Origin of the sequence: Delftia sp. WSY_22, assembly GCF_043104185.1 — a bacterium.
In the GTDB taxonomy this organism is placed as follows: Bacteria; Pseudomonadota; Gammaproteobacteria; order Burkholderiales; family Burkholderiaceae_C; genus Comamonas; species Comamonas tsuruhatensis.
This window is the reverse complement of the sequence record NZ_JBICKN010000023.1, coordinates 1-54375: the sequence shown is the minus strand read 5'-3', so window position 1 is coordinate 54375 and position 54375 is coordinate 1. Positions and strand designations below refer to the sequence as shown.

Genomic DNA, 54375 nt, shown 5'->3' with positions numbered 1-54375 from the left:
TTCGTGCGCTCAGCCTGCGCCATCCTTCGGCAGCGGTGGCCGATGGCGTGCGCATCGGGGAAAACTGCTGGATCGGGGCGAGCGCCGTCATCGCCCATGGCGTGCAGATCGGCAACAACACTGTCATCTGCGATGCCGCACGCATCGAGGCTGGCGCCCGGCTGGGAGCCAACGCCTGGGTAGGCCCCGGCGCCAGCATCGGTCGAGGCACCACACTGGGCTCGCACAGCGTGGTCGCAGGTGATGTGCACATCGCTGCGGGTCTGCAAGTAGGCCGCCACTGTGCCATCGGTATTGCCGGCGCGTACACCCAATCTCTGCCCGATGGCAGTTTCGTCGATCCGCTGTTCCCTTCAACGGTCAGGATCTATGGCACCGTCTGAAGCCGTGACGCAAGTCTTTCCTGCGAGCGCGGCACCGAACTCTCATGAGTGAAAGATGCGTATGAACATGCGAGCCTTGCTCGAAGACGCTTGCGATGTGATCGAGTCGGCCCTGCCGGCCATCTTCGAAAGACGCTACAGCATCCGGTACAAGAAAGATGGCAGCCCGGTGACCGAGGCCGACATTTTCATTGAACGATTGATCGGAGACTGGCTTCGGCAGCGGCTGGACGGAGTGGTTTTTGTCGGCGAGGAATCGCATGACCACAGCGCCGTGGACATGGGCGGCTATGTGGTGTTGATGGACCCCATTGACGGAACCGAGAATTTTTGCTCCGGCCTCAAGGAATGGGGCTCTTGCTTGAGCGTCTGGGCAGGCGGGCAGCACCTGGGCAGCGCGCTGATGCTGCCAGAGCTGGGTGAGCGCCTGATCACGGGCGACAAGGTGATTGCGCGCCAGTCACGGATCACGGGGTTTTCCTCGTCATTCGACGAATCCATTCTCCAGGGCATCCGGGAGGCTGGCGAGTACAGAGTGACCGGATGCGCGGTATACAACCTTCACAGCGTCATCACGGGGTCGTTCAAGAGATTCATCAATCCGAAAGGCGCCTGTGCCTGGGATTTGATGCCCGGGCTCATGCTGGCCTTGGAAAATGGTTGCACAGTGTTCGTAGACGATGAGGTATTCGATGGGAAATTTCTCCAGCCAGATAGAAAATATCGTATCGACATACAGCGATGACAATATCTTCATTCTGGGAAAAGGCTCCTCGGCCGATCTGGTGGATACCGGGCTGATCAAAAAATCGCTGATCATCGCCGTGAATGATGCGGAGCAGATATGCCCGGCAGATATCACGGTATTCAGGGAAGAATGGGCGGGTGATGCCATCGTGGCCCAGGGATGCCGTTCGCATGCCTATGTGACTTCATTGCCGGGGTTTGCACCGGCGGGGCGAAAGGTCATCCATGTTCCGCATGTGCCCTTGACGCAGGAATCTTCGGAACTCCTCATGCAGCGGTTCATGAGTGTTCCCGTTGTGATCGAGGACATATTGCTGCTGACCGCGTTGAAGATTGCCCGTGAAGTGGCGGGTATCCGGCGGCGTCGGCAGAATGTCTACTTTGTCGGTTTTGATTTCGACGCCTCGGCTGGATACAGCAGATCGATTACGCATGATTATTCTCCTCAGGGCGAAGAGCAGAAATCCATTCGTATTTCTGTTCAGGAGTTCTATTTCATCAATGCGCTGTATTTTCTGAGGGATTCCAATGTGCGCATGTTGCATGTGGGAAGCCGGCCTTTCAGTGCGCTGACCCCGCAGGATCTCAACCAGAGCCTGGGAAAGGCGAGTTCTGGGCGCAATGGCTACGAAGTGGCGATCGTGGCGGAGCTGACCACCAATCACTTCGGGGACCGCGGCCGGCTGGAGCACATGGTGCGGGCCAGCAAGGCGGCGGGCGCCGACCTGGTCAAGGTGCAAAAAAGGGATGTGCAGAGTTTTTATACCCGTGAGCAGCTGTCATCCCCTTATGTCTCTCCCTTTGGCAAGACGTTTGCGGACTACCGCCATCAGATCGAGCTGGGCAGGGAGGATTTTTGCTATCTGGACCAGCTCTGCCGCAGCCTCGACATGGGATGGTTTGCTTCCGTGCTGGATGAGAAATCCTTCCACTTCATGCTGGAGATGGATTCGGAAATGCCCATGGTGAAGCTGCCATCCACGATTTCAGAGCACCATGATTACCTGAAATATGTGGCGAAAAACTACCGTGGCGCGGTGGTTCTTTCCACGGGCATGACCGGTGCAGATTATGAGCAGTTTGTGCTAGAAACATTCAAGAGTTGCGAGCGACTGTACCTGCTGCAATGCAATTCGGCATATCCCACGCCACTGGAAGATTGCAATGTGGCCGTGGTGCACCGGTACCGTGAAATGGCACGAGCTGACCCCAGAATCATCCCCGGTTACTCCAGCCATGACATGGGATGGAAGGCCTCAGCCCTCGCGGTGGCGGCCGGCGCCAGGATGGTGGAGAAGCACGTCAAGATGGGGAACACGGAGTGGGCGCATTTTGATGCTGTGGCGGTCGATCTGTCCACGCCAGCATTCAAGGATTATGTGGATCATATTCGGGAAGCCGAAATGATCCTGGGCTCTGGTGTGAAGAAGATCAACCAGAGTGAACATCATAAATATTTCAGGAAAAATACTGTCTGAATGCGCTTTGAGGAAATCGAAAATTGACCAGCATCCATGAATTATGGGCCGTGGTGCCTGCTAGAAGCGGCTCCAAAGGCTTTCCCGGAAAGAACATCGCGCAGCTCAATGGCTTGCCTTTGCTGGCGCATTCCATACTATTTGCAAAAAGCCTGCCTTTTGTCAGCAAGGTCGTTCTCTCCACGGACAGCCAGGAGTACGCTGAAATTGGCGAAAAATATGGGGCCTATGTTCCATTCCTGCGCTCTGAAAGCGCATCCGCAGACCTGTCCATGGAGGAAGACATCCTGCTGGATCTGTCAGTGCAGGCGAAGTCGAGAGATATCGAACTGCCTCGCAGCTTGGTCTGGCTGAGGCCTACGCATCCCTTGCGCGAGCAGGCGGCATTTGTGGAGGCATACGGGAAATTCATTTCGGGTAATTACAGTTCGGTTTGCGTAGTGACGCCAGAAGATCCGCGGATATTCAATGTGCGCAATGAATGCATTCACCCTGTGACCTCTGATTTTCAGGGAAGATCCATGATCCGGCGGCAGGATTGTGCGCCTGCATACCGGATATTTTCGGGTGAGTTCTTTAATATGCCTGATGGATTTGATTCAAATTTTCTGGGGGGCAGGATTGGCTATGCAGTACAGACACGCCAGTGCAGGTTTGATATAGATTATCAAGAGGACCTCGATTATTTGAACTATCTGCTTTCCACGCAGGCCGGGCGTCAGCGTTATGGTCACCTGGTTCAGCGGGGCGATCGGGTATGACCGCTTTTGCTGTGGAGGATATATTGGAAATGCATGGGGTGAAACCGCATGGCTGAAATAATTGGTTCATTGGAAAGGGTCCTGCTCAGATATCCGGATCTGGACATCGCCAAACTGCGAGTCGTGGGCTGGGGTGCGGGAGAGTTCTTCAAGAAATACTATCCGCTGATCAGCAGTCGTATAAAGCTTGAATATACGGTTTGCCCCTGGCAGGAAAATCAGGGCAGGGTTTTGAACGGCGCGGAGGTCAGATCTCCCGAAGCCTTGATGAATGAGGATCCAGAGAACACGCTGATTCTGGTGTTTTCATACGATTTTTCGGAGCGATTGAGCGAGATCACCTACGGGGAGTTCCGGAAGTTCAAGGTAATGCGTGCAGTGGAGCTGGATGTGGGAGATGTGCCCCTGATGGACGAGCTGCAGGAACGGCAGCGCCTGATGGACGGTCTCAGCATGGCGCGAAGCCTCAAGGGCACACCGAAAGCCGGTATTTTTGTACAGGGTCTGGCCTTTGACTTCACGCCCCAGGTGCTGGCGTGGAACCGCATGCGCTTTCCTTCGGCCTACCAGTGCATGGTGACCTGGGACCATCAGCCCAGGGAACTGCTCGATCGCTGCCGTCCATGGCTGGATGCGCTGATTCTGGTGGCACAGCCGGAAAACAAGGGACGGCACAACACCAACTATATTGCGCGGTCCGCCCGCCTCGGCGTGGAGCATCTGGCGCAAAAAGGCATCGAGTACGCCGTGCGTTGCCGCAGTGACAATCTCCTGACGGGCTCCAGCATCCATGAGGCCATCCAGCATTTTTTTGCTGGTGGACGCAACAAGGGAAAAATAGCCATCGATCTGCGCTCAGGCTGGCGCCACGTGCCTTTCCATTTTTCCGAAAAGACCATGCTGGCGCGCACGGAAGATATGGTGAGGCTGTGGTCCGTGCCGGAAGACCGCCTGTCCGAGGCGGATATCGAGCATTCGGCCGGCATGCATTTCCAGAAGCTGGCCGATGTCACCATGGAAAGCTATCTGTGGAAGTCCTATGCAAGGAGCCTGGGATTTGCCGCCGAGACGCTGAAGGATTCCTATCGTTTTGCACATGACCGTCTGCTGCCGATCAACTCCCGGCTGGACTGGTTTTCGTACAAGTTCATACCCCTGTTCAACGTGAAGATGGCCAGCGAGATGTGCTTTCGGCAAAGCGACTGGGACGAGATGATGCAGGATCAGGAATTTGCCTTGCAGCGCGCCAGCGACATCAGTGCCCTGGATGTGTCGGTACGGGAATTCTGGCAACGCAAAATCGATTGACGCAACAGGTGCGCGGCCGGACACGGCAGGCCCGCCCTGCGCAGGGCCTATCCTTCACGATCCGTAGGTGCGGATTGGTTCGTCGTAGCGGGGATCGAAAACGGTTTTGCCGGCGATGTCCGTGTCATAGCGCCGGGGCCAGCCCAGTTCGCACTCGCGGCCGATGTGGATGCGCGGCGCGATCAAGGCCCCGCTGCGCAGGGTGCACTGCGCCGAGATCCGTGCGCCATCTCCCACCATCACGCCAGGTTCCAGCCAGCAAGATGACTGGATGTCCACACCGTTTCCGATATTCGTGGCGGGCAGCAGGACGCAGTTGGCGTCGATGCGGCTGCCGGACCCGATGATGACGCCATCCGCCACGAAGGTGTTGATGCCCACGCTCACGTCGGCGGCCAGCATGGCGCGTGGGCTGATATAGGGATCAAGCCGCAGCCCCCGTACCTGGGCGGCTGCCATGAGTTCCATGCGCTTGAAGTTGCCAAATCGCTCGTCGAAGGCAATGAAGGCCGTCCCCTTTTCCGGTGAAAGCGCGTCCAGAACCCCCAGATCGAACTCGTAGAGGGCGTCTTGCTGCACATGGATCCTTTCCACCTGCAGTCCGGGGCAGGCCTGACGCCAGGCCTCACAGGCCACGTCCAGGAAGGCGCTGGCGCCAATGATCCATTTACAGGCCATTGCCATCCTCCATCAGGTGGCGGTACCAGCGTTCCACCAGGCGGTTGTCGCCTTCGTAGGCGCCTTGCGTCGCAATGGGGGCGTCGGGGTGCAGGGAAGCCTGGACTTTTTCCATGATGTCCACATCCTCTGCAAGCACCAGTTTGCTGGCATGCATTTCCGCCAGAAGCACGGCATGGGAATACGTGAAAGCCTGCTTCTTGCGGGCCGAGAAGCGATAGACCTCCATGCTGGTGGTGTCCGGTGTCAGGGGCGTGTGGTATTCCAGAATGAAGGAGTGGCCCCCGTTGGCGCTGGCGATGTGAAGGTTGGGGTAGGCCAGCCAGTTGTAGTAGGCATCCTCTGCGCCCCAGCGTTGCACCAGGTCATGCCAGCCGAATCGCTGCATGCGGCTGATGTGCGCATCCATGCCGCCTTTGCTGAGGCGGCGCAATTGCTGGCGCAATCCCTGCTGGCTGGTGTCCTGCAGCGGCTTCGCTGTCTCGGCAAGCAGCGACTCGTTCACCTGGGGGGCGAAGGTCACGGTCTTGGTCAATGTCCCCGGATGAACGAATCGGGCGTGGTTTGCGTCGCGCAGGTTCTCGTAGGCGAGCTTCCAGTTGTACTTCCCGTGCCATGTGGTCACCATGACTTCGCTGTCATAGGCTTCGGAGCTGCTCTCCAGTGAAGCGATGAATTCCGGGGAAAACTGTTCTTCCAGTGGAAAGGGGTTGGGGTCCAGGTTGACGAACAGCAGGTTACCGACCGTGCGCAGTGCAAACTGGCGAAGCTTCAGTCCGCATCGTTCCTCACTGCTGAAGCGATAAAGGGTATCGCCGTCAGGAATATGCTCCACCTGGCCCTGTTCCCCATAGCGCCACGCGTGGTAGGCGCAGACCAGGGGGCGCCGGCCCACTGGCCCGGTCTGCAGGGGAGCGCTGCGATGCAGGCAGACGTTCTCGAAGGCCCGCAGTTCACCGTGGAAGTTCTGGATGACCACTGGAATGCCGGCAATCTTGCGGGTGAGAAAGGCGTTGTGCTCCGACACCAGCATTTTGAGCCCCGCAAACATCCAGACCTTGCGGAATATCTTGCGTTGCTCACGTTGGAAGATGCTCTCGTCCAGGTAGCAACCGGGATACATGCGTGAGCGCATGGCTCCTCCTTCAACGGGGTGCTGACATGTCAAAGAACGACGCCGCCGTCCATGACCAAGCTGGTGCCGGTGACCCAGCGGCTGGCATCGGACAGCAGATAAATGGCGGCATTGGCCACATCCTCAGGCTTGCCAAGACCCAGGGGGTGCCGGGCCTCCTGCGCCTGAAGCTGTTCGTTCTGCCCCGCATCGCCCCACATGGGCGTTGGTACGACCGAGGGAGAGATTCCGTTGACCCGCATGCGATGCCGGGCCTGCTCCACAGCCAGGCAACGGATGATGCCCAGCAGCCCCGACTTCATCGCGGAGTAGGGTCCCACGCCACGCGTGCCGATGTGGGCCGACGTCGAGAGCATGAAGATGATGGAGGCTGCGGGCGCCAGCTTGTTCGTGATCAGAAGCTGCTGGGTCAGCATGACGGGTGCCAGGAAATGTATGGCATACATCTCCGTCATGAGGGACTCCTGCAGCTGGCGTATGGGGCTGAGCATCTGGCGGCCTGCGCAGTGCACCAGGCCGTCGATCCGCGGCGTTGCCTGAACCAGGGCTGTCCTGTCCTGCGCATCGGTCAGGTTGGCTTCGATCTGCTGGTGGCCGCTGCCTTCGAGCAGGTCGAAGGTGCCCTGCAGGCGCTGGCGGTCACGCCCCGTGGCGATGATTCGGGCACCGCGCCGGGCGCAGGAAATGGCAATTTGCCTGCCCAGGCCCGATGAAGCGCCGGTGACCAGCACGGTCTTGCCCTGCAGGGAAAATGGGTCGTGCGCAGCTTGGGTCATGCAAAGACATCCATGGAAACCGTCAGGCCGCCGTCAATAGTGAAGTAGTTCCGGGTGATCCATCGGCTGGCGTCGGACAGATAGAAGACTGCTGCGAGTGCGACGTCCTGCGGCTCTCCCATGCCAAGCGGGGCGAGCTTGGCGTATTCCTCGGTATCCACGCCTCCTGCGGACAGTCCGTCCAGCATGGGGGTGCGCACATATCCCGGTGCAAGGCAATTGGCGCGGATGCCTTGTTTGGCAACCTCCAGGCCCAACGAACGCATGGCGCCGAGCAGGGCTGCCTTGCTGGCTGAGTACCCGCTGCTGGCCAGTGGCCCGATGTGGGATGCCACGGCGCTGATGAACACAATGGAGCCGTGGGGCCGGATCAGACGCTTGGCCAGCAATTCCTTGGTCAGCAGGATCGGGGCGTATGTGTTGTGCGCGAACATCTCTTCCAGATGGGCTTGCTTGACCATGCGCAACGGCACCAGCTTAGAGATGCCGGCTGCGTGGACCACGCCATCGATCGAGCCTGCCTGGGCCGCAAGCGCACTGATGTCCTGTGCCTGGGTGAGATCGGCGACCACGCTGACATGGCCATCGCCTGCGAGCAGGCCTGCCGTGTGGGCAAGCCGCTCTGCATTGCGGCCCGTGATGATCAGTGTGGCGCCCTGGCTGGCGCAGGAGATCGCTGTTTGGTGGCCAATGCCCGACGATGCACCCGTCACGAGGATGCGCTTGCCTGCCAGGGAGAAGGGATCGTTGGCAGTCATGCTTCGGTCATTGCAGGAAAGCGTGCCTTGTCCACGTCCACGATGGCGGTTCCCCAGGACAGGCCCACGCCGAAGCCACTCAGCAGCAGCCGCGCCTTGGCGCCATCCAGCTGTTCGTGCAGCCGTGCGGTGAGGGTGACAGGCAGCGAGGCGCCGCTGGTGTTTCCCAGGTCATGCAGGGTGCTTGGAACCTTCTCCGCGGGTAGGCGCAGCTTCTTGCGAATGGTCTCGTTGATCAGCCGGTTGGCCTGGTGGAATATGAAGTGATCGATCTGCTCCTTGTCCACCTGGGAGTACTCCAGCAGGCGTTCTACGGCAGGCGGCACACGCTGGGTAGAGAAGCTCAGCACCGCCGGCCCGTCAAGCACCAGGTCGGCGGGCAGGCGCAGGAAGCCATGCTCATCGCGCTTGGGGATCACGTGTTCGATTCCGTAGGGCTCGCGGTGGCCGCCAGCGGGCAGCATGATGGCCTTGTAGCCGCTGCCATCGCTGTTGAGGTCGAAATACATGGGAGGCGCACTGGCGTCGAACTCCAGCGCCGTGGCCGTGCCGGCGTCCGAGAACAGGGGATCCATGATGGTCGCGGATTTGTCTCCCACCAGCACCAGGCCTTTTTTAAGGCCTCCTGCCGAGATCATGCTGCCCAGCATGTGCAGGCCGAACGGGTAGCCAGAACAACCCAGGTTCACGTCGAAGGCGATCGTGCCGTGCGCCAGTCCCAGCCGGTCCTGCAGGATGATGGCCGTGGCGGGGATCAGATAGTCGGGCGATTGCGTGACGACGATCAGGACGTCGATTTCGTCGCGCTGCCACTGCAGTTCATCGAGCAGCTTTTCCGCGGCCACGAAGGCCAGGTCCGAGAAACACTGCCACTCCGGGCAGATGCGCCGGGTATGGATGCCGATGTTGCGCACCAGCCGTTCGCGTTCGGAGCGCTGCGAGGGCGGGCAATCCTCCAGATTGGAGATCTCGCGCCGGGGTATGCAGCTGGCCATGCCCGCAAAGCGGACGTTGTGCAGAGTGGACAGCGCCATGGTGTTTATCCCAGCAGCTTGTAGAGATCAGTGATGGTCGAGCAGTTCTTGAGATCGTCGCCCGTGATGGTCTTGCCGTAGTCCACGTCGAACATGACGATCACGCCCAGCGCGGCCAGCGAGTCCCACTCGGGCAGGCTCCTGAGTTCGGTGTCAGGGGTGACTGCTACGGCTTCCTGGAAGTCCACGGCGGTCAGAAAGCTTTCGATGAATTGGTCAATGGAGGGCATGGGATATGTTCCTGAAAAAGAGCTGCGCACCTGCCTATGAGGGCAAACGCTTCGATGAATTTTCGCAGAGCGCCCCTGCGCCGGAAGGTTGGAACTGTAGGTAAAAGCGGGGCCTGTTCCGATGCTGCGAGAGGCGATTGTGTCCGTGCGAAGCCGGGGATGATGGCATACAGCCACATGGCGTGCTTCCTGTTTTGTAGCAGCTGGTGACCGGTCCGTCTGGCAAAGGTGGAAGAAATGCGGTTTGCGCCCGCTTATCCGGGGGCTGTGCCTGCCGGCTTGCCTGCACGATGGCGGTATTTGTGCGGGTGTCGGCCTGGGCGCCGGGCCTGTGGTGGGGCGCTTGCCCGCAACCTTGATGACCAAGATGAATACGAACGAGCATTTGCAGCAGGCCCGCCAGTTGCATGAACAGTGGCAGTTCGAGCAGGCTCGCCAGGCCTATGAAAAGGTGCTGGAGCAGGAGCCTGCCCATGCCGAGGCGCTGCACGGCATGGCCCAGCTGCTGGGTCTGCACCAGCTGCGCAGTGCCGAGGCACTGCCCTATCTGGAGGCAGCCATCGGCGTGCGGCCTGCGGATTTTGGCTACTGGCGCCTGTACATCCACATGCTGATCCGCGAGGGGCTGCTGGACATGGCCATCTCGCTGATCGACGTGGCACGGGCCAACGGCATGCAGGAGATTGCGCTGGAACAGCTGGAAAAGGATGTGGCCCTGGTGCAGGGCGCGCAGGCAGCTGCGTTCCTGGAGGTGCAGGCCGCGCGCTGGCCGCTGGGGCCGGCGCAGCCCGAGGCGGCGCCGGTTGCTGGCGATGGCCGTGGTCGGGTGCCCGAGGCGCAGCTGCGGCTGCTGGGGCAGCTGTTTGCCCAGCGCGAGCATGCCGAGGTCAGCCAGCTGGCGGGTTCGCTGGTGCGCCAGTATCCCAAGAGCGGCTTGGTCTGGAAGCTCAAGGCGGCAGCCGATCATGCGAACGGCCGCATCGAGGCGGCCCTGCAGGCAGCGCGCCAGGCAGCCGTTCTGCTGCCGCGCGATGCCGAGGTGCAGTTCAACATGGGCGGCATCTGCCTGCAGGCAGGCCACGCAGCCGAGGCCGAGCGTGCGATGCGTGCGGCGTTGGCGCTGCGGCCGCATTGGACCCAGGCCTTCTCGCATCTGGGCGATGCGCTGTGCGCCCAGGGCTGTATCGAGGACAGCCTGCCCTGCTATGTGAATGCGCTGCTGCTCGACCCGGAGGATGTGGACACACTGTCGCGGCTGACGGCCGCGCTGCAGAAAACCGGACGGCTGCAGGAATGTGCGCAGTTCCTGGTGCTGCTCATGCAGCAGCGGCCCGAGGACCTGCGTTTGTGCCTGGCCAGCGCCCATGTGCTGGGCGAGGCTGGCTGGGAGCTGCAGGCGGAAACTGCCTATCGCATGGCGCTGCAGATCGAGCCTGAGAGTCTGGAGCTGCTGCTGCATCTGGCGTTGCTGCTGTGCTCCGGAGGACGGCTGGGAGAGGCTGAAACCTGCTTGCGCAAGGCGCTCCAATTGCGCCCCGACAATGCCGTGCTCCACTGCGAGACGGCCTTCACGCTGTTTGCCCAGAAGAAATGGGAGCAGGCGCTGGAACTGCTCGAAGAGGCGCTGCGCATCCAGCCTGACAATGCCCGCGCGCACATGCTGCGCTGCCAGGTATTGCTGGAAACGCGTGACCTGCTCCGGCTCGACCGGGCCTTGACCGAAGCGCTGGAACGCCTTCCCGGTGACCGGGAGCTGATGTTCCAGCGCGCCGCCTACTGGGACCGCTGCGGCGATGCCCTGCGCCACATGCGCCAGCTGGATGAACTGGTCAGGCTGCACCCGGACTACGAGCCCGCCTATAGCGCGCGCCTGTTCGCCATGATCCATTCGCCTGAGGCCAGTGCAGCCTCGGTGGGGCGGGCCAACCGCGAATATGGTGCGCTCATGCGGCGGCATTCCGAGGGGCAGCGGGGCATGGGGTATGAGAACGCCCGTGACCGCGGCAAGACATTGCGTGTGGGCTTCGTGTCCGGTGATCTTCGCGCGCATGCGGCGGCCAAGTTCTTCCTGCCGGTGATGCGCGAGCTGTCCCGGCATGGCGACCTGGTGTGCGTTGCCTATTGCAACAACGAAATTCACGATGAGGTCACCAAGGAATTCCAGGGCCTGTTCCAGCTGTGGCGCGGCATCAAGGACATGAATGTGCAGTCGCTGTCCAATCTGGTTCGGGCCGACGGCATCGATATCCTGATTGATCTCAGTGGCCATACGCGTGGTCACCGGCTGGATCTGTTTGCCGCAAAGCCCGCGCCGCTGCAGATGACCTGGATAGGCAACCCGGGCAGCACAGGCCTGGAAAGCATGGACTACATCGTGCTCAGCGACCTGATCCTGGAGGACGAACTGCTCAAGACCCAGCTGACCGAACGGCTGTTGCGTGTTCCTTTGGCCTACGTCTTCGACGGCGGCATCCACCAGGAGGCCGTGGCGCCACTGCCGGCGCTGCGCAACGGCCATCTGACGTTTGGCTCCTTCAACCGCCTGTCCAAGATCAACCGCCAGGTGGTTTCTGTCTGGGGTGAGGTGCTGCGTGCACTGCCCACGGCGAGGCTGAAGATCGCGGCCTGCCCCCGTTCCGGTCCTCCGCAGCACCTGCGCGACTGGCTGGCCGAGGAGGGCGTGGCCGCGCAGCGCGTCGATTTTGTGGAGCAGATGGGATTCGAGCACTATCTGCAGGCGCACCATGATATAGATATCTGCCTGGATACTCTGCCCTTCACTGGCGGAGTGGTCACCAACCACGCCCTGTGGATGGGCGTGCCCACGCTGACGCTGATGGGGGAGCTGCTGGCGGGGCGGCAGTCGGCCGAAGTGATGGCTCGTGTCGGCCTGGACCAGGGCTTTGCAGCACGGGACCTGGCGCAACTGCTGGACCAGGCTGCGTTCTGGCAGGCACATTTGCCGCAGCTGCAGCAGATACGCCAGGGGCTGCGTGCACGCCTGCAGGACCAGGAGCCGCAACAGGCGGACATCGTGGCGCGCTCGGTGGCGATGGGGATGCGCCAGGCCTGGGCCCGCTGGTGCCAGGGACAGGAGCCTGTGGATCTGCGTGTCTCCTATGAGGATCTGGGTCTGGCCGCTCCTGTGGCCCCCGTTTTGTAACAGCGAACCATGCACCGCGCGGATGGCCATGCCGCGTAGTGCAAAAAATCTTGTGAAGTCCCCCTAAAGTTCGCCGGGGCAGCTCCGAAAACCAACTCAGCAGAGGGACAAAAAGTCCTGAGCCCACCAAAAGCCGCGTAATTCGATGTGAAAGCGGCCGATGGTCGGATTGGGCCGCCGCCGCCCGCCTTGCGATAAGCGAGGGCACCGTGGCGGCGACGTAACTGACTTTACTAGGAGTTGTCACCATGGCCATGTCTATCAACACCAACGTGCAATCGCTGAACGCCCAGCGCAACCTGGCTACTTCGCAAAGCTCGCTGTCCACCACCATGCAGCGCCTGTCCTCCGGCCTGCGCGTCAACAGCGCCAAGGATGACGCAGCCGGCCTGGCCATCGCAGAACGCATGAACGCCCAGGTCCGCGGCATGAACGTGGCAGTGCGCAACGCCAACGACGGCGTGTCGATGGCCCAGACCGCTGAAGGCGCCCTGTCCAAGGTGACCGACGCTCTGCAGCGTATGCGTGAACTGGCTGTGCAGGCCCGTAACGGTACCAACGGCGCCAAGGACCAGGTTTCGCTGAACAAGGAATTCGTCGAGCTGGGCAAGGAAATCGACCGCGTGATCAAGGGCGCTGATTTCAACGGCAAGAAGATTCTGAGCACCGATGCTGGCGCCATCAACTTCCAAGTGGGCGCCAACACTTCGGCCAACGACTCGATCACCGTCACCACGAGCAATCTGGGTACGAATACCGACATCACCGGCATCACCAGCGCCTCGATCGGCTCCAACGCCACCACGGCTCTGGACGCTACTGCCCTGGCTACCGTGATCAGCAACCTGGACACGGCTCTGGATACGGTCAACTCCGAGCGCGCCGTGCTGGGTGCCACCCAGAACCGCTTCGAGGCCGTGGTCTCGAACCTGCAAGTGGCAGCCGAGAACACCGCTTCTGCCCGCAGCCGCATCATGGATGCCGACTTCGCTTCGGAAACCGCCAACCTGAGCCGCTCGCAGATCCTGCAGCAAGCTGGCACGGCGATGGTGGCCCAGGCCAACCAACTGCCCCAGGGCGTTCTGGCCCTGCTGCGCTGATAGTGCGAGTCCGGCGGCCTTTCCAAGCAAGAGGCGGCCGGAATTCTCCAGGCCCCAGGCATCTGCCTGGGGTTTTTTTATGGGCGAAAGAGTGGGTGAAGAGGGTGTTCGAAAGGTGAATTGGCGTCCGATCATGGGCTTTATCGGCGCTTTGGCGCAAGGGCTTTTCCGCACAATCGTTGGCATCAGATAGGCAGAGCTGGAAGTCCTGGCGTGCTTTCTGGCGTTCTGGCGGCTTGGGGTCGTCGAACGGTTGGCCATTGTTCATGCCTAACGAGGAGCTGCCCCATGGCATCCATCATCAACACCAATCTTGTTTCGCTTAACGCCCAGCGCAATCTCAACACGTCCCAGTCGTCGCTGAGCACCACCATGCAGCGCCTGTCTTCGGGCCTGCGTGTCAACAGTGCAAAGGACGACGCGGCAGGCTTGGCCATTGCCGAGCGCATGAACGCCCAGGTGCGAGGCATGAATGTGGCCATGCGCAATGCCAATGACGGCATTTCCATGGCGCAGACGGCCGAAGGCGCACTGGGCAAGCTCAGCGACAACCTGCAGCGGATGCGTGAGCTGGCCGTGCAGGCCGCCAACGACACCAACGGCACGACGGACCGTGGTTCGCTGGACAAGGAGTTCCAGCAGCTGGCGCAGGAAATCGCCCGTATCGTCGGCAGCACCAGCTTCAACGGCCGCCAGCTGCTGGACAACAACAATGCCACCGTGTTCCAGGTGGGTGCCAATACCGGGGCCGACAACCAGATCACGATCATGGCCGTGAACCTGACGGGCTCTACGCCCGGCGGCCTGGCCATTACCGGCGGCACGCCGCCGTCCCTGGGTGGAGCCCTGGGCTCGCTGCTCGGCGCGGGCAGCTCGGCGCCTGATGCCCGCCTGTCCATGGCTGCTATCGACACCGCCCTGGATCTGGTCAACAACACGCGCGCCACCTTCGGTGCCGCACAGAACCGCTTCGAGGCCGTGATCTCCAACCTGCAGGTGGCAGCAGAGAACACCGCATCCGCACGCTCGCGCATCATGGATGCCGACTTCGCTGCCGAAACCGCCAACCTGAGCCGCACGCAGATCCTGCAGCAGGCCGGCACAGCCATGGTGGCCCAGGCCAACCAGCTGCCCCAGTCGGTGCTCAAGCTGATCCAGTAAGAGGGAGCCTGCGGGGCTTTTGAGCCTGGCTGCGCAGGGCGCGGCCAAAAAAAGCCTCAGGTTCGGGAGAAACCGGTCGATAAGATACCGGGGAATGCCTTCGGGCATTTGGTGTGCGTGTTCGCAGGGGCACGCTCTGCGCTGTGGCGCGGAGGTGTTCTGCACTTAGAAAGGGATGGTCATGGCCACCTTGAGTTCAGCTGGCATCAGCGGCAGCGGCCTGGACGAGACGATGATCGCCAAACTGGTGGCCCTGCAAAGGCAGTCACTGGTTCCGCTTCAGCAAAAAGCGTCTGTTCTGGATTCCAAGATATCCACGTTCGGGCAGATCAAGTCCCTGATGTCCACGCTTCAGGACGCGGCCACTTCGCTGGCCGATGCCGATACATGGCGCCTGACCAATGCCACCACGACCAATACGGCCGTGACTGCCACGGTGACGGACGCCAATGCTCTGCCCGGATCTTCGGTGATCTCGGTGACGGATCTGGCGCGCAGCCAGTCTGTTGCGACCGCTGTCATGCCGGCGTCCACCCAGTTCGGGGCTGGCAAGCTCACCATCACCATGGGCAGCTGGGACAAGACTGGCGACCAGTTCAGCAATCCCGGCACTCCCGTGGAGATCGATATCGCGGCCGGTGCCAAGCTGGAAGACGTGGTCCAGGCCATCAATAGCAAGGGCACGGGCGTGGTGGCGTCGGTGCTCAAGGATGCCCAGGGTGAACGCCTGGTGCTGCGCTCGCGTGCCACGGGTGCCGATGCCGGCTTCACGGTCGGTGCCAGTGGCGATGCCAGCCTGTCGGCCCTGGCCTTCAACGGCAAGGCAACCACGAGCTCCGTGGCGCAGTACGCCCAGAATGCCGAGATCAATGTCAATGGCATCACGGTGCAGTCGACCACCAACGAGTTCAAGCAGACCGTGCCTGGCCTGAACATCACCGTGAACCAGGTGACGGCGGCCGCCACCCCGGTGACGGTGACGGTGTCCTCGGACACTGAGGGCATGAAGAAGAAGATCCAGGCCTTCATGGATGCCTACAACGCGCTCAATGACGCGTTGGCCAGCTCGACCAAGTACGACGCCGAAAGCAAGGCCGCCGGCGTGCTGCAGGGCGACTCCACCACGGTGGGCATGACCAACAGCCTGCGCAGCGTGGTCTCGGGTACGGTTGCTGGCGCAGCGGACACGCTCAAGCGCCTGTCGGACATGGGCATTCAGATCCAAAAGGGCGGCAAGCTCGCCTACGGTACGACAGCCAGCGACAAGACCAAGCTGGACGCAGCGCTGAAGGACCCCGAGTCCATGAGCAAGATGTTTGCCGCGGTGGGAACAGACGGGCAGCCTGATACGCAGGGCCTGGCCGCGCGCATGAAGGATTTCACGCGCAAGGCGCTGGAATTCGATGGCACCTTCGACACCAAGAGCAAGAGCCTGCAGGAACTCAAGAAGAGCAACGGCAAGTCCCAGGACCGGATCAATGACCAGGCCGATTCGCTGGAAAAGCGCCTGCGTGAGCAGTACGCTTCGCTGGACAAGAAGATGAGCGGCTATTCGGCGCTGAGTGCCTACATGAACCAGCAGGTTTCCCAGTGGAATAAATAGACAGGAGCCATGCGGAGCGGCGGTCCTGTTTTCTGTAACCAATGCCCGGTGCCTCTAAATTTTCGGGCATTGCAGCCGAAGAACAAGACATCAAGGAAACGAACATGTACACATCGCTCAACCGTCGTGCTGCAAGTGCCTATGCCCAGGTCGGCGTCCAGTCCTCCGTGGACGGCGCATCGCCCCATCAACTGATCCAGCTGCTGTTCGACGCGCTTGAGAAAGCGCTGAACGCGGCCAAGGGAGCCTTGCAGCGTGGCGACATCGGCGAGAAGGGTGTGCAGATCGGCAAGGCCGTGCGCATTCTGGAGGAAGGCCTGAAGGCCTCCGTCAATCCCGATGAAGGCGGCGAGCTGGCACAGAACCTGATTTCCGTCTACGACTACAGCATCACCCAGCTGACGCTGGCCAATCTGCGCAACGACGCAGCGCTGCTGCAAAGCGCGCAGGACGTGTTGGCTCCGATTGCCAATGGTTGGCGTGATATCGCCAACACGCCAGCCGTTGCCGGGACCTAGAAATGGAGTTGACATTGATTGACTTTTACCGGGCCATAGAAGACAGCAGCGCCAAGATGCTGCAGGCCGCACAGAACAAGGATTGGGAGGGAGTGACGCGCTACGAAGGCACCTGTGCCGTGCTGATCGAGCAGCTGCGGCTCAAGTCCCATGACGAGCCGCTGGCGCCTGAGCAACGCAAGGAGAAGGCGCGCATCATGCAGCGCATCCTGCGCAACGATGCCCAGATCCGCACGCTGGCCGAGCCCTGGCTGGCACAGTTCGAGCACATGTTCGACGGTCAGCCCCACGCCATGCATTGAGCCATGGCCTGACGGCGGCAGCTGCATCTGCAGCTTCCTGCCGGACATGAAAAAACCGCCTGAGATCCAGGCGGTTTTTTCATGGGTGGAATCTGCGGATGGCAGCGGCCGCAGATCAGGCCGCAGGTTCGGCCGCTGCGGGTCGCCGTATATCGATCAGGCCGCCGGCGCGGGCTGCACCTGCAGTTCGCTGAGCATGCGCAGCAGGTTGCGGTTGACGTCCTCGATCTCGAAGTCGTTGTCTTCGCGCAGCTGGCGAATCGGTGCGGGATCGTCGGATTCCAGCGCAATGGCCATCATCAGGGCCGGCGCGTAGGGGCCGGTGCGCGTCACGGCCGCGTCGAAGACGCGTTCGGACAGCGGTACGCGGCGCAGCACGGTGGGCAGGGGCTCGCCCAGCAATTGGTCCAGCTGCGAGAACAGGCCCAGCAGATAGACCTCGCGCTGCAGGTCGTGGCTGATGCCGGCTTCGATCAGGCGTTCGGTCAGGCTGGCGCGCAGCCGGATGGCGGTGCGCACGGGTATCAGGCTGGGCTCGGTGCAGGCGTGGGGCAGCTGGTCCGACAGCCAGCGCTGCAGCGTGCCGTAGCCCAGCATCACCAGGCCGCGGCGCAGCGAGTCCACATTGCCCCGCAGGCCCAGGGCCGCGGAGTTGGTGTAGAGCATGAAGCGATAGGCCAGGATGGGGTCCTCGCCCAGGATCTGCTCGAAGGCTTCCAGCGATTGCTCGGCATCGACGGCACGCATCAGCGCAAGCACGGTGTCGCGGCTGGGCAGGGCGGGGTGATGGCGCTGGGCATGCAATGCATCGGCCACGGGCCAGCCGGCGATGGCGCCCGCATGGAAGCTGTCCAGGCACAGATCGGCCAGAGCCAGGCTTTCCAGCCCTTCATACATCTGGCCGCCCAGCAGCTGCAGGGGGGGCAGGGTGGGGGCGGGCCTGGCGGCCTGCTTGAGGGCCTGGAGCTTGGTCGGCGCTTCGGCGGCCTGCGCGGCCTGCTGCAGCGCAAGCACGGTCTGATTGGGCATGCCCGAGGCGCCTTCGGGCGGCAGGTGCAGCAGGCTGCTGGCAAACCAGTGGGCGGCCTGGGCGTCGGGCACGTCGGACAGCGGGCCGCGCCAGACCAGCATCAGGCCGCGCGCATGGGCCTGGCGCACCAGGTCATAGATGGCGGAGTCCTGCAGCCAGTCGCCGCGCACCTCGATCCAGGGGCTTCCCTTGGAGGCGTTCTCCAGCAGGTCGCACAGCACCTGGCGGGATTGGGGCGACAGCAGCACCGGCGGCGACTGCGTGCCCCAGGTCTCGCGCAGTATGCGCAGCAGGTGGGCCACGTCGGCCTGGACGCCGGGCTCCTCGTGAAGATAAAGCTGCACGCCCGCCAGACGGCGGGCCTGGTTCCAGAGCGGCCTATAGCCGAGGGTCAGAGAGCTCAGGACGGACTGGACCATGGATGCATGCGCGGGCGGTTATCAGTTGATGAAGTTGAACAGTGACAGTTTCTGGATCGAGGCGTAGGACTGCAAGGCCGCCTGCATGCCCACCTTCTGCATGTCCACATCGGAGAGGGCCTTGATCATATCGATGTCTTCGGCCCGCGAGCGCGCTGCTTCCTGCTGGTCCGCCTGGTTCTTCATGTCGTCTTCGAGGCGGTCGGCGCGGTTGAGCTGGTCGCCGGCGAAGCTGCGCATGGCCTGGACGCGGCTCATGCCGGCGTCGAGTTCGTTGAGGCCGCGGCCCAGCGCCTGCTGCATGGCGCCGGCATCGGTGGCGCCGTTCTTCACGCCCGCGATCACGTTGTCCAGCACGCTGAACAGGTCGGTGCGCTGGCTGGGGCCCAGCGTGAAGCTGTCGCCCGTGGCCAGGTTGCCCGAGATCTTCATCGACATGCCGCCCACGGTGATGGTGTCTCCGGCCGTGTAGGGAACGGCCGTGCCGGTCGTGCCACCGGAGGTGACGGTGTAGCTCAGGGCGCCCGTCGTGGCGTCCTTGGTGAAATTCAGGGTGTAGCTGGCGCCCGTGATGGCGCTGGGGTCCGACACCGTGCCCAGGTCGGCATAGGCCGAGCTGCCCGTGGGCGACTGGCGCGTCACGGCGAACACGCCGTTGCCCGTGGGCACGTTCATCCAGGTCGCAAAGCCGTCCAGCGCCAGCGGCAGGCCGTTTTCGCTGCCCGTGGCCTGGCCCGGTTGCAGCTGGGAATTGGTGCCGGGGTTGCCGTTGGTGAGAGGGTCTTCCTTGCTGCCCAGTCCGCGGAAGATGGGCAGGCCGTTGGAGTCCTTGGCATTGGCGTAGCTCAGCACCTGGTTGCGTATGCTTTCGAGCTGCTGCACCAGCGCATCGCGCGCCTTCTGGTCATAGGAGCCATTGCCGGACTGCAGGATCAGGTCGCGGAAGTCCTTGAGCGCGTCGTGGGCGGTGCCCAGCTTGGATTCGCCCTGGGCCATCACATCGCGCTGCAGGCCCAGCACACGCTGGTCGTTTTCCGAGCGGGAGATGCGCGTGAGCGCGCGCTCGGCCTGGGCGGCGGCCACGGGGTCGTCGCTGGCGCGCACCACGCGCTTGCCGGAAGTGGTCTTTTCCATCAGGTCCACCAGACTCGTGTTGCGCGAGTTCAGGTTGTTGATGGTGCTTTCGTACATGTTGGCCGTGCCAATGCGGGAGATGCTCATGGTGGAATGCTCCTGTCCTGTGATCAGCGGCCCACGGTCTGCAGAACGCTGTCGAAAATGCTTTGCGCGACCTGCAGCATCTTGGCCGAGGCCTGGTAGGACTGCTGGTACTGCAGCAGCTTGGCGGCCTCTTCGTCGAGGTTCACGCCCGAGACGGCCGTGCGGTCCGCCTCCAGGTTCTTGGCGATGGTCTCGGACAGCTTGGCCGCGTACTGCGCGCTCTGTGTGCGGGTGCCCACCTGCGCCATGGCGGTGGAAAAGCCGTCGCTCAGCGTGGTCGAGCCATCGAAGAGCTTGCTGTCGCGCAGCGCCAGGAAGGAGCTGGCATTGCCGGCATCGCGCTGGTAGGCCGTGCCGTATTGCGGATCGGTGGCCTTGCCCAGCGTGACCTTGTCGCTGTTGGTTCCGTTGATGGCGGGCGTGCCGGTGATCTTGACCTGCAGGCCCGGTGCCAGCTGTATGGCCTGGCCGGAGGTGTACAGGCCCGTGGCGGGTACGCCTGTGGGTGCCGGGGTGATGGTGTACTCCAGCTGCCCGGCGCCGTTCTTGCTGAATGACACCTCGGCACCGGCGAAGTTGGTCAAGTCGAAGCCCGCGCTGACCTGGATCCCGCCCATCTGCAGGGTGGCATCGCCCAGCGACTTGATGCTGGCGGCCACGGGATTGGCCACGGCCAGGTCGTTGGGCGAATGCACGGCGGCCTGGATGTCGTGGGCGCCTGCCGCCATGGGGCGGAACAGGATGGAGTTGCCGTTGGTGCCCGGGGCCTTGAGGTCGAATTTCAGGCCGTCGATCACCTTGGAGTTGAGATCGGCCACGCTGGTGAAGTCCGTCACCTTGCCGTCCGACAGGCGGATGACCTTGCCCGCTGGGGCCGTGCTGCCGAAGACGACCTGGTAGTCGGAGGCCTTGAGCTGGCTGGCATCGACCACCGTGGTTGTCGGCGTGGTGGCACCTGTCCACTGGGCGCCCGTGGTCGAGCCGTTGCTGACCATGGACAGCTTGAACAGATTGCTGCCGCTTTGTCCCGACAGCGTCAGGCCGAGGTTGTTTTGCTGGTTCAGCGTGTCGCCGATGGCCAGTGCCATGCGGCCCAGCAGGTTGCGGCCCTCGGTCAGGTCGCTGCCCTGGAACTGCAGCAGGCCGGCGATCTCGCCGCCACCCAGCATGGAGGGCGTCAGCTCCACGCTCTGGCCGCCGGGCTGCTGGAAGTACAGGGCCATCTTGCCGCTGCCCGGAAACTCCGTGGCTTCCTTGAGCGTGAGCTGGGCCGAACTGGAGCCCAGCACCAGCGGCTGGCTGCCGCCCACGAACAGGCTGATGGTGCCGTCGTCCGCGGGGATCTGGCTGGTCTGCACATACTTGTTGATATTGCGCACCAGCTGGTCGCGCTGGTCCAGCAGGTCGTTGGGCGTCTGGCCCGAGGCGATGGAGCGGCTGATCTGCGCATTGAGCGTGGCCACCTGGCCAGCCAGGCTGTTGACCACGGTCACATCGTTGCCCATCTGCTGCTTGGCGCTGTAGTCCAGCTCGTCGAGCTGGGCCGATGCCGAGCGAAAGCGCGCCGCCAGCTCGTTCATGCGCGTGAGCGCCACCTGGCGTGCCGACGGGTCGGTGGGCGCGCCGGCCACATCGCCGAACGAATTCATCATGTCCGTGATGGCCGCGCCCAGGCCGGTCTTGCCGCCGCTGAACACTTCCTGCATCTGCGCCAGCGAGGTGGCGCGCGCCGAATCGGCCGCCGACACGGCGCTGGCCGTGGCCGCCTGGCGGTTCAGCAACTCGTTGAAGTTGCGCAGGATGGTGTTCACATCCACGCCATTGCCGATGTAGCCGCTGCCCATGTTCTGGCCCGGCGAGGTCTGGAAGGCCACGCTCTGGCGCGAGTAGCCGGCCGTGTTGACGTTGGCGATGTTGTGGCCGGTGGTCTGCAGGGCGATCTGATTCGCCATCAGGGCGCGGGATCCGACGTTCAAAAGGCTCATGGCGTGTTCTCGGTTTAGGCTTGTGCGCGTGCCGCGCTCTGCACGGCGCTCTGGATGGCGCGGCTGAGCTTGCTGGCGTATTCGGGATCGGTGGCGTAGCCGGCTTTCTGCAGCTCGGTCGCATAGGCCAGGGCCGAGTCGGTCTTGCCCATGGCTTTCTCGTAGCGCGGATTGCTGGTGATCAGCCGCGCATAGTCGCGGAAGGACTCCTCGTAGGAGCCGTAGGCGCGGAACTTGGCCGTGACCTTGCGCGCCACGCCGTCGATGTATTCGGTGGTCGTGACCTCGGCGACCTTGCCCGTCCAGCCCTTGCCGGCCTTGATGCCGAAGAGGTTGTGGGCATTGCTGCCATCGGCGTTCTTGATCTCGCTCTTGCCCCAGCCGGTCTCGTGGCCGGCCTGGCCCAGCATGAAGGCGGCCGGAATGCCGCTTTCCTGCGCCACGCGCGCCGCGGCGTCGCCATGGTGGGCCACGAAGTTGTCGCGGCCCTTGGGCGCGGGTGCGTAGGCGTTGACGGACTGGGCCGCGCTGCTGCGGCTGCCGCTCCAGGCGCCGATGGCAGCGGTGCCGCCGGCGGCGCCATTGGCATTGGTGGCCGTGCTGCGCCAGGCGATGCGGCTGATGCTCAGCGTGGAGGGCACGGAGATCTCGGCATCCTCGGCGGCTTCCGAGCCCATGGTGCGGGCCAGCTGGCGCGTGATGGCATCCGACAGTCCGCCGGGCTGGCCCGACATGGCCACCGACAGCTGCTGGTCCAGCATGTCGGTGCTGAGGTTGCCCTGTGCGCTGTCGAGCAGGCCGGACTTCATGGTCGCCTCGCGCATGCTCTTGATCATCTCGCGCATGAACAGCGATTCCAGCTGTTTGGCGGTTTCCTTCGCGGCCTGCGGGCTGTTCTCGCCGGCCGCGAACTTGAGTGCGTTGAGGGACCGGGCGTCGGCCGCCAGCGCATTGCTGGCCGCAGTCTGCGATCCATTGGGAAGTGCGATGCTCATATCACCTCCAGTTCGGCGTTGAGAGCGCCTGCGGCCTTGATGGCCTGCAGGATGGCCAGCAGGTCCTGGGGCGTGGCGCCCAGCGTGTTGAGTGCGCGCACCACGTCGGTGAGCTGCGGGGAGCCGGGCATGTTGATGATGTTGCCGGGCTCCTGCTTGATCTGGATGTCGGACTTCTGGGCCACCACGGTCTGGCCCTGCGAGAAGGCGCCGGGCTGGCTGATCACCGGCGTGGCGCTGATGGTGATGGCCAGGTTGCCGTGGGCGATGGCGCAGGGGCCCAGGGTCACGGCCTGGTTGAGCACGATGGAGCCCGTGCGTGCGTTGATCACGACCTTGGCCGAGGGCTTGGAGGTCTCGATCGGCATCTCCTGGATCTCGGCAATCATGCGCACGCGCGATCCCGGGTCCTGGGGCGCGGATACGCGCACGGTGCGCCCGTCCAGCGCCTGCGCCACGCCCTGGCCCATGCGCTGGTTGATGGCGCGCACCACCTTGTCGGCGGTCTGGAAATCGGTGGCGTTCAGGCCCAGCGTGATGCTGTCGCCTTCGTTGATCGGGGTGGGAACTGCGCGTTCGACCTGGGCGCCCTGCGGCACGCGGCCCGCGCTCAGGTGGTTGATCTGTACCTTGGAGCCGCCGGCCGAGGCGCCGGCGCCGCCGACCACGAGGTTGCCCTGGGCCAGCGCGTAGATCTCGCCGTCGGCACCGCGCAGCGGCGTGGTCACCAGGGTGCCGCCCTTGAGCGACTTGGCATTGCCCACGGAGGAGACGACCACGTCGATGGTCTGGCCTGGCTGGGCAAAGGCCGGCAGCTCGGCGGTGACGATCACGGCCGCCACGTTCTTGAGCTGCAGCTGGCCCGCGTTGCCTGTGGCGGGCAGCGAGATGCCCATCTGCTCCAGGTAGTTGGCCAGGGCCTGCTTGGTGTAGGGCATCTGGGTGGTCTGGTCGCCCGTGCCGTCGAGGCCGACCACCAGACCGTAGCCGGTCAACTGGTTGCTGCGCACGCCCTGGATGGCAGCGACCTCCTTGATGCGTGTTGCATGCGCCGGCAGGGTCAGCATGCTGGCGCCGAGGGCGGCTGCAACCCAGAAGGGGCGCTGCGCTTGGCGCAATGTCAGGAGCATGGACAGTACTTTCATGCTGTCCATTCTCCGGAGAATCAGAACGGCATAACGTTCAAAAAGAACCGGGACAACCAGCCAATTGACTGCGCTTCCCCGGCCTGCCCGCGGCTGCGCGATTCCACGCGCACATTGGCCACCTGGGTCGAGGCGACCAGGCTGCCGGGCTGCATGGTGCGCGGATCCACCGTGCCCGTGAAGCGCAGCACATCCACGTTGTGGTTCACGCCGATCTGCTTTTCTCCGGCGATCACCAGATGGCCGTTGGGCAGCACATCGACCACCGTCGTGCTGATGGCGCCCGTGAACGTGTTGTCGCTGGACGTCGAGCCCGAGCCCGTGTAGTCGTTGTTGTTGTTGAAGCCGATGTTGGAGCGGTCCTTGAGATTGGCCAGCGCATTGCCCGAAAACAGCGGCAGCGCCGAAATCCCGGCCGTGGTCTTGTTGGACCGCTTGAGGCCCGAATCCGACTTCTGGCTGGCCGTCACACGCTCCACGATCTGCACCGTCACCAGGTCCCCCACCAGGCGCGCACGCCGGTTCTCGAAACCGGGCCGGTAGCTGGCCGCGTTGAACAGGCTGCCCGTGGGGCTGCCCGCCACCGGGGCGGGCTGCGGCAGCACCGGCGGCGCCGTGGACGGCATGTCCACCGGCGGCGGGTCATTGAGCGTCGTGCAGCCCGACAGGACTGCCGCCAGCGCCAGGCACGTGCCCGTCGCGGAAAGGGAGAAGGTTCGTTGGGTCATGGCGATGTTCCCGGTGTTTCAGTGATCCATGCTTCGCATGAACCTGGCGAGCCATAGGCATGTGGCGCGACCCCGGAGACCGGCGCGGCCCAGGTCAGGGACGCCGAGCAAGGGCCGCCCCGCAGCGAGGGCGTCGTCCCCCTCCCTCGCGAAGCGAGTAGAGAGGGGGAAGCGGCGAAGCCGCTCAGGGGGAGAGATCAATTACAACTGCGCCAGCTTGGCCAGCATCTGGTCCGACGTCTGGATGGCCTTGGAATTCATTTCATAGGCGCGCTGGGTCTGGATCATGGTCACCAGCTCCTGCACCACGTTCACGTTCGAGCCTTCCAGGTAGCCCTGCTTGATCATGCCCATGCCGTTGACACCGGGCTGGCCCTGCTGGGGCTGGCCCGAGGAAGCGGTTTCCGTGAACAGGTTCTGGCCGCGCGGCTCCAGGCCGGCCGGATTGATGAACTGGCTCATCGCGATGTTGCCCACCTGCTGGGGCGCAGCCTGGCCGGCCATGGTCACGCTGACCACGCCCTCGGGGCTGATAGACACCTTGGTCGCGCCCTGGGGAATGGTGACGCCGTTGGCGATGGGCATGCCGCTGGCAGTCACCAACTGGCCCTGGGCATCGACCTGGAAGGAGCCGTCGCGGGTATAGGCCGTGGTGCCGTCGGGCATGTTGACCTGGAAGAAGCCGTTGCCGTCGATGGCCACGTCCAGCGCATTGTTGGACTGCTGCAGGGCGCCCTGCAGGAAATTGCGCGAGGTGGCCACCGTGCGCACGCCCAGGCCCAGGTGCAGGCCCGTGGGCAGCTGGTTCTGCTCGGTGGTCTGGGCGCCCGACTGGCGCAGGTTCTGGTAGATCAGATCCTCGAACACCGCGCTGGCGCGCTTGTAGCCCGTGGTCGAGACGTTGGCCAGGTTGTGGGAGATCACATCCAGCTGGGTCTGCTGGGCTTCCATGCCGGTCTTGGAGATGAACAGCGAATTGATCATGGCGTTTTCCTTTTCAGTGCTTTCAGCCGTTCATGCTCAAGAGTTGGCTGGCCGTCTTGTCATTGGTTTCTGCGGTCTGCAGCAGGCGCATCTGGGTCTCGAACTGGCGGGCGGCGGCAATCATGCCGACCATGGTCTCCACCGAATTCACGTTCGAGCCTTCGATGGCGCCCGACAGCAGGCGGGCGTTCTCGTCGTTGGGCAGCGGCTCGCCGTTGCCCGTGCGGAACAGGCCGTCGTTGCCGCGCACCAGCGCAGCGTCCTCGGCCGGCGTGGCCAGCTTGACGCGGCCCACGGCCACGGGCAGCTGGTTGCCGGTCTTGGCGGTCAGCGTGCCGTCGGAGCCCAGGGAAATCGTGGACTCGGGCGGAATGTCGATGGGGCCGCCGCCGTCCGACAGCACGGCCTGGCCGTTGCTGTTGACCAGCTGGCCCTCGGGGGAAACCTCGAACACGCCGTTGCGTGTGTAGGCTTCCTGGCCGTCCAGGCCCTGGACGGCGAACCAGGCGCGGCCCATGGCCATGGCGTCCAGTGCGCGGCCCGTGCGCTGGGTGGGGCCGGGCGTGTCCACGTAGCCGGAGGTCGCCTCCAGCGCGAACACGCGCGTGCCCGCGCCGCTGCCCTGCAGGGGCACGGAGCGGAAGGTGGACATTTCGGCCCGAAAGCCATTGGTGCCGGCATTGGCCAGGTTGTGGGCCAGCACGGACTGACGCTGCGCCGCTGCGTTGGCGCCCGTCATGGAGGTGTAGATGATGCGGTCCATGCCGGCTCTCCTGACTCAGTTCTTGGCTATCAGCGCAGGTTCACCAGGGTCGAGAAGACCTGGTCCTGGGTCTTGATGGTCTGGGCATTGGCCTGGTAGGCGCGCTGCGCGGTCATCATGTTCACCAGCTCGGCGGTCAGGTCCACGTTGGAGTCCTCCAGCGCGCCCGAACGCAGCGAGCCGAAGGTGCCGGACTGGGCCGTGCCGTTGAGCGCCGGGCCCGAATCCGAGGTTTCCACCCACTTGTTGTCACCCACGGCGCCCAGGCCCTGGGTGTTGGTGAAGGCGGCCAGGGCCAGCTGGCCCTCGGTGCGCGTCACGCCGTTGGAGTAGGTGGCCACGATGGCGCCATCGTTGCCGATGTTGATGCCGGTGAGCGCGCCCGAGGTGTAGCCGTCCTGCTTGAGGCTGCTGACCGCGAACTTGGTGCCGAACTGGGTCACGCTGGAGAAGTCCAGCGTCACGCCGGCCGTGCCGTTGATGGTGCCGGGCGTGGGCGCGTTGGGGTTGCTGCTCTTGATCTGCGCCGTCACGGGGCTGCCGCTGGTGATCTTGCCGGAGGCATCGAACACCAGGGTGGTCAGCAAGGTGGCGACCTTGGGCGGCGATGCCGTGGGGTCGTCCAGGCCGTCGTAGACCTTCCAGGTGTTGGACGCCGCATCCTTCTCGAAGTACATCTGCACCGGCGTGGGCACGCCCTGGCTGTCATAGACGTTGATCGAGGTGCCATAGGTGGCGCGTGGCGTGGCGGCAACGGGAGGCGTGGCTGTGGGGTTGCCTGCCGCGGGCGTGGCGCGCGCATCGAGGTTCAGCTCCACATTGATCTTGGTCGTGGTCTTGGCCGCAATCGGCTGGCCCGACGGGAAGACCATGGGCACGGGCTGGCCGCCGGCCAGCACCTTGCCCGTGGTGGCGTCCACGGGGTAGCCCATGACGTTGTCGCCCTGCACGGTCTTGAGGTTGCCCTGCTTGTCCAGGCCGAAGCTGCCGGCGCGCGTATAGGCCGTGCTGCCATCGGGCTGGCGCACCACGAAGAAGCCGTTGCCGTTGATGGCCACGTCCAGGTTGTTGCCCGTGGTCGTGATCGGGCCCTGGCGGAACTGCTGGGTCACGGCGGCCACGTTGACACCGATGCCGCTGGTCTGGCCGCTGGCCGAGCCGACGGCGCTGGCCACGGCCTCGGCGAACTCGGCGCGCGAGGACTTGAAGCCCGTGGTGTTGGCGTTGGCGATGTTGTGGCCGATCACGTCCAGGTTCTTGCTGGCGGCGTTCAGACCCGAGAGGCCTTGTTGGAATCCCATGGTGTGCTCCTGCGATGGTTTGGGGTGTTTGGTGCGGTGTTCAGTACACGGCCTTGACGGAGGTGTAGGCGACGTTGGTGCCGTCGTCCAGCTCCAGCGTCAGCTTGCCGTCGGTGGTGCCCGTGGCAAGCACCGCGTGGGGCGACAGCGTGGTCGAGGCCACGGCCTTGTCGGCATTCGTGGCCTGCACCGTGTAGCGCAGCTGGCTGGCATCGCCCGTGTACTTGCTGCCGTCCCAGGTGAAGTAGTTGCGGCCCGCGGCGCCGCTGCCCAGCTCGACGGTGTCCACCAGCTCGCCGCCGGCCGTGGTGATCTGCACCTTGACATCGGCGGCCGGGCCTTCGAGGTCGAAGGCCGCCGTATAGGACTTTTCCTTGCCCACGCCCAGGGTGTTGCCCTCGGTCAGCACGGTGCGGCCGATCATCTGCGTGCCCTGCAGCACCTGCATGGCCGTGAACTGGCCGGCCATGCTTTCCATGGTCTTGTTCAACTGCTGGATGCCGGTGACGGTGTTGATCTGTGCCATCTGCGAGGTCATCTGCGCGTTGTCCATCGGATTCATGGGATCCTGGTTGTTCAACTGCGCGACCAGCAGCTTCAGGAAACGGTCCTGCGCTGCTGCGGGGTCGGTGTTCGAATTGCTCGTGGTGTTCTTGCTGTTGAGGTCGGCCGTGCTGGCGACGCTGCCTGCGCCATAGATCATGGGAGTGGCTCCTGGAATGTGGTGCGGACGGGGCTCACTGGCCCATCTGCAGGGTTTTGAGCAGCAGCGACTTGGTCGTGTTCATGACCTCGACGTTGTTCTGGTAGGAGCGCGAGGCCGAGATCATGTTGACCATCTCGTCCACGGCGCTGACGTTGGAATGCGTCACATAGCCTTCGGCATCGGCCAGCGGGTGCTGGGGATCGTGGATGCGGCGGCCCGGCGTGTTGTCCTGGCTGATGGCGCTGACGCGCACGCCCGAGGAGCCTTCCTCGCCCATGGGCACGGTCTGGAAGACCACCTGGCGCGCCTGGTAGGCCTTGCCGTCGGGGCCGGCCACGGCATCGACGTTGGCCAGGTTCGAGGCCACGACGTTCAGGCGCTGGGACTGGGCGCTGACGGCACTGCCGGAGATGCTGAAGATGGAGAACATGGACATGGGAAAGCTCCTGTGGTCTGTGGCGCCGGCTTACTGGCCCTGGATGGCCGACAGCATGGTCTTGGCCTGGCCGTTCAGAAAGCGCAGCGTGGCTTCGTAGCGCACGGCGTTGTCGACGAAGTTGGCGCGTTCGCGGTCCAGGTCCACGGTGTTGTTGTCCATGTTGGTCTGGGCCTGCACCGAGTAGCCGAGATGGCTTTGCGCGCTCTGCCCCGAGGCGGCGGCAGGCAGCGGAATGTGGCCGCCCTGGCTGACGCTGGCCAGCGTCATGGGCGAGGGGCCGGAGGTGACGGCCGTCAGCGCCTCGCGGAAATTGAAGTCGCGTGCCACATAGCCCGGGGTGTCGGCATTGGCGATGTTGCTGGCGATTGCACGCTGGCGCTCGGCGCGCAGCACCAGCGCCTTGCTCTGGAAATCCAGTCGTTCAGTCATCTTGTCGAGCATGTCGGCCTCGCCCTCTGGGATTTGCGGTGATCGGTTGACGAAATGGCGGCAGCCCACGGACTGCGGCATGCGTCGATTATGGAAATCGGGCCCGAACGCTAAAGCGCAAAGAAAGCGCGTTTGCCTGCGCAGTTCGGCGCTTCGGAAAACGGCGCCCGCCCTATATTTGCTGGCATCGCTCCATGTATCCCGCCCATCCTGACGGGGTGCCGGAGCAAGTCAGGAGCCCCAGCCATGTCGAACTTCAGCACCGCCCATCCGCCTTCCGCCGCCCGAGCCTTCGCCCGCGCCGCCGCATGCGCTGCGCTCGCCGCTGGAGCAACGCTAGCAGGCAGCGCGTTCGCGCAGAACGCGCCCGATGGCGCGGCCCAGCTCAGCCAGATCGGCCAGCGCTTTGCCGACGAGGCCCTGCAGCAGGGCATGGCCGGTGCGGGCGCCCTGCCCCTGCGCATGGAAGTGCAGATGGGCCAGCTCGATCCCCGCCTGCGCCTGGCCGCCTGCGCCAAGGTCGAACCCTATTTGCCCGCAGGCTCGCGCCTGTGGGGCCGTACCCGCCTGGGCCTGCGCTGCCTGCAGGGCGCCGTGGCCTGGAATGTGTTCCTGCCCATCACGGTCAAGGCCTGGGGGCCTGCCTGGGTGCTGCAAAACGGCGTGCCTTCGGGCCGCCCGCTGTCGGCCGACGACGCCGTTCAGGCCGAGGTGGACTGGGCCGAGGATTCGGCCGCCGTCTACGCCAACCAGCAGGACTGGGTGGGCCTGGTGGCTTCCCGCCCACTGGCCGCAGGCCAGACACTGCGCCAGAACATGCTGCGCACGCCGGCGCTGTTCGCGGTGGGTGCCGAAGTGCGTGTTCTGGTCAATGGTGGTGGTTTTTCCGTCACATCGTCGGGCAAGGCCATGTCTGCCGCCGGCGAAGGCCAGACCGTGCGGGTTCGCATGGATAATGGCCGGCTCATCTCCGGGGTGGTGAATCCCGAGGGCGTGGTGCTGGTGCAGTAAAAAAACCTCAAGTTTTGTTCCAGGCAGTCGAAAGCTAGGCACAGCGCCTTACGCCGCCAGGGCGATTGGAGAATCAAGATGAAGATAGGTCAAAAACCGGAACTGCCCGCCGCTGCCTCCCAGGCCGCCGCCAAGCAGCCCAAGACAGCCAGCGCCATTGCCAGCGAGGAATCCTCCGCACAGGCCCAGCCTGCCAAGGCGGCCGGTGTTCCCGTGTCGTTCTCGAACTCGGCCCGCGCACTGGACCAAACTGGTCGTGCCACCGCCGACTTCGATGCCAACCGCGTCAAGGAAATCCGCGAAGCCATTGCCAACGGCACCTTCCGCGTGAACGCCGACGCCGTGGCCGACAAGCTGCTGGCCAACTCCGAGGAATTCCTCTCGCACTCGCGCGTCTGAGCGCGGGTTCGGTTCTTTCTCGGTTTTTTCCTTCCGGCGCGAGCACGCGCTTTCTTTTTTCAGCAAGGCCTGTCCCATGACTCTCAGCGAGATGCTCGATTCCCTGGACGCGGTGGTCCGGATGGTGTCCGCCTCGCTGCAATCGAAGGATGCGGTCGCGCTGGAGCAGTCCAGTACCCGGCTGCGCGATGCCATGGCGGCGTTTTCCGAACTGGCCCGCCGCTTCAGCGCGGCCGACTGGACGCAGGAGCTGCGCGAGCGCGCCCAGGCTCTGGGCGAGCAGATGGCCATGCAGCGCGACCAGCTGGCGCGCATGGCGGTGGTGGCCCAGCACCAGGCGGCGGCGCTGATTCCCCAGGCTTCGGACCAGGCCACGTATGGACGTGACCTGTATGGACACCCTCACGCCGGACCGGGCAAGGCGCGCATCTACCACTCGGCCAGCTGAAGCAGCCTCCTTCTTCCTTTTTTCCTGTCCTGATCAACCCTCCGGCATGCGTGCCCGAGGGTTTTGTCTTTTCCGGGGTGGCGTCGGCGTGACGCGCCTGCCGGCCGGTGCAGGCAGGGCTGCGCATCGGAAGGCGACCCTCCATGCGCGGGAGGAGGTCACGCTTGCTGAAAAAGACGGGGTGCTTTGGGCCGTGCGGTGACGGGCGGCCAGGAATGGGGAGGGTGGGCAAAGGCCCGGTTCGGCGAAAGCGGAACAACGCCTTGAAGAAGGCCGGATCCTGCGCGTGCCGGAAAGACGCAGCCATGCGATGGTGCGCGCAAATGCTGTTCGGTCTGCGGTCTGCGGTCTGCGGTCTGCGGTTTGGGTGGGCAAAGAGGGTCCGGCCGGGGCCGGACGTCCTCAGACCTGCATGTTCATCACGTCGGTATAGGCCTGCACGAGCCGGTTGCGCACCTGCATCGTGGCCTGGAAGCCGATCTGTGCCTTTTGCATGGCGATCATGGTTTCTTCGAGGCTGACGGCCGGGTTCTCCAGCTGCACTTCACGCTGCAGCTGGCTGGAGTGGTTCTGGGCTGAACTGACGGACTGCAGCGCGCCTTGAAGGGCCTGGCTGAAGCCGCCAGCCGCCACTTTGGTCGATGCGTCGCCTGCGCCCACGCCTTTGGGGAGCTGGGTGCCGTACAGGGGAGAGGTGGTACTGGGGATGCGAAGGTCCATGACACATTCCATCGGAGTTAGCAAGATGACGAGATCGTAGGTCGGCAGGGTTTTCGCATCCGGGCAAATAGAAGGTCAAACGGCGCGCTTATCGGGCGAATGTGAAGCGGCGGACTTCGAATAATCGACAGCACGCTAGGGTCCTGTGTGTGCAGGGCTCGAACACCTGGAACCAAGATGTCTGCTGTCGCTGAAATCCCTGTCCCCCAAGCCACTCCCGTCCCCCAGCCTGCCCTGCAGCAGCGCTGGACGGCCATGGACCGTGGCCAGCGCCTGCGTTGGGGCGCGATCGCCGTGCTGCTGGTTGTCGCCGTGGGGGCGGCGGCCATGTTCTACCGCCAGCCGGACTACAAGGTGCTGTTCTCCAATCTGAGCGACAAGGATGGTGGCGCCATCGTCGCCCAGCTGTCGCAGATGAACGTGCCATACCGCTACACGGAAGGCGGCGGCGCCATCCTCATCCCGTCCGACCGCGTGCACGATGTGCGCCTGAAGCTGGCCACCCAGGGCCTGCCCAAGGGTTCGGTGACGGGCTTCGAGCTGATGGAAAACAGCAAGTTCGGCATCACCCAGTTCCAGGAACGCCTGAATTTCCAGCGCGGCCTCGAAGGCGAGCTGACGCGCTCCATCCAGGCCCTGGCCGCCGTGCAAAGCGCACGCGTGCATCTGGCCCTGCCCAATCAGAACGGCTTTTTCCGCGAGCAGCAAAAGCCTTCGGCCTCGGTGCTGCTGAGCCTGTACCCCGGCCGCGTGCTGGACCGCACGCAGATCGCGGGCATCGTGCACCTGGTGGCCTCCAGCGTGCCCGAGATGGCGCCCACGGCCGTGAGCATCCTCGACGATTCGGGCAAGCTGCTGTCGCAGTCGCCCGACGGCAACGCCAACGCCGTGGACATGCAGCAGCTGAACTACACCCAGCAGATCGAGCAGCAGTACGTGCGCCGCATCCTGGATATCCTGGAGCCTGTGGTCGGCAAGAACAATGTGAAGGCCCAGGTCTCGGCCGAGATGGATTTCAGCCAGACCGAATCGACCTCGGAGCAGCACCGCCCCAACCAGTCCTCCGACGCGGGCGTGGTGCGCAGCCAGCAGGTGGTGGAGAGCACGGGCGAGCAAAAGCCGCCCCAGCCCACCGGCATCCCCGGCGCCACCAGCAACCAGCCGCCCCAGAACGCGTCCGCGCCGGTCAATGGCGCCAATCCCGCACCCCAGGCGGCCGATGGACAGAACGCCGTGCGCTCTGCCAGCAAGCGCGAGTCCATCACCAACTACGAAGTGGACAAGACCGTGCGCCACACACGCGGCAGCACGGGCAGCATCAAGCGCCTGACGGCCGCCGTGGTCATCAATGCGCCCCTGGTGGCGGCCGCTGCGCCGAATGCAGCCGGTGGTGCCACCGATGCCGCCACCGTTGCCGCCGCAGCGCGCGGCCTGACGGCGGCGCAGCAGGCGCAACTGCTGACCCTGGTGCGCGAGACCGTGGGCTACAGCGCCGAGCGCGGTGACTCCGTCAACCTGGTCAGCACACCCTTTGTGCAGGACGAAGCGCCGGCCGAGGTGCCGCTGTGGCGCCAGCCCGAAGTGCTGGACATGGCCCGCAGCCTGGGCGTGCCCATCGGCCTGGCCCTGTTCGGCGCCATCTTGCTGCTGGGCCTGGTGCGACCCATGCTCAAGGGCCGCAAGACGGCTGCCGTGGGCGGTCAGCTCAATGCCATCGAGGGCGAGCAACTGGACCGTCCGGCGCTGGCCGGACCCGCTGTCGATCTGTCTCCCACACAGGAGCAGGTGCGCCTGGAGCAGGCGCGCCAACTGGCCAAGCAGAACCCGATCGCGGTGGCCAACATCGTCAAGACCTGGATCAACGGCGAGGCCACCTGAGCCTGCCAAACACGGATTGCTGAGATATGGACGAACGAGGCCTGAACGACGCCGCCATCTTGCTGGTCTCCCTGGGCGAGGAGGAAGCGGCCGAGGTGTTCAAGCACCTCACACCCAAGGAAGTGCAAAAGCTCGGCGAGACCATTGCGCACATGCGCGGCGTCTCGCGCGAGAAGGTGGACTTCGTCATCAACCGCTTTGCCGATGACGCGGCCGCGCAAAGCCTGCTGGTGGACGACGCCAGCGGCTATGTGCGCTCGGTGCTCAAGCGCGCCCTGGGCGACGACAAGGCCGCGCTGCTGATCGACCGCATCCTGCAGGGCGGCGATGTCTCCGGCATCGAAAGCCTGAAGTGGATGGACCCGCTGTCGGTGGCCGAACTGCTGCGCGGCGAGCATCCGCAGATCGTGGCCGCCATCCTGGTTCACCTGGAGCACGAGCAGGCTGCTGCCGTGCTGATGCAGCTGCCCGAACGCTTTCGCAGCGAAGTCATGCTGCGCGTGGCCACGTTGGAAGGCATTCAGCCGACCGCGCTCAAGGACCTCAACGAGGTGCTGTTCCAGGTGCTGGCCGGCGGCGACAAGATCCGCAAGACCTCGCTGGGCGGCGTCAAGACGGCAGCCGAGATGATCAACAACCTCGGCGGCAATGCCGACGTGGCCGTGCTGGACACCATCCGCAACTACGACCCGGACCTGGCCCAGAAGATCATGGACAAGATGTTCGTGTTCGACGACCTGGTCAAACTGGACGACCGCTCGGTGCAGCTGGTGCTGCGCGAAGTGGTGTCCGAGACGCTGATCATCGCGCTCAAGGGCGGTTCGATGGAAGTGCGCGACAAGATCCTGGCCAACATGTCCATGCGTGCGGCCGAGTCGCTGCGCGAGGACCTGGAAGGCCGCGGCCCGATGCGCCTGTCCGAAGTGGAAGCGCAGCAAAAGGAAATCCTGAAGGTGGTGCGCCGTCTGGCCGAAGAAGGCCAGATCACCATCGGCAGCGGGGCGGAGGACAGCTATGTCTAGTGGGATGAACTCGCGCTTCATTCCCTCCGAGGAGATTGACGAGCGCCAGGTGGTGCAGTGGCGCTTTGGTGCCGTGGACCACATGGGCGGCCTGCAAAGCCTGCCCGGCCTGCCGAACATTCAGGGCGCCCCCGATGCACAGGCTGCACCCGGTGGCGCCGGCATGGCGCGCACACCCGCTTCCTCGTCCGGCTTCCACAGCCTGTCGCTGCCCGGGCGCTCCGATGCGCCCCGGCTGGACGCCGATTCCATGGTGCTGGATGTCGACGCCGACGCGCCAGGCACGGCGGCATCCACCCCCGCCGTGGACGAGGAGCGGCTGCATGAATTGCTGGAGCAGGCACGCGCCGAAGGCCATGCCGAGGGCCTGGAGCAAGGCCGTCAGGAAGCCCGGCAGCAGTGGCAGCAGCACATGGATGACTATGTCTCCGGCACGGGCCGCGAGACGGCGCAGCGCGTGGACGCGCTGCTGTCCGGCCTGGACGCCGGCTTCAAGCAGCTGCAGGCGGATGCGGCGCAGGAATTGCTGAACCTGGCCTGCGACATCGCGCGCCAGGTGGTCCGCCAGGAGCTGCGCAGCCAGCCCCAGGCCCTGCTGCCCGTGGTGCGCGAGGCGCTGGACATGCTGGCCTCCGACGGCCGCGCCGCCACCGTGCGCCTGAACCCTGCCGACTTCGCCGTGCTGGACGAGGCGCTGCGCGCCGAGCATGGCGCCCAGTCCAAGGTGCAGTGGATCAGCGACGCTGGCGTGGCCCAGGGCGATGTGCGCGTGGAATCGGGCGGTGCCCAGGTCGATGCCGGCATGGACAAGCGCTGGCGCCGCGCCGTGGCCGCGCTGGGCCTGGTCTCCACCTGGTATGACGGAGAACGTGATGCCGGTTGATGCCTCCCTGGCCGACGCCGGCAAGCCCTGGCAGCAGCTGCTGTCCAATGCCCGCGCCCGCCTGCACAGCGACATTCCGCTGGAAACCCACGGCACGCTCACGCGCCTGACCGGCCTGGTGCTGGAGGCCACGGGCCTGCAGGTGCCGGTGGGCTCGCAGTGCTGGATACGCCAGGCAGGCCAGGACCCGGTGCTGGCCGAAGTCGTCGGCTTTGCCGGCGAGCGTGCGTTCCTGATGCCTGCGGGCGACATCCAGGGGCTGTCCAGCGGCGCCATCGTGACGCCGGCCGAACCCTTTGTCGCCCCGCTGCGCTTTGGCGACGGTCCCGAAGAGCCCGTGTCCATGGCGGCCGGCGTGTTGCGCCTGCCCATCGGCAGCGGCCTGCTGGGCCGTGTCGTGGATTCGCAGGGGCAGCCGCTGGACCATGGCGGGCCGCTGGCCGACGTCACGGCCGATCTGCTGGACCGCAACCCCATCAACGCCATGGACCGCGACCCGGTGCGCGAGACGCTGGACACCGGCGTGCGCTCGCTCAACGCCCTGCTCACCGTGGGCCGGGGCCAGCGGCTGGGCCTGTTCGCAGGCTCGGGCGTGGGCAAGTCCGTGCTGCTGGGCATGATGGCGCGCTACACCCAGGCGGACGTGATCGTCGTCGGCCTGATCGGTGAACGCGGCCGGGAGGTCAAGGAGTTCGTCGAGGACATCCTCGGCGCACAGGACCGCAGCCGCGCCGTGGTGGTGGCCGCGCCGGCCGATGCGCCGCCGCTGCTGCGCATGCAGGGTGCCGCCTACGCCACGGCCATCGCCGAGCATTTCCGCGACAAGGGCCAGCATGTGCTGCTGCTCATGGATTCGCTGACGCGCTATGCCATGGCCCAGCGCGAGATCGCGCTGGCCATTGGCGAGCCACCGGCCACCAAGGGCTATCCGCCGTCGTGCTTTGCCAAGCTGCCGGCCCTGGTCGAGCGCAGCGGCAACGGCCTCAACGGCGTGGGATCGATCACGGCCTTCTACACCGTGCTGTCCGAGGGCGACGACCAGCAGGACCCGATCGCCGATGCGGCACGCGCCATTCTGGACGGCCACGTCGTGCTGTCGCGGGCGCTGGCCGAGTCGGGCCACTACCCGGCCATCGACATCGAGCAATCGGCCTCGCGCGTGATGCACAACGTGGTCTCGCGCGAGCACTTCGAGCTGGCGCGGCGCTTTCGCGCTGTCTATTCGCGCTACCAGAAGGGCCGGGACCTGGTCCAGGTCGGCGCCTACATGGCGGGCTCGGACCCGCAGATGGACGAGGCGATACGGCTGCAGCCGGCCATGGCGGCCTTTCTGCAGCAAAGCATGTTCGAGTCGGCTTCCATGGACGAGAGCATCTCGGGCATGGCCGCCGCGCTCGGTGGTCAGTGATGCGGTGACGCGGCACTGAGATAACGCAACAGCGAACACAGGGAGGAAAACCCGGTATGTCGTCCTTGAATGCCTTGATGGTGGCCATCGATGCCGCGTCGCGCAAGCGTGACGAGGCGCGCCAGGCGGTGCAGGAGCGTCAGCGCTCGCAGCAGGCGGCGCAGGCGCAGATGGACCAGCTGCAGCACTACGTGCAGGAAATGCAGGCACGCTGGGGCGTGCAGCAGAACCAGTCCGTGCAGCCCGAAGTCATGTTCCACCAATACCAGTTCATGGACCGCCTGCAGCACGCCATCGGCCTGCAGACACGGGTGCTGGCCGACCTGGCCATCCGCCTGGAGGCCGCGCAAAAGGCCTTGATGGCCTGCGAGCTGCGGGTCAGCAGCCTGCGCAAGGTGGTCGAGGTGCGCCGCCGCGACCTGGCGCTGGGCCAGATGCGCCGCGAGCAAAAGGAAACCGACGAACGTGCGGCCATCCAGTTTTTCCGCCGCAGCTTCGGGCTGACATTCCAGGAGGCTTGACGCATGTCCACCAACCAGATCGAACAGCGCGCCGACGCGCGCAGCGCCATGCAGCGCACCATGGAGGGCGTGCGTTCCGCGCGCGCGGCGCAGCCGCCGTCCAATGAGCAGGCCGCAGGCTTTTCCTCGCTGCTGGCCGCCATGGATGGCATTGGCGGACTGCCGGACCTGGGCCAGGTCCTCGGCGATGAGGGGGCCGGCGCACTGGCCAGCCTCAAGGGTGCAATTCAGGGCAGCCTGAAGGATCCGGCTGACCTGTCCGGCCTGGCGCAGGGGCTGCTGCAGACGCAATTGCCGCTGCAGCCCCAGGCGGAGACGGCCGATATGGCCACTTCCGCGCAGGCCGATGCCATGCTGCTGGCCGCCAACGGCCAGGCGCCCTGGCTCAGCCTGGTCGGGCAGACCGCCCACCTCGATGGCAAGGGCGACCGCGACATGCTGCAGGGCGTGGCGGGCGACTGGTTGTCTGGCCGGGGCAGTGCCGCCATGCTGGCCTTGCGCCAGGAACAGGGCGTGGTGGCGCATGCCGCCTTCATGGCGCCGCAACCTGCAGCGGGCGATGCCGCAGGCGCGGCGCTGGCCGCGAACGCCAACACGGCGGCGCTGGCTGGCGCAGTGGATGCCGCTGCAGCCGGCACGCCCGCCGATACCGCTGCGCGCCAGGGCGCTCAGGCACAGACACAGGCGGCCGATGTGCTGGCCGCCGTGCAGTCCGACGCGGCGCTGACGGCCGCCGCAGCGCGCACGGCATCTGCAGCCCAGGCCACGCATGAGCACACACCCCAGGCACTGGCGCCCGGCGTGCGGCAGGACGCGGCCCTGGCGTCGGGCATTGCGCTCAACGGCATGGCGGCGGTGCGGCCCGCGGAATGGCGCGGCCTGTTCGAGCGGGCCCGCGAAGGTGGCACCGGCTCCGCAGAGTCTGCCGCCAACGGATTGCATGGGGTTGCAGCCGCCGTGGGCGCGGCCCACGCCGGCCAGTCCCTGGGACAGCAGGCCGCCGGACACAATGGCGCAGCCTTGGCCCAGCCCGATGCCCAGGCACAGCCGGGCAACTCCACCGAGCGCGAGCAGCAGGTGTCCGAGCAGGTGGCCTTCTGGGTGCACAACAAGAGCCAGAACGCCTCGCTGTCTGTCGAGCATGAGGGCAAGGCCATCCAGGTGCAGGTCAGCCTGCAGGGCAACGAGGCCCATGTGCGCTTTGGCGCCAGCGAATCGCAGGCGCGCGAATGGCTGGGCAACGGTGCCGACCAGCTGCGCGAGCTGCTGCAGGCCCAGGGCCTGCAACTGGCCGGCGTCAGCGTGGACGCGGGCGGCCAGTCCGGCAATGGCGAGGCGGGGGGCCGCCAGGGCGCGGATGCCCAGGCGCGCCAGGGCCGCGTGAGCGCCATGGTCGATGCCGCCGGCGTCACGGGCGGCAATGGTGCCGCACAGGCTGGTGGCCGCGCGGCGGCAGGCGGGGTGGATCTGTTCGTCTGATTCTTCCTGCGCTTCTTGCGGGGCGGCGCATGCGCCGTTTTCCGGGTTTTCAGAACAGGCCGGGTGGCGACAAGCTGCCCGGCCTGTGGCGTTTGGGGGCCATCAAGCCAGCGAGAAACCGGGGTTTCATGCGCTTATTCAGGCCATGGCCCGAGGTCCAATCGCCGAATAATTCCTGCCATGGGCCTGCTGCGTCATGGCGCCGCGCATGATGCGCGAGCGCGTGGCGGTCCCGCTCACCCAGAGGAATTCCAGTGTCTGCCACACCCAATGCCGCCAACAATGCAGCTCCCGCCCCGGCCAAGGGCAAGAAGCTGATCGTGCTGATCGTCATCATCGCCGTCCTGGCCATAGGCGCGGCCGCTGCCTTCATCCTGCTGTCCAAGCGGCACAGCAATGCCGATGAGGAGGAGGGCGGCTCCAGCAAGGCGGCCGTCACGGTTCCCACCTTCCTGCCGCTGGACAGCCTGGTGGTCAATCTGTCCGACCCGGGCGGCGACCGCTTCGTGCAGATCGGCATCACGCTGGAGCTGGCCGACGAGAAGACGGCCACTACGGTCAAGCAGTACCTGCCCAGCATCCGCAACGGCATCCTGATGCTGGTGTCCCAGCGCACGGCCGAGGAGTTGCTGGAGCGCGACGGCAAGGAACGCCTGGCTGCCGACGTGCTCAACGAAGTGTCCGCACCGCTGGGCTACGGCAACCAGGCCAAGGCCAAGAAGCGCAGCCGCGACGAGGATGCAGAGGACGAAGATGGCGAGCGCCGCCGCTCCCCTGGCAAGAACCCCGTGCGCCGCGTGCTGTTCTCCAGCTTCATCATCCAGTAACCGGGGAGGCAAGGCGCCATGAGCGATTCGTTTCTCTCCCAGGAAGAAGTCGATGCCCTTTTGGAGGGCGTGACCGGCGAGAGCCAGAAATCCACGACCGAGGAGGTCGAGGCGGGCATCATCCGCCAGTACGACATCTCCAGCCAGGAGCGCATCGTGCGCGGGCGCATGCCGACGATGGAGATCGTCAACGAGCGCTTTGCCCGCAACTTCCGCATCGGCCTGTTCAACTTCATCCGCCGCAGCCCCGAGGTGTCGGTGGGCACGGTGTCGGTGCAGCGCTACAGCGCCTTCCTGCGCGAGCTGGTGGTGCCCACCAACTTCAACATCGTCGCCATCCGCCCGCTGCGCGGCAGCGGCCTGGTGGTCTGCGATCCCTCGCTGGTGTTCGGCGTCATCGACACGCTGTACGGCGGCACGGGCCGGCTGCAGACGCGCATCGAAGGGCGGGATTTCTCGCACACCGAGCAGCGCGTGATCAACCGCCTGGTCAACGTGATCTGCGAGGAATACAAGAAGGCCTGGCACGGCATCTATCCGCTGGAGCTGGGCTACCAGCGCTCGGAGATGCAGCCGCAGTTCGCCAACATTGCCACCCCCAGCGAAATCGTCGTGTCCACGGCCTTCCAGCTGGAGATCGGTGACATCTCGGGCTCCATCCACATCTGCATGCCCTATGCGACGCTGGAGCCCATCCGTGATGTCCTGTACTCCTCCACGCAGGGCGACTCCATTGAAGTGGACCGCCGCTGGGTCAAGGTGCTCAAGCGCGAAATCCAGGCCGCCGAGGTGACCCTGGTGGCCGAACTGGCGCGCGCCGACGCCACGGTGGAGCAGCTGCTGGCCATGCGCCCCGGCGATTTCATCGAACTCGACCGCGAGCCGCTGATCCGCGCCTCCATCGGCGGCGTTCCGATTTTCGAGTGCCAGTACGGCACTCACAACGACAAGTATGCAATCCGTGTCGAGCACTGCCTGCGCGGTGCCGATGCTGGCTGGATGGGAGAAAACAATGGCAACTGAAGACACGCAAAAGCCCGCTGGCGACGATCCGTTCTCGGGATGGGCAGAGGCATTGGACGAGCAGCGCGAGCGCGACGCCAAGCTGGAGGCGGAACAGGGCGGCCCGCTGACGGGCGAGCCCGTGCGCCCCTACGCCGGTGGCGGCGACGTGCCGGTCAACGACATCAACATGGTGCTGGACATCCCGGTGCAGCTGTCGGTGGAACTGGGCCGCACCAAGGTGCCGATCAAGTACATCCTGCAGCTGGCCCAGGGCTCGGTGGTCGAACTCGACGCACTGGCCGGCGAGCCCATGGACGTGCTGGTCAACGGCTACCTGATCGCCCAGGGCGAGGTGGTGGTGGTCAACGACAAGTTCGGTATCCGCCTGACCGACGTGGTCACGCCGTCCGAGCGCCTGCGCCGGGTCAGCCGTGGCTGAGAGCGCCGGCATGGGCCCGCTGTGGCCGACCCTGCTCACGGTCGTGGCCCTGGTCACGGCCATGGCTGCTCTGCCCTGGCTGCTGCGCCGCTTTCAGCAGCGCACGGCTGCGCTGCGTGGCGCAGCCGGCCTGCAGTCGCGGGTGCTGGGCGCCGTGGGCGTGGGCCCGCAGCAGCGGGTGGTGACGGTGGAAGTGGGCGAGGGCGCGCAGACCGTGCGGCTGGTGCTGGGCGTCACGGCGCAAAGCATCCAGTGCCTGCATGTGCTGCAGGCCCCGGCCCCTGCTGATTTTTCGGCTGCGATGGCGCAAGCGCGCAGCCTGCCTGCGGACGGTGCGAATGTCTGAATATTCCTGCAAGCGCCCGGCGCGCACGCTGAGCCAGGCCGCCGGCGCCGCAGCGCTGGCGCTGTGCTGCGCCACGCCCCTGGCCTCCTGGGCGCAGGGCGCGCCCGCCAGCCTGCCGCTGGTCATCGGCCAGGGCAGCGGTGGCACCAGTTTTTCGGTGCCCATCCAGACCCTGCTGTTCTTCACGGCGCTGTCGTTCCTGCCGGCCATCCTTTTGATGATGACGGGCTTCACCCGCATCGTCATCGTGCTGTCGCTGATGCGCCAGGCGCTGGGCACGCAGTCGGCGCCGCCCAACCAGGTGATCATCGGCCTGTCGCTGTTCCTGACGCTGTTCGTCATGGGACCCACCCTGGACCGCGTGTACCAGGAGGCCTATGTGCCCTACACCACGAATGCCGCGACCTTCGAGCAGGCCATTGAAAAGGCCGAGGCGCCCATGCGCGACTTCATGCTCAAGCAGACGCGCCAGTCGGACTTTGCGCTGTTCGCGCGCCTGGCCAAGCTCGAAGCCGGCGTCACCGCAGAGACCGCGCCGCTGCGCGTGCTGGTGCCGGCCTTCGTGACCAGCGAGCTGAAGACGGCGTTCCAGATCGGCTTCATGATCTTCATCCCCTTCCTGGTCATCGACATGGTCGTGTCCTCGATCCTGATGTCGCTGGGCATGATGATGCTGTCGCCCGTGCTGGTGGCCCTGCCGTTCAAGCTCATGCTCTTCGTGCTGGCCGATGGCTGGAACCTGCTCATCGGATCGCTGGCGGCCAGCTTCGCCGTCTAGTCCCGTTTTATTGGAAATCCTTCCATGACCTCCCAATACGTGCTCACCTTCGGCCGCGAGGCACTGACCTTGCTGCTCATGATCTCCATGCCCGTGCTGGGCGTGGTGCTGGCCGTGGGCCTGGCCGTCAGTGTCTTCCAGGCGGTGACCCAGGTGCATGAGGCCACGCTGGCCTTCGTGCCCAAGCTCATCTCCGCCGTGCTGGTGTTTGCCATTGCCGGTCCGTGGATGCTGAGCACGCTGGTGGATTTCATCCGCCGCACCATAGAGACCATTCCGCAGGCGGTGGGCTGAGCCCTTCGCCGCGCGCAGGAAACGCCGCCGTGATCACCTTCAGCGAAGCCCAACTGGTGGCCTGGCTGTCGCCAGTTCTCTGGCCGTTTCTGCGCGTGCTGGCCATGTTTTCCGTGGCTCCCGTGTTCTCGCAGCGCGTCATTCCCATGCGGCTGAAGATCGGCCTGGCCTTCCTGGTCGCGGTGTGCGCGCAGCCCGTGCTGGGCGATCAGCCCGTGATCGGCATCAACTCGCCGCAGGCGCTGGGGACGCTGATACAGCAGGTCGGCGTGGGACTGGCCGTGGGCTTTGCCGTGCGCCTGGTGTTTGCCGCCGTGGAGGTGGCGGGCGAGGTGGTCGGCCTGCAGATGGGCCTGAACTTCGCCAGCTTCTTCGATCCCACGACCAATGCCCAGCTCAGCGCCGTGGCGCGCTTCATGGTCCAGATTTCCACGCTGCTGTTCATCGTCATCAACGGACACCTGCTGGTGCTGATGGCCGTGCTCAAGAGTTACGAGGCGTTTCCTGTGGACGGCAGCTTCCTGCAGGCCATCAACCAGATGCGGCTGCACGAGATGGGGGCGGCGGTCTTTGCCAGCGCCTTCTGGATCGCCCTGCCCATGGTCGCCATGCTGCTGTTCGTGAACCTGGTGCTGGGCATCATTTCGCGCGTGGCACCGCAGATGAACATCTATGCCGTGGGCTTCCCGGTCACGCTCACCGTGGGCCTGACGGGATTGATGGCCACGCTGCCGCTGCTCGAGCAGCCCCTGGTCGCCTTGCTGCAGCGCGGCATCGCGGTGTTTGGCACCTCAATGTAAGCAGTTGTGAAAAACAACAGATTTTCCGCTCTGCCGGCCGCAAAAGCCTCAGATCAGCTGGTTGTGGATGGCGTAGGCCGTGAGTTCGGCGTTGCTGCTCATCTGCAGTTTTTCCAGCACGCGCGCCCGGTAGACGCTGACGGTCTTGGGGCTGAGCATCAGCTCGGTGGCAATGTCGGTCAGCCGCTGCCCGGCCGCGATCTTGATCAGCGTCTGCAGCTCACGCTCGGACAGGCTTTCATGCGGCACCTGGGGTGCGGGCTGGGCCAGGCTGTCGGCCAGCATCTGGGCCACTTCGGACGTCAGGTACTTGCGGCCCGTGGCCACCGTGCGCACGGCCTCGATCAGCAGCATCGGATCGCCCGCCTTGTTGGCATATCCCTGGGCGCCCGCCTTGAGGCAGCGCAGCGCGTACTGGTCCTCGGGGTACATGGAGACCATGAGCACCTTGATCAGCGGATGGGTCTCGCGCACGCTGGCCAGGGCCTCCAGGCCGCTGCGGCCGGGCATGTTGATGTCCAGCAGCAGCACGTCGCAGGCGGCGGTGCGCAGCTGCTCACGCAGCTCGGCATAGCTGCCTGCTTCTGCGGTGACGCTGATGTCCACTGCCTCGGCCAGGGTGTCGCGGATGCCCCGGCGCAGCACCGCATGGTCGTCGCACAGCACCACGTGGATCAAAGTCGGCCTCCTGGAAAAAGGGTCACGCCGCCATGGCGTTCAGCATTCATTGCCCGGGATATTAGGGCAAGCGCCGCCATCGTCCAGCGGAATGGAGACGATGACCGAGGTTCCGCGTCCGGCTTGACTGCTGACATCCAGCCAGCCCCGAACGGTGCGCGCGCGCTCGCCCAGACCGCGCAGGCCGAAGGATTCGGGCTTGTCGCGGGCGCCGTCGGCCAGGCCCACGCCGTCGTCCGTCACCTCCAGCGTGAGAAAACCTTCGCGGTCCGAGAGATCGATGTCCACATGGCGCGCCTGGGCATATTTGCCGACGTTGGTCAGCGCCTCCTGGGCCGTGCGGTAGGCCACGACCTGGATGTCGGGCGCGATGTCCATGCTTTCGCGGCTGCTGCGCACACGGGTGGGCACGCCCGTGCGGCGCTCGAAATTCTCGGCCAGCCACTGGACGGCGGCCACCAGTCCCTGGTCCAGCACGGGCGGGCGCAGGTTCATCATGATGCGCTGGCTGGCGCCCAGCGCGTGCTCCAGCATCTCCAGCGCAGCCAGCGCATGCTCGCGCAGCCCGCCCTCGGGCGCATTGCGCGCGATCCAGGCCACGTCGAACTTCACCGAGGTCAGCGAGCCGCCGATGTCATCGTGGATCTCGCGGGCGATGCTGGCGCGCTCGCGCTCGGTGGAGGTCTGCAGGTGCTCGGTCAGGTCGGCCAGGCGCCGCTCGGACGCCGCCAGCTCGGCCGCCGCGCGCCGGCGTGCCAGGCGGGCCTCGTGCACTTCCAGCGCATGCGAGACCACATGGGGCAGGCGCGTGATGTGGTCCTTGAGCAGATAGTCGCTGATGCCTTCGCGCATCACATCCACGGCGGCCGACTCGCCGATGGCGCCGGACAGCAGCACGAAGGGCGGATGCCCGGGCTGGCGGCGAACCAGCTCCCAGGCATCCAGCGCCGTGAAGCCGGGCAGGTGGTAGTCGGCCAGGATGAGGTCGAATGCCTGGTTGTGCAGCGCAGCTGCGGCATCATCGAGCGTGTCGACCACGACAATCTCGCAGACCAGCCCGCCGCGCAGCAGGCTCAGCCGCGCCAGCGCCTGGTCGGCGGCGGAATCCTCGATGTGCAGTATGCGCAAGGGCTTGTGCGGTGGTCTGGCATCCCCGGGGGCGCTATCATGAGATACATTTTGGAACATAAATGCAAATGGTCGTGTACACCAAGGGATGCGCGGCATTCCCGTGAACGATTGACAAGGGTTGGCCGTGCTGCAAGGCACGGCGCACGTTGGGCTGAAACGCTGGTGGTGGAGTAACAATGCAGTCAATGCACAAGCCTTCGGGCGAGCCTGCCGTCCCCATGCCCGTCATGGTGGCCGCAGACCTGCAGGATGCCTTGCTGGTGGCGATGCGCGATCTGCAGCGCCTGGAAGGCCTTCTCAATCACGCAACGCAGAACCTGCTGGACCGTTTCGACGAGACCCATGGCCAGCTGGCCGGCGAGGCGCTAGCCGCCTTGCCCCAGCTCGATGCCGCCCGGTCCACGTTGAGGCTGGCGGTGACCGAGTTGCAGTTTCACGACATGTCCTCCCAACTGATCGCCCATATTACGAAGATTTTGCAAGGCTGCGCGTTCCAGTTGGCCGCAGCCACCATGGGTGTGGACGAGGGAGAGGACGATTCCCTGGGCCTGCCGGCGATACCCGACCGGCCCAATCCCGTCACGCAAAGCGAGATGGATGCCGGCTCGGTCGAACTGTTCTGACCGCTGACCATGCACCCATCCACCTTTTATTGCCCGTCTGTTGGAGCTATACATGCGATCGATTCTGGCTGTTGATGATTCCCCCTCGATGCGAAAGATGGTGGCGTTCACCCTCGCAGGAGCGGGATTTCGCGTCGTGGAGGCCGTGGACGGCGTGGATGCGCTCGAAAAGGCCCAGCTCGAACAAGTCGATCTGGTGCTGGCCGACCAGAACATGCCGCGCCTCGATGGCATCGGCCTGACGCGCAAGCTGCGCGAAAACCCGAAGTTCCAGAACACGCCCATTCTCATTCTCACCACCGAATCCAGCGACCAGATGAAGCAGGCCGGACGCGCTGCGGGCGCCACGGGCTGGCTGGTCAAGCCCTTCGATCCGAACCGTTTGATCGAAGTCATTCAGAAAGTAATGCGTTGAGCCGATAAGTACGGGCAACAGGAAACAGCAGGACCAAAGATGGCGGATCTACACCAGGATGGGGCAGGAGCGGGCGCAGACTTCGACCTGAGCCAGTTCTATCAAATCTTCTTCGAAGAAGCGGCCGAGAACCTCGACCAGATGGAGCAGATGCTGCTGAATCTGGATCTGTCGGCGGCCAACGACGAGGAGCTCAACGGCATTTTCCGTTGCGCGCACTCGATCAAGGGCGGCGCGGCCACCTTCGGCTTTGCCGATGTGACCGAGCTGACGCACCGCATGGAGTCGCTGCTCGACCGGCTGCGCCGGCACGAGATCACACCGATTCCGGAAATGGTCGACGTGCTGCTGGAGTCGGCCGATGCCAGCCGCAGCCTGCTGGCACGCCACCAGGCCGGCAACGAGGGCGAGGCCCTGTCCACCACGGATCTGGTGGCGCGCATCGAGATGCTGGCAGAAGGCCGCAGTGCCGTGCCTGCAACAGCCGCCCCGGCCGCTGCACCGGCACCGGCGCCTGCTCCCGTGGCAGCGCCGGTCGAGGCGCCCGCGCCTGCCGCGCCCGTATCGGGCGGCGCCGTCGGAACGGCACCCGCCAGTGGCGGCCGTTCGCTGCACATCCTGATCGGTCCGCTGGAGCGTCTGGAGATGGCCGAGGCCATCAAGGAACTGTTCCGCGACATTCCCGGCCTGGGCCGCATCGAGGACCTGGCCTGCGATCAGCCGCAAAGCCGCCTCTTTGCCGTGCAGACCTCGTCCACCGACGACGACCTGCTCGATCTGTTCGCCTTCCACGTGGCCAAGGAGCAGGTTCGCATCACGGCAGCCGATGAGGCGGCCGGGGCCGCTCCTGCAACCGAAGCGGTGCAGGTGGCCGAAGCCCCCGTCGCCGAAGAGCATGCCGCGCACGATCCCGACGCCGCCCTGGCCTCGGTCGCCATTCCGCCCGCCGAAGAGGCCTACGGCTTCTTCAACGGTGCACCTGGCATGCCCCAGGCCGACGGCGCGCTGGCCATCCAGCCGGCCGGTGCCGCGGCCAAGCCTGCTGCCAAGACGGCTGCCCAGGCGCAGCAGGCGCAGATGGAGTCGACCAGCATCCGTGTGTCGGTGGCCAAGGTCGATCAGCTCATCAACCTGGTGGGCGAGCTGGTCATCACCCAGGCCATGCTGGCGCAAAACAGCCACGGGCTGGATGCATCGGCCTACCAGCAACTGCTGGCGGGCCTGGCCGATCTGGACCGCAATACGCGCGACCTGCAGGAATCGGTGATGTCCATCCGCATGATTCCCATGTCCACCGTGTTCAGCCGCTTCCCGCGCATGCTGCGCGACCTGGCCGGCAAGCTGGGCAAGAAGATCGACCTGATCACTCTGGGCGAAGCCACCGAACTGGACAAGGGCCTGGTCGAGAAGATCACCGACCCGCTGACCCATCTGGTGCGCAACAGCGTGGACCACGGCATCGAAATGCCCGAGGAGCGCCTGGCCGCTGGCAAGTCCGAGCATGGCACGCTGACGTTGGCAGCCTCCCATCAGGGCGGCTCCATCGTCATCGAGGTGCGCGACGACGGCCGCGGCATGAACCGCGAGAAGATTCTCAAGAAGGCCCGCGAGCGCGGCATGGATGTCTCGGACAGCATGCCCGATCAGGATGTCTGGCAGCTGATCTTCGCGCCGGGCTTCTCCACGGCCGATGTGGTGACCGACGTGTCCGGGCGCGGCGTGGGCATGGACGTGGTCAAGCGCAACATCGCGGCGCTGGGCGGCTCGGTGGAGATCGAGTCCAACCAGGGCAAGGGCATGCGCGTGGCCGTTCGCCTGCCGCTGACCCTGGCCATCATGGACGGCATGTCGGTGGGCGTCAGCGACGAGGTCTACATCCTGCCGCTGTCCTCGGTGGTCGAGTCCTTCCTGGTCAAGGAAGAGGACGTCAACACCGTGGCCAACGGCACGCAACTGGTCAAGGTGCGTGACGAGTACATGCCCGTGTTCGCGCTGGAAAAGACCTTCCGTGTGCCGCGCAGCGACACCAGCCAGTCCAGCAACATCATGGTGGTGGTCGAGTCCGACGGCAGCCGCGTGGCCCTGCTGGTCGACGAGCTGCTGGGCCAGCACCAGGTGGTTGTCAAGAACCTGGAATCGAACTATCGCAAGGTGCCCAACGTTTCGGGCGCCACCATCCTGGGCGATGGCACGGTGGCGCTGATTCTGGACACGGGTGCGCTGGTGCGCCGCGCGCGCCACTGAATGGGACAGGGATACCTGACGACAAACGACGGAGCCGCAGGCAGAGCCTGCGCGCCGCCAAAAACCATGGCTTTCGCCACCACGGCGCGGGCCCGACAGTTGAGGAGCTGAGCAATGAGCGTGATCGCTAAGACTGCAGGCGTCGCCACCGGCGCGCGCGAGTACCTGACCTTCCGCCTGGACCAGGAGGAATACGGCATCGACATTCTGAAGGTGCAGGAAATCCGCGGCTACGAGCCGCCCACGCGCATCGCCAATGCGCCGGAGTTCATCAAGGGCGTGGTGAATCTGCGCGGCACCATCGTGCCCATCGTGGACATGCGCCTGAAGTTCAACTGCTCCCAGGTCGAATACAACAGCTTCACCGTCGTCATCATCCTGAACCTGCGCAACCGCGTGGTGGGCATCGTGGTGGACTCGGTCAGCGACGTGATGGAGCTGGCTCCCGAAGCCGTGCGCCCCGCGCCGGACATCGAAAGCGCCATCGACAGCGGCTGCATCCTGGGCCTGGGTTCGGTGGGCGAGCGCATGCTCATCCTGCTGGACATCGAAAAGCTCATGAACAACGTGGACATGGGCCTGGTCGCTTCGGCCGACTGAGACCCGTTCTTGCACTGAGCGCCCTCATGCGATCCGGTTCTTCCAATGCGGCACTGGCCGCGCGCCCCGTCGCCGACGACGGGGCAGCCAACGGGCCCCTGGCCCAGGGGCGCGAATTCGAATGGTCGTCGCGGGACTTCGCCCGCGTGCAGGCGCTGATCTACCAGCGTGCCGGCATCAGCCTGCACGATGGCAAGCACGCCATGGTCTACAGCCGCCTGTCGCGGCGCCTGCGCGAGACGGGCTACGACAGCTTTGCTACCTACCTGGACTGGCTGGAGTCCCAGTCCGATGGCGTGGAGTGGCAGGAGTTCGTGAACGCGCTGACCACCAATCTCACCGCGTTCTTTCGCGAGCAGCACCATTTCGAGATCTTTGCCCAGCATCTGCGCAGCAAGCCGGCCGGCACGGCCTGGAAGGTCTGGTGCAACGCGGCCTCGACCGGGGAAGAGCCTTACTCCATCGTCATGACGGCCCTGGAAGTGCTGGGCGCCACGCCCAGCTTCCAGTTGCAGGCCAGCGACATCGACTCGCGTGTGCTGGACACGGCGTCGGCCGGTGTCTATCGCGCCGAAAGCATCAAGGGCATGAGCGCCGAGCGCTTGCACCGCTTCTTCCTGCGGGGCAAGGCCGGCAATGCGGGCCTGGTGCGCGTCAAGCCCGAGCTGCGCCGCCTGGTGGAGTTTCTCAACGTCAATCTGATCCGTGACGATTGGCCGTTCCGCGATCCCTTCGACGTGGTCTTCTGCCGCAACGTGATGATCTACTTCGATGCGGCCACGCAGCGCCGCGTGCTGGAGCGCATCCACCGCGTCATGAAGCCCGGGGGCCTGCTGTTCGTCGGACATGCCGAGAACTTCAGCGACTCGCGCGATCTGTTCACGCTCAAGGGGAAGACGGTCTATGAGCGCCGCTGACGCAGGTCCTGCCGCACACAAGGGGGTCTTCCCATGATCGGAGACCGCTCCGCCTTCGCACCGCCCCCGCCGCCTTCGGAGCGCCGCCGCACGCCGCGCATCAACAGCTATACCGCTGCGGACTACCCGGCGCCGGGCGACCCGGTGCCGCGCTCCTCGCTGGAGCAGCTCAAGCGCCAGCAGCGCTACCCCGGCGAGGCGTCGTTCTTCTACTACGACCCGCATTTCCAGCACAACGCCGTCAAGGTGCTGCCGGGCGAATACTTCGTCTCCAACGAGGACGTGATCCTGGTCACCGTGCTGGGCTCGTGCATCTCGGCCTGCATCTGGGACCGCACCATGCGCGTGGGCGGCATGAACCATTTCATGCTGCCCGACGGCGACTCCGCCGATGCGTCGGGCCGCTACGGCTCGTACGCGATGGAATTGCTGATCAACGAAATGCTCAAGCTCGGTGCACGGCGCGAGTCTTTGCAGGCCAAGATCTTCGGCGGCGGCCAGGTGATGCACAACTTCACCACCATGAACGTGGGCGAACGCAATACCGCCTTCGTCACGCAGTACCTGCAGACCGAGCGCATCCCCATCGTCTCGGAGGATGTGCTGGACATCTACCCGCGCAAGGTGGTGTTCTTTCCCGCCAGCGGCAAGGCCATGGTCAAGCGCCTGGCACATGCCCATCCGGAAGAGCTGGTACAGCAGGAATTCACGCGCGGCAATGCAGCCGTCGTGGCACGCAATACGGCAGGCGGCTCGGTCGACCTGTTTTGAGGAAGGTTCAAAGGAATGGACAGGAAAATCAGGGTGATCGTGGTGGACGACTCTGCGCTGGTGCGCAGTCTGCTGTCCGAGATCATCAATCGCCAGCACGACATGGAATGCATCGGCTCGGCCAACGATCCGCTGATCGCACGCGAGATGATCCGCGAGATGAATCCCGACGTGATCACGCTCGATGTGGAAATGCCCCGCATGGATGGCATCGACTTCCTGGGCCGGCTCATGCGGCTGCGCCCCATGCCGGTGGTCATGATCTCCACGCTGACCGAGCGCGGCGCCGAGGTCACCATGCGCGCGCTGGAGCTGGGCGCCATCGACTTCGTGGCCAAGCCGCGCGTGGGCGTGTCCAACGGCCTGCAGGAGCTGGCCGCGCAGATCGTGGACAAGATCCGCGTTGCTGCCGTGGCCCAGGTCCGGCGCCTGCCGGTCGCTCCGCGCAGTGCGGCTCCCGCCACCGGCAGCGCGGTGGCGCCGGTCTCCGCCTCGGCTGGCATGAGCGCGCCGCGCCAGGCTGCACCGGCGTCGCTGCTGGGGCGGCTGTCCACGGAAAAGCTGATTGCCATCGGTGCCTCCACCGGCGGCACCGAGGCCATCCGTGAAGTGCTCACCCATCTGCCGGCCGACTGCCCGGCCATCGTCATCACCCAGCACATGCCGCCGGGCTTCACCACCAGCTTCGCGGCCCGGCTCAACAGCCTGTGCCAGATGACCGTGAAGGAAGCACAGCAGGGCGAGCGGCTGCTGCCCGGCCACGCCTACATCGCACCGGGCGGCAAGCATTTCTCCGTGCAGCGCAGCGGTGCCAACTATGTCGCCGTGGTGGATGACAGCCCGCCCGTGAATCGCCACAAACCTTCGGTCGAGGTGCTTTTCAAGTCGGTGGCGGCCTGTGCGGGCCGCAACGCCTACGGCATCATGCTCACCGGCATGGGTGCCGATGGCGCGGTCGCCATGCGTGAAATGCGCGATGCGGGCAGCTACAACTTCGTGCAGGACGAAGCCAGCTGCATCGTCTTCGGCATGCCGCGCGAGGCCATCGCCCATGGTGCGGCCGACGAGGTGCTGCCCCTCAACCAGATCGCCTCCGCCTTGCTGGGCAAGCTGCGCATAGGTTCGGACCAGGTTCACCACCGCATTTGAGTGCAACGGCCGGTCCTGGCGGCACCCATGAAAAAAGAGCGCCATGCGCTCTTTTTTTTCGTCCGAAGAAAGCTCACTCCGACAGTGCGCTCCAGCGCTCCAGCGCCTCCATCAGCTGCTCATCGATCTCGCCATCGCGCTGATGCAACTGAACGGCGCGGGAATTGTCGCTGGCATACAGCGAACCATCGGCCAAGGCTTCCCGAATGGACTTCTGCTCTGCCTCCAGCGCTGCAATGCTTTCGGGCAACTGATCGAGCTCACGCTGCTCCTTGTAGCTGAGCTTGCGCTTGGGCTTGCCGTCGCTGCGTGCCGCAACGGGCTTGGCCTCTTCCTTGGATGGCTTGGGCTGCGCGGCCTCGGCCAGATCGCGGCTGCGGCGGGACTGATCCAGCCAGTCCTGCACGCCGCCTTCATATTCGCGCCATTGGCCCGGGCCTTCCCAGGCGATGGTGCTGGTGACCACGTTGTCCAGGAAACTGCGGTCATGGCTGACCAGAAAAACGGTGCCGTCGTAGTTCTGCAGCAGGTCTTCCAGCATTTCCAGCGTCTCGATATCGAGATCGTTGGTCGGCTCGTCCAGCACCAGCACATTCGCGGGCCGGGCAAACAGCCGGGCCAGCAGCAGGCGGTTGCGCTCCCCGCCAGACAGCGAGCGAACGGGGGAATGGGCGCGCGCCGGAGAGAACAGGAAATCCGACAGATAGCTCTTCACGTGCTTCTTCTGGCTGCCGATCTCGATCCACTCGCTGCCGGGGCTGATGAAGTCCTCCAGCGTGGCATCCATGTCGATCTGGTGACGCATCTGGTCGAAGTACGCCACCTGCAGATTCGCCCCCAGCCTCACCTGGCCGCTGTCAGGTGCCAGTTCGCCCAGAATCATCTTGAGCAGCGTCGTCTTGCCTGCGCCGTTGGGTCCGATCAGGCCCACCTTGTCTCCGCGCAAAATGGTGGCGGTGAAGTGGGAGACGATGTTCTTGTCGCCAAAGGACTTGGCCACATCCGTCAGCTCGGCCACGATCTTGCCCTGGTAGCCGTCGCCTCGGCCCGACGCAATGTCCATCTTCACGCCTCCCAGCACCTCGCGGCGGGCAGCGCGGTTGGCCCGCAACTGCTCAAGCCGGCCGATGCGGCTCTGGCTGCGCGTGCGGCGGGCTTCCACGCCCTTGCGGATCCAGACCTCTTCCTGGGCCAGCAGCTTGTCGGCCTTGGCATTGATCACGGCCTCCTGGGCCAGCTGATCCTCCTTGGTCTGCTGGTACTGGACGAAATTGCCGGGATACGAGCGCAGCGTTCCACGATCCAGCTCCACGATGCGCGTGGAAACCCGGTCCAGGAAGGATCGATCGTGCGTAATGGTCACCACGCTGCCCTTGAAGTTCAGCAGCAACTCTTCCAGCCACTCGATGGCGTCAAGATCCAGGTGGTTGGTCGGCTCATCCAGCAGCAGTACATCAGGTCTCGCCACCAGGGCCTGGGCCAGTGCCACGCGCTTCTTCATCCCGCCGGACAGGGTGCCCACCACGGCTTCGGGATCCAGGTGCAGCCGCTGCAGAGTCTCCTCCACGCGCTGCTCCCAGTTCCAGGCGTCATAGGCCTCGATCTGGGACTGCAGCGCATCGAGATCCTCGCCCTCGGCACCAGCCAGGTAGCGGTCGCGCACGGCAATCACCTCGGCTATGCCGGCGGATGCCGACTCGAAGATTGTCTGCTCGGGCACAAGCACCGGCTCCTGCGCCACATAAGTAATGCGGATACCGGACTGCGTCTGGACCTGGCCGTCATCGGCCTTGGCCAGTCCGCCAAGAATCTTCAACAAAGAGGACTTCCCTGCGCCGTTGCGACCGATCAGGCCCACACGTTCGCCGCTCTCCAGGGAAAACTGGGCGTGGTCGAGAAGCGCCACATGCCCGAACGCCAGTTGGGCGTCTAACAAAGTAATCAATGCCATCGTGCGCGCATTATCTATGCGGGCCCGATTCCTGGCACAGGCGGCAAGGCCTCACGCCCGTAGCCTGCCCGCTAGGGCAGGCTACGGGCCGATGGCGAAGGGCGTGGTCTCGGTTGCTTTGGCAACTTGAAGGGAAGTTCACGAATTTCACGCCATCGGTAAAAACCCATGCTATAGTTCGATCCCTCGTCGCCACACTGCCTTGCAGACAGCGATGAGTCAGAAAGGTCTTGTAGACAGCGCGAAAAAACGTGCTACAATGCAAGGCTCTGCTGAAGAGGGCGATGCAGATCGCTGGTGTTGAAAAGATCGAAGAAATTTGATTGCAACGACGCTAAAAACTGTGCTAGAATTTAAG

Annotated in this window: 56 protein-coding genes (1 of these 56 only partly in view); 34 read left to right on the top strand and 22 right to left on the bottom strand. The window is 64.8% G+C overall.

Annotated features, from left to right (window positions below; genetic code table 11):
* The 5 genes from ACF8NF_RS13165 to ACF8NF_RS13145 form a co-directional block, all read left to right on the top strand.
* Positions 1-383: the 3' portion of a DapH/DapD/GlmU-related protein gene (locus ACF8NF_RS13165; RefSeq protein WP_312840976.1), read on the top strand. 262 nt of this gene lie to the left of the window's left edge; only the last 383 of its 645 coding nucleotides appear in the window; the start codon falls outside the window, past its left edge; its stop codon occupies positions 381-383.
* A gap of 61 nt (positions 384-444) precedes the next feature.
* On the top strand, positions 445-1128 hold the full coding sequence (locus ACF8NF_RS13160) for an inositol monophosphatase family protein (protein WP_313283882.1): 684 nt from the start codon (positions 445-447) through the stop codon (positions 1126-1128).
* Positions 1076-2608, top strand: a complete 1533-nt coding sequence (locus ACF8NF_RS13155) for an N-acetylneuraminate synthase family protein (RefSeq protein ID WP_312840974.1) — start codon at positions 1076-1078, stop codon at positions 2606-2608. The genes ACF8NF_RS13160 and ACF8NF_RS13155 overlap by 53 nt, the downstream gene beginning before the upstream one ends.
* Before the next feature lie 23 nt (positions 2609-2631).
* A complete protein-coding gene (locus ACF8NF_RS13150) occupies positions 2632-3369 on the top strand; it encodes an acylneuraminate cytidylyltransferase family protein (RefSeq protein ID WP_312840973.1) in 738 nt (245 codons plus the stop codon).
* A gap of 48 nt (positions 3370-3417) precedes the next feature.
* Positions 3418-4677 (top strand): WavE lipopolysaccharide synthesis family protein, encoded by a 1260-nt coding sequence (locus tag ACF8NF_RS13145; protein WP_312840972.1) that lies wholly within the window; start codon positions 3418-3420, stop codon positions 4675-4677.
* 54 nt (positions 4678-4731) lie between these two features.
* On the opposite strand, the gene ACF8NF_RS13140 is transcribed toward ACF8NF_RS13145, so the two are convergent.
* From ACF8NF_RS13140 to ACF8NF_RS13115, 6 genes are all read right to left on the bottom strand, one after another.
* Positions 4732-5256 carry a UDP-3-O-(3-hydroxymyristoyl)glucosamine N-acyltransferase gene (locus ACF8NF_RS13140; protein WP_312840971.1) on the bottom strand — a complete coding sequence of 175 codons (525 nt, stop codon included), beginning with the start codon at positions 5254-5256 and terminating at the stop codon, positions 4732-4734.
* Between the two features lie 88 nt (positions 5257-5344).
* The gene (locus ACF8NF_RS13135; protein WP_392450707.1) at positions 5345-6490 is read right to left on the bottom strand and encodes an aromatic ring-hydroxylating dioxygenase subunit alpha; all 1146 of its coding nucleotides are present in this window, start codon (positions 6488-6490) and stop codon (positions 5345-5347) included.
* Positions 6491-6519: 29 nt separating this feature from the next.
* Positions 6520-7266 carry an SDR family NAD(P)-dependent oxidoreductase gene (locus ACF8NF_RS13130; protein ID WP_123695324.1) on the bottom strand — a complete coding sequence of 249 codons (747 nt, stop codon included), beginning with the start codon at positions 7264-7266 and terminating at the stop codon, positions 6520-6522.
* The gene (locus ACF8NF_RS13125; protein WP_313283885.1) at positions 7263-8024 is read right to left on the bottom strand and encodes an SDR family oxidoreductase; all 762 of its coding nucleotides are present in this window, start codon (positions 8022-8024) and stop codon (positions 7263-7265) included. Before ACF8NF_RS13125 ends, ACF8NF_RS13130 begins: the two co-directional genes overlap by 4 nt.
* Entirely contained in the window at positions 8021-9058 is a 1038-nt protein-coding gene (locus ACF8NF_RS13120; RefSeq protein ID WP_123695320.1) for a ketoacyl-ACP synthase III, read from the bottom strand. The genes ACF8NF_RS13125 and ACF8NF_RS13120 overlap by 4 nt, the downstream gene beginning before the upstream one ends.
* A gap of 5 nt (positions 9059-9063) precedes the next feature.
* Positions 9064-9288, bottom strand: a complete 225-nt coding sequence (locus ACF8NF_RS13115; RefSeq protein WP_034366508.1) for an acyl carrier protein — start codon at positions 9286-9288, stop codon at positions 9064-9066.
* A 358-nt stretch (positions 9289-9646) separates the two neighbouring features.
* Here ACF8NF_RS13115 and ACF8NF_RS13110 point away from each other — a divergent pair, with 358 nt between their 5' ends.
* The 6 genes from ACF8NF_RS13110 to ACF8NF_RS13085 all read left to right on the top strand — a co-directional run bounded on the left by ACF8NF_RS13110 (position 9647) and on the right by ACF8NF_RS13085 (position 17135).
* Positions 9647-12451: a tetratricopeptide repeat protein gene (locus tag ACF8NF_RS13110; RefSeq protein ID WP_392450706.1), complete on the top strand. Its 2805-nt coding sequence runs from the start codon at positions 9647-9649 to the stop codon at positions 12449-12451.
* Between the two features lie 248 nt (positions 12452-12699).
* On the top strand, positions 12700-13551 hold the full coding sequence (locus ACF8NF_RS13105) for a flagellin domain-containing protein (RefSeq protein ID WP_017404688.1): 852 nt from the start codon (positions 12700-12702) through the stop codon (positions 13549-13551).
* A 288-nt stretch (positions 13552-13839) separates the two neighbouring features.
* A complete protein-coding gene (locus ACF8NF_RS13100; RefSeq protein WP_061289112.1) occupies positions 13840-14712 on the top strand; it encodes a flagellin domain-containing protein in 873 nt (290 codons plus the stop codon).
* A gap of 181 nt (positions 14713-14893) precedes the next feature.
* On the top strand, positions 14894-16315 hold the full coding sequence (gene fliD / locus ACF8NF_RS13095; RefSeq protein ID WP_016454334.1) for a flagellar filament capping protein FliD: 1422 nt from the start codon (positions 14894-14896) through the stop codon (positions 16313-16315).
* A 104-nt stretch (positions 16316-16419) separates the two neighbouring features.
* Entirely contained in the window at positions 16420-16833 is a 414-nt protein-coding gene (gene fliS, locus ACF8NF_RS13090) for a flagellar export chaperone FliS (RefSeq protein ID WP_016454333.1), read from the top strand.
* A gap of 2 nt (positions 16834-16835) precedes the next feature.
* Positions 16836-17135 carry a flagellar protein FliT gene (locus ACF8NF_RS13085; protein ID WP_016449305.1) on the top strand — a complete coding sequence of 100 codons (300 nt, stop codon included), beginning with the start codon at positions 16836-16838 and terminating at the stop codon, positions 17133-17135.
* Between the two features lie 156 nt (positions 17136-17291).
* Here ACF8NF_RS13085 and ACF8NF_RS13080 read toward each other — a convergent pair whose 3' ends face one another.
* The 12 genes from ACF8NF_RS13080 to flgB form a co-directional block, all read right to left on the bottom strand.
* The gene (locus ACF8NF_RS13080) at positions 17292-18584 is read right to left on the bottom strand and encodes an HDOD domain-containing protein (RefSeq protein ID WP_016449306.1); all 1293 of its coding nucleotides are present in this window, start codon (positions 18582-18584) and stop codon (positions 17292-17294) included.
* Between the two features lie 21 nt (positions 18585-18605).
* A complete protein-coding gene (gene flgL / locus ACF8NF_RS13075) occupies positions 18606-19805 on the bottom strand; it encodes a flagellar hook-associated protein FlgL (RefSeq protein ID WP_016449307.1) in 1200 nt (399 codons plus the stop codon).
* A 23-nt stretch (positions 19806-19828) separates the two neighbouring features.
* Positions 19829-21790: a flagellar hook-associated protein FlgK gene (gene flgK, locus ACF8NF_RS13070; protein ID WP_026062196.1), complete on the bottom strand. Its 1962-nt coding sequence runs from the start codon at positions 21788-21790 to the stop codon at positions 19829-19831.
* Between the two features lie 14 nt (positions 21791-21804).
* Positions 21805-22785: a flagellar assembly peptidoglycan hydrolase FlgJ gene (gene flgJ, locus ACF8NF_RS13065; protein WP_392450705.1), complete on the bottom strand. Its 981-nt coding sequence runs from the start codon at positions 22783-22785 to the stop codon at positions 21805-21807.
* Positions 22782-23930 (bottom strand): flagellar basal body P-ring protein FlgI, encoded by a 1149-nt coding sequence (locus tag ACF8NF_RS13060; RefSeq protein WP_392450704.1) that lies wholly within the window; start codon positions 23928-23930, stop codon positions 22782-22784. The genes flgJ and ACF8NF_RS13060 overlap by 4 nt, the downstream gene beginning before the upstream one ends.
* 20 nt (positions 23931-23950) lie before the next feature.
* Positions 23951-24658, bottom strand: coding sequence for a flagellar basal body L-ring protein FlgH (locus ACF8NF_RS13055; RefSeq protein ID WP_012202559.1), 708 nt, complete (start codon positions 24656-24658; stop codon positions 23951-23953).
* A gap of 201 nt (positions 24659-24859) precedes the next feature.
* Positions 24860-25642 (bottom strand): flagellar basal-body rod protein FlgG, encoded by a 783-nt coding sequence (gene flgG, locus ACF8NF_RS13050; RefSeq protein WP_012202560.1) that lies wholly within the window; start codon positions 25640-25642, stop codon positions 24860-24862.
* A gap of 22 nt (positions 25643-25664) precedes the next feature.
* On the bottom strand, positions 25665-26405 hold the full coding sequence (locus ACF8NF_RS13045) for a flagellar basal body rod protein FlgF (RefSeq protein WP_016449311.1): 741 nt from the start codon (positions 26403-26405) through the stop codon (positions 25665-25667).
* Positions 26406-26434: 29 nt separating this feature from the next.
* Positions 26435-27706, bottom strand: a complete 1272-nt coding sequence (gene flgE / locus ACF8NF_RS13040) for a flagellar hook protein FlgE (protein WP_017403966.1) — start codon at positions 27704-27706, stop codon at positions 26435-26437.
* Between the two features lie 40 nt (positions 27707-27746).
* Positions 27747-28409, bottom strand: a complete 663-nt coding sequence (locus ACF8NF_RS13035; RefSeq protein ID WP_209803087.1) for a flagellar hook capping FlgD N-terminal domain-containing protein — start codon at positions 28407-28409, stop codon at positions 27747-27749.
* A gap of 34 nt (positions 28410-28443) precedes the next feature.
* Entirely contained in the window at positions 28444-28848 is a 405-nt protein-coding gene (gene flgC, locus ACF8NF_RS13030) for a flagellar basal body rod protein FlgC (RefSeq protein ID WP_016449314.1), read from the bottom strand.
* Positions 28849-28878: 30 nt separating this feature from the next.
* Positions 28879-29292 carry a flagellar basal body rod protein FlgB gene (flgB, locus tag ACF8NF_RS13025; protein ID WP_013800365.1) on the bottom strand — a complete coding sequence of 138 codons (414 nt, stop codon included), beginning with the start codon at positions 29290-29292 and terminating at the stop codon, positions 28879-28881.
* 234 nt (positions 29293-29526) lie between these two features.
* Here flgB and flgA point away from each other — a divergent pair, with 234 nt between their 5' ends.
* The 3 genes from flgA (at position 29527) to ACF8NF_RS13010 (ending at position 31138) form a co-directional block, all read left to right on the top strand.
* Positions 29527-30291: a flagellar basal body P-ring formation chaperone FlgA gene (flgA, locus tag ACF8NF_RS13020; protein ID WP_392450703.1), complete on the top strand. Its 765-nt coding sequence runs from the start codon at positions 29527-29529 to the stop codon at positions 30289-30291.
* A 78-nt stretch (positions 30292-30369) separates the two neighbouring features.
* Complete coding sequence (gene flgM, locus ACF8NF_RS13015; protein ID WP_016449316.1) at positions 30370-30690, top strand: flagellar biosynthesis anti-sigma factor FlgM; 321 nt, start codon at positions 30370-30372, stop codon at positions 30688-30690.
* A gap of 76 nt (positions 30691-30766) precedes the next feature.
* Positions 30767-31138: a hypothetical protein gene (locus ACF8NF_RS13010; protein WP_016449317.1), complete on the top strand. Its 372-nt coding sequence runs from the start codon at positions 30767-30769 to the stop codon at positions 31136-31138.
* 402 nt (positions 31139-31540) lie between these two features.
* On the opposite strand, the gene fliE is transcribed toward ACF8NF_RS13010, so the two are convergent.
* A complete protein-coding gene (gene fliE, locus ACF8NF_RS13005; protein ID WP_016449318.1) occupies positions 31541-31858 on the bottom strand; it encodes a flagellar hook-basal body complex protein FliE in 318 nt (105 codons plus the stop codon).
* 177 nt (positions 31859-32035) lie between these two features.
* Here fliE and fliF point away from each other — a divergent pair, with 177 nt between their 5' ends.
* From fliF to fliR, 13 genes are all read left to right on the top strand, one after another.
* A complete protein-coding gene (gene fliF / locus ACF8NF_RS13000) occupies positions 32036-33736 on the top strand; it encodes a flagellar basal-body MS-ring/collar protein FliF (protein ID WP_026062017.1) in 1701 nt (566 codons plus the stop codon).
* 26 nt (positions 33737-33762) lie between these two features.
* Complete coding sequence (gene fliG / locus ACF8NF_RS12995; protein ID WP_012202571.1) at positions 33763-34758, top strand: flagellar motor switch protein FliG; 996 nt, start codon at positions 33763-33765, stop codon at positions 34756-34758.
* Positions 34751-35641, top strand: a complete 891-nt coding sequence (locus tag ACF8NF_RS12990; protein ID WP_016449320.1) for a FliH/SctL family protein — start codon at positions 34751-34753, stop codon at positions 35639-35641. The genes fliG and ACF8NF_RS12990 overlap by 8 nt, the downstream gene beginning before the upstream one ends.
* The gene (fliI, locus tag ACF8NF_RS12985) at positions 35631-37049 is read left to right on the top strand and encodes a flagellar protein export ATPase FliI (protein ID WP_016449321.1); all 1419 of its coding nucleotides are present in this window, start codon (positions 35631-35633) and stop codon (positions 37047-37049) included. Before ACF8NF_RS12990 ends, fliI begins: the two co-directional genes overlap by 11 nt.
* A 56-nt stretch (positions 37050-37105) precedes the next feature.
* Positions 37106-37570 (top strand): flagellar export protein FliJ, encoded by a 465-nt coding sequence (fliJ, locus tag ACF8NF_RS12980; RefSeq protein WP_016449322.1) that lies wholly within the window; start codon positions 37106-37108, stop codon positions 37568-37570.
* A 3-nt stretch (positions 37571-37573) separates the two neighbouring features.
* Positions 37574-39049 carry a flagellar hook-length control protein FliK gene (locus ACF8NF_RS12975; protein WP_017403972.1) on the top strand — a complete coding sequence of 492 codons (1476 nt, stop codon included), beginning with the start codon at positions 37574-37576 and terminating at the stop codon, positions 39047-39049.
* A gap of 254 nt (positions 39050-39303) precedes the next feature.
* Complete coding sequence (gene fliL, locus ACF8NF_RS12970) at positions 39304-39876, top strand: flagellar basal body-associated protein FliL (protein ID WP_016449324.1); 573 nt, start codon at positions 39304-39306, stop codon at positions 39874-39876.
* Between the two features lie 18 nt (positions 39877-39894).
* Entirely contained in the window at positions 39895-40899 is a 1005-nt protein-coding gene (gene fliM, locus ACF8NF_RS12965) for a flagellar motor switch protein FliM (RefSeq protein WP_016449325.1), read from the top strand.
* Positions 40889-41320, top strand: a complete 432-nt coding sequence (fliN, locus tag ACF8NF_RS12960) for a flagellar motor switch protein FliN (RefSeq protein ID WP_016449326.1) — start codon at positions 40889-40891, stop codon at positions 41318-41320. The genes fliM and fliN overlap by 11 nt, the downstream gene beginning before the upstream one ends.
* A 10-nt stretch (positions 41321-41330) precedes the next feature.
* The gene (locus ACF8NF_RS12955; RefSeq protein ID WP_012202579.1) at positions 41331-41666 is read left to right on the top strand and encodes a flagellar biosynthetic protein FliO; all 336 of its coding nucleotides are present in this window, start codon (positions 41331-41333) and stop codon (positions 41664-41666) included.
* Entirely contained in the window at positions 41659-42444 is a 786-nt protein-coding gene (gene fliP / locus ACF8NF_RS12950; protein WP_016449327.1) for a flagellar type III secretion system pore protein FliP, read from the top strand. The genes ACF8NF_RS12955 and fliP overlap by 8 nt, the downstream gene beginning before the upstream one ends.
* 24 nt (positions 42445-42468) lie before the next feature.
* Positions 42469-42738, top strand: coding sequence for a flagellar biosynthesis protein FliQ (gene fliQ / locus ACF8NF_RS12945; protein WP_012202581.1), 270 nt, complete (start codon positions 42469-42471; stop codon positions 42736-42738).
* Positions 42739-42767: 29 nt separating this feature from the next.
* The gene (gene fliR, locus ACF8NF_RS12940; protein WP_012202582.1) at positions 42768-43538 is read left to right on the top strand and encodes a flagellar biosynthetic protein FliR; all 771 of its coding nucleotides are present in this window, start codon (positions 42768-42770) and stop codon (positions 43536-43538) included.
* Positions 43539-43586: 48 nt separating this feature from the next.
* Here the strand turns inward: fliR and ACF8NF_RS12935 are convergent, their stop codons facing one another.
* Both ACF8NF_RS12935 and ACF8NF_RS12930 read right to left on the bottom strand, forming a co-directional pair.
* Positions 43587-44216 carry a response regulator transcription factor gene (locus ACF8NF_RS12935; protein WP_016449328.1) on the bottom strand — a complete coding sequence of 210 codons (630 nt, stop codon included), beginning with the start codon at positions 44214-44216 and terminating at the stop codon, positions 43587-43589.
* A 39-nt stretch (positions 44217-44255) separates the two neighbouring features.
* Positions 44256-45404 (bottom strand): response regulator, encoded by a 1149-nt coding sequence (locus ACF8NF_RS12930; protein ID WP_016449329.1) that lies wholly within the window; start codon positions 45402-45404, stop codon positions 44256-44258.
* A gap of 119 nt (positions 45405-45523) precedes the next feature.
* Here ACF8NF_RS12930 and ACF8NF_RS12925 point away from each other — a divergent pair, with 119 nt between their 5' ends.
* The 7 genes from ACF8NF_RS12925 to ACF8NF_RS12895 all read left to right on the top strand — a co-directional run bounded on the left by ACF8NF_RS12925 (position 45524) and on the right by ACF8NF_RS12895 (position 52066).
* A complete protein-coding gene (locus tag ACF8NF_RS12925) occupies positions 45524-45970 on the top strand; it encodes a hypothetical protein (protein WP_016449330.1) in 447 nt (148 codons plus the stop codon).
* Between the two features lie 52 nt (positions 45971-46022).
* Complete coding sequence (locus ACF8NF_RS12920) at positions 46023-46385, top strand: response regulator (RefSeq protein ID WP_016449331.1); 363 nt, start codon at positions 46023-46025, stop codon at positions 46383-46385.
* A gap of 39 nt (positions 46386-46424) precedes the next feature.
* Positions 46425-48629 (top strand): chemotaxis protein CheW, encoded by a 2205-nt coding sequence (locus tag ACF8NF_RS12915; protein WP_047327038.1) that lies wholly within the window; start codon positions 46425-46427, stop codon positions 48627-48629.
* Between the two features lie 114 nt (positions 48630-48743).
* A complete protein-coding gene (locus ACF8NF_RS12910; protein ID WP_016449333.1) occupies positions 48744-49229 on the top strand; it encodes a chemotaxis protein CheW in 486 nt (161 codons plus the stop codon).
* A 26-nt stretch (positions 49230-49255) separates the two neighbouring features.
* On the top strand, positions 49256-50146 hold the full coding sequence (locus tag ACF8NF_RS12905) for a CheR family methyltransferase (RefSeq protein ID WP_016449334.1): 891 nt from the start codon (positions 49256-49258) through the stop codon (positions 50144-50146).
* 33 nt (positions 50147-50179) lie between these two features.
* Complete coding sequence (gene cheD / locus ACF8NF_RS12900) at positions 50180-50917, top strand: chemoreceptor glutamine deamidase CheD (protein WP_016449335.1); 738 nt, start codon at positions 50180-50182, stop codon at positions 50915-50917.
* 15 nt (positions 50918-50932) lie between these two features.
* Entirely contained in the window at positions 50933-52066 is a 1134-nt protein-coding gene (locus ACF8NF_RS12895; protein ID WP_034366524.1) for a chemotaxis response regulator protein-glutamate methylesterase, read from the top strand.
* Between the two features lie 73 nt (positions 52067-52139).
* Here ACF8NF_RS12895 and ACF8NF_RS12890 read toward each other — a convergent pair whose 3' ends face one another.
* Positions 52140-54017 (bottom strand): ATP-binding cassette domain-containing protein, encoded by a 1878-nt coding sequence (locus tag ACF8NF_RS12890; RefSeq protein WP_016449337.1) that lies wholly within the window; start codon positions 54015-54017, stop codon positions 52140-52142.
* Between the last annotated feature and the right edge of the window lie 358 nt (positions 54018-54375).

What these genes read in the sequence shown, in the direction of transcription:
- ACF8NF_RS13160 (WP_313283882.1), top strand. Translation starts at nt 445, where the DNA reads ATGAACATGCGAGCCTTGCTCGAAGACGCTTGCGATGTGATCGAGTCG.
- ACF8NF_RS13155 (WP_312840974.1), top strand. Translation starts at nt 1,076, where the DNA reads ATGGGAAATTTCTCCAGCCAGATAGAAAATATCGTATCGACATACAGC.
- ACF8NF_RS13145 (WP_312840972.1), top strand. Translation starts at nt 3,418, where the DNA reads ATGGCTGAAATAATTGGTTCATTGGAAAGGGTCCTGCTCAGATATCCG.
- ACF8NF_RS13135 (WP_392450707.1), bottom strand. Translation starts at nt 6,490, where the DNA reads ATGCGCTCACGCATGTATCCCGGTTGCTACCTGGACGAGAGCATCTTC.
- ACF8NF_RS13130 (WP_123695324.1), bottom strand. Translation starts at nt 7,266, where the DNA reads ATGACCCAAGCTGCGCACGACCCATTTTCCCTGCAGGGCAAGACCGTG.
- ACF8NF_RS13125 (WP_313283885.1), bottom strand. Translation starts at nt 8,024, where the DNA reads ATGACTGCCAACGATCCCTTCTCCCTGGCAGGCAAGCGCATCCTCGTG.
- ACF8NF_RS13120 (WP_123695320.1), bottom strand. Translation starts at nt 9,058, where the DNA reads ATGGCGCTGTCCACTCTGCACAACGTCCGCTTTGCGGGCATGGCCAGC.
- ACF8NF_RS13115 (WP_034366508.1), bottom strand. Translation starts at nt 9,288, where the DNA reads ATGCCCTCCATTGACCAATTCATCGAAAGCTTTCTGACCGCCGTGGAC.
- ACF8NF_RS13110 (WP_392450706.1), top strand. Translation starts at nt 9,647, where the DNA reads ATGACCAAGATGAATACGAACGAGCATTTGCAGCAGGCCCGCCAGTTG.
- ACF8NF_RS13105 (WP_017404688.1), top strand. Translation starts at nt 12,700, where the DNA reads ATGGCCATGTCTATCAACACCAACGTGCAATCGCTGAACGCCCAGCGC.
- ACF8NF_RS13100 (WP_061289112.1), top strand. Translation starts at nt 13,840, where the DNA reads ATGGCATCCATCATCAACACCAATCTTGTTTCGCTTAACGCCCAGCGC.
- fliD (WP_016454334.1), top strand. Translation starts at nt 14,894, where the DNA reads ATGGCCACCTTGAGTTCAGCTGGCATCAGCGGCAGCGGCCTGGACGAG.
- fliS (WP_016454333.1), top strand. Translation starts at nt 16,420, where the DNA reads ATGTACACATCGCTCAACCGTCGTGCTGCAAGTGCCTATGCCCAGGTC.
- ACF8NF_RS13085 (WP_016449305.1), top strand. Translation starts at nt 16,836, where the DNA reads ATGGAGTTGACATTGATTGACTTTTACCGGGCCATAGAAGACAGCAGC.
- ACF8NF_RS13080 (WP_016449306.1), bottom strand. Translation starts at nt 18,584, where the DNA reads ATGGTCCAGTCCGTCCTGAGCTCTCTGACCCTCGGCTATAGGCCGCTC.
- flgL (WP_016449307.1), bottom strand. Translation starts at nt 19,805, where the DNA reads ATGAGCATCTCCCGCATTGGCACGGCCAACATGTACGAAAGCACCATC.
- flgK (WP_026062196.1), bottom strand. Translation starts at nt 21,790, where the DNA reads ATGAGCCTTTTGAACGTCGGATCCCGCGCCCTGATGGCGAATCAGATC.
- flgJ (WP_392450705.1), bottom strand. Translation starts at nt 22,785, where the DNA reads ATGAGCATCGCACTTCCCAATGGATCGCAGACTGCGGCCAGCAATGCG.
- ACF8NF_RS13060 (WP_392450704.1), bottom strand. Translation starts at nt 23,930, where the DNA reads ATGAAAGTACTGTCCATGCTCCTGACATTGCGCCAAGCGCAGCGCCCC.
- ACF8NF_RS13055 (WP_012202559.1), bottom strand. Translation starts at nt 24,658, where the DNA reads ATGACCCAACGAACCTTCTCCCTTTCCGCGACGGGCACGTGCCTGGCG.
- flgG (WP_012202560.1), bottom strand. Translation starts at nt 25,642, where the DNA reads ATGATCAATTCGCTGTTCATCTCCAAGACCGGCATGGAAGCCCAGCAG.
- ACF8NF_RS13045 (WP_016449311.1), bottom strand. Translation starts at nt 26,405, where the DNA reads ATGGACCGCATCATCTACACCTCCATGACGGGCGCCAACGCAGCGGCG.
- flgE (WP_017403966.1), bottom strand. Translation starts at nt 27,706, where the DNA reads ATGGGATTCCAACAAGGCCTCTCGGGTCTGAACGCCGCCAGCAAGAAC.
- ACF8NF_RS13035 (WP_209803087.1), bottom strand. Translation starts at nt 28,409, where the DNA reads ATGATCTATGGCGCAGGCAGCGTCGCCAGCACGGCCGACCTCAACAGC.
- flgC (WP_016449314.1), bottom strand. Translation starts at nt 28,848, where the DNA reads ATGTCCATGTTCTCCATCTTCAGCATCTCCGGCAGTGCCGTCAGCGCC.
- flgB (WP_013800365.1), bottom strand. Translation starts at nt 29,292, where the DNA reads ATGCTCGACAAGATGACTGAACGACTGGATTTCCAGAGCAAGGCGCTG.
- flgA (WP_392450703.1), top strand. Translation starts at nt 29,527, where the DNA reads ATGTCGAACTTCAGCACCGCCCATCCGCCTTCCGCCGCCCGAGCCTTC.
- flgM (WP_016449316.1), top strand. Translation starts at nt 30,370, where the DNA reads ATGAAGATAGGTCAAAAACCGGAACTGCCCGCCGCTGCCTCCCAGGCC.
- ACF8NF_RS13010 (WP_016449317.1), top strand. Translation starts at nt 30,767, where the DNA reads ATGACTCTCAGCGAGATGCTCGATTCCCTGGACGCGGTGGTCCGGATG.
- fliE (WP_016449318.1), bottom strand. Translation starts at nt 31,858, where the DNA reads ATGGACCTTCGCATCCCCAGTACCACCTCTCCCCTGTACGGCACCCAG.
- fliF (WP_026062017.1), top strand. Translation starts at nt 32,036, where the DNA reads ATGTCTGCTGTCGCTGAAATCCCTGTCCCCCAAGCCACTCCCGTCCCC.
- fliG (WP_012202571.1), top strand. Translation starts at nt 33,763, where the DNA reads ATGGACGAACGAGGCCTGAACGACGCCGCCATCTTGCTGGTCTCCCTG.
- ACF8NF_RS12990 (WP_016449320.1), top strand. Translation starts at nt 34,751, where the DNA reads ATGTCTAGTGGGATGAACTCGCGCTTCATTCCCTCCGAGGAGATTGAC.
- fliI (WP_016449321.1), top strand. Translation starts at nt 35,631, where the DNA reads ATGCCGGTTGATGCCTCCCTGGCCGACGCCGGCAAGCCCTGGCAGCAG.
- fliJ (WP_016449322.1), top strand. Translation starts at nt 37,106, where the DNA reads ATGTCGTCCTTGAATGCCTTGATGGTGGCCATCGATGCCGCGTCGCGC.
- ACF8NF_RS12975 (WP_017403972.1), top strand. Translation starts at nt 37,574, where the DNA reads ATGTCCACCAACCAGATCGAACAGCGCGCCGACGCGCGCAGCGCCATG.
- fliM (WP_016449325.1), top strand. Translation starts at nt 39,895, where the DNA reads ATGAGCGATTCGTTTCTCTCCCAGGAAGAAGTCGATGCCCTTTTGGAG.
- fliN (WP_016449326.1), top strand. Translation starts at nt 40,889, where the DNA reads ATGGCAACTGAAGACACGCAAAAGCCCGCTGGCGACGATCCGTTCTCG.
- ACF8NF_RS12955 (WP_012202579.1), top strand. Translation starts at nt 41,331, where the DNA reads ATGGGCCCGCTGTGGCCGACCCTGCTCACGGTCGTGGCCCTGGTCACG.
- fliP (WP_016449327.1), top strand. Translation starts at nt 41,659, where the DNA reads ATGTCTGAATATTCCTGCAAGCGCCCGGCGCGCACGCTGAGCCAGGCC.
- fliQ (WP_012202581.1), top strand. Translation starts at nt 42,469, where the DNA reads ATGACCTCCCAATACGTGCTCACCTTCGGCCGCGAGGCACTGACCTTG.
- ACF8NF_RS12930 (WP_016449329.1), bottom strand. Translation starts at nt 45,404, where the DNA reads ATGTTCCAAAATGTATCTCATGATAGCGCCCCCGGGGATGCCAGACCA.
- ACF8NF_RS12925 (WP_016449330.1), top strand. Translation starts at nt 45,524, where the DNA reads ATGCAGTCAATGCACAAGCCTTCGGGCGAGCCTGCCGTCCCCATGCCC.
- ACF8NF_RS12920 (WP_016449331.1), top strand. Translation starts at nt 46,023, where the DNA reads ATGCGATCGATTCTGGCTGTTGATGATTCCCCCTCGATGCGAAAGATG.
- ACF8NF_RS12915 (WP_047327038.1), top strand. Translation starts at nt 46,425, where the DNA reads ATGGCGGATCTACACCAGGATGGGGCAGGAGCGGGCGCAGACTTCGAC.
- ACF8NF_RS12910 (WP_016449333.1), top strand. Translation starts at nt 48,744, where the DNA reads ATGAGCGTGATCGCTAAGACTGCAGGCGTCGCCACCGGCGCGCGCGAG.
- ACF8NF_RS12905 (WP_016449334.1), top strand. Translation starts at nt 49,256, where the DNA reads ATGCGATCCGGTTCTTCCAATGCGGCACTGGCCGCGCGCCCCGTCGCC.
- cheD (WP_016449335.1), top strand. Translation starts at nt 50,180, where the DNA reads ATGATCGGAGACCGCTCCGCCTTCGCACCGCCCCCGCCGCCTTCGGAG.
- ACF8NF_RS12895 (WP_034366524.1), top strand. Translation starts at nt 50,933, where the DNA reads ATGGACAGGAAAATCAGGGTGATCGTGGTGGACGACTCTGCGCTGGTG.
- ACF8NF_RS12890 (WP_016449337.1), bottom strand. Translation starts at nt 54,017, where the DNA reads ATGGCATTGATTACTTTGTTAGACGCCCAACTGGCGTTCGGGCATGTG.